63 protein-coding genes, 2 tRNA genes, 1 pseudogene and 1 riboswitch (2 of these 67 cut by a window edge) are annotated in these 53,609 nt (G+C 71.5%); of the genes and pseudogenes, 31 read left to right on the top strand and 35 right to left on the bottom strand.

Annotation, left to right across the window (positions count from 1 at the left end):
- The 7 genes and pseudogenes from J5X75_RS12485 to J5X75_RS44190 all read left to right on the top strand — a co-directional run.
- On the top strand, positions 1-75 hold the end of the coding sequence (locus J5X75_RS12485) for a hypothetical protein (RefSeq protein WP_208467512.1). It extends 402 nt beyond the left edge of the window; 75 of the gene's 477 nt are visible here — the last part of the coding sequence; its start codon lies beyond the left edge, outside the window; the stop codon is at positions 73-75.
- Between the two features lie 106 nt (positions 76-181).
- Entirely contained in the window at positions 182-679 is a 498-nt protein-coding gene (locus J5X75_RS12480; RefSeq protein ID WP_208467511.1) for a hypothetical protein, read from the top strand.
- A gap of 38 nt (positions 680-717) precedes the next feature.
- The gene (locus J5X75_RS12475) at positions 718-1,245 is read left to right on the top strand and encodes a hypothetical protein (protein WP_238487803.1); all 528 of its coding nucleotides are present in this window, start codon (positions 718-720) and stop codon (positions 1,243-1,245) included.
- Positions 1,242-3,008: a replication initiator gene (locus tag J5X75_RS12470; RefSeq protein WP_372450868.1), complete on the top strand. Its 1,767-nt coding sequence runs from the start codon at positions 1,242-1,244 to the stop codon at positions 3,006-3,008. The genes J5X75_RS12475 and J5X75_RS12470 overlap by 4 nt, the downstream gene beginning before the upstream one ends.
- On the top strand, positions 3,005-3,205 hold the full coding sequence (locus J5X75_RS12465; protein ID WP_372450867.1) for a helix-turn-helix transcriptional regulator: 201 nt from the start codon (positions 3,005-3,007) through the stop codon (positions 3,203-3,205). Before J5X75_RS12470 ends, J5X75_RS12465 begins: the two co-directional genes overlap by 4 nt.
- A gap of 108 nt (positions 3,206-3,313) precedes the next feature.
- A pseudogene (locus J5X75_RS44195) lies at positions 3,314-3,532 on the top strand (tyrosine-type recombinase/integrase); the annotation flags it as partial.
- Positions 3,529-4,383 (top strand): tyrosine-type recombinase/integrase, encoded by an 855-nt coding sequence (locus J5X75_RS44190; protein ID WP_307798059.1) that lies wholly within the window; start codon positions 3,529-3,531, stop codon positions 4,381-4,383. The pseudogene J5X75_RS44195 and the gene J5X75_RS44190, both read left to right, overlap by 4 nt.
- Here J5X75_RS44190 and J5X75_RS12455 read toward each other — a convergent pair.
- The 3 genes from J5X75_RS12455 to J5X75_RS12445 form a co-directional block, all read right to left on the bottom strand.
- Positions 4,343-4,416, bottom strand: a tRNA-Ile gene (locus J5X75_RS12455). The genes J5X75_RS44190 and J5X75_RS12455 overlap by 41 nt on opposite strands.
- A 243-nt stretch (positions 4,417-4,659) precedes the next feature.
- Positions 4,660-5,925 (bottom strand): NAD(P)/FAD-dependent oxidoreductase, encoded by a 1,266-nt coding sequence (locus tag J5X75_RS12450; RefSeq protein ID WP_208467510.1) that lies wholly within the window; start codon positions 5,923-5,925, stop codon positions 4,660-4,662.
- A 373-nt stretch (positions 5,926-6,298) separates the two neighbouring features.
- Positions 6,299-6,371: transfer RNA gene (locus tag J5X75_RS12445), tRNA-Asn, on the bottom strand.
- Positions 6,372-6,607: 236 nt separating this feature from the next.
- On the opposite strand from J5X75_RS12445, the gene J5X75_RS12440 reads away from it, so the two are divergent.
- A complete protein-coding gene (locus tag J5X75_RS12440; protein WP_208467509.1) occupies positions 6,608-6,922 on the top strand; it encodes a hypothetical protein in 315 nt (104 codons plus the stop codon).
- A gap of 49 nt (positions 6,923-6,971) precedes the next feature.
- Here J5X75_RS12440 and J5X75_RS12435 read toward each other — a convergent pair whose 3' ends face one another.
- The 9 genes from J5X75_RS12435 to J5X75_RS12395 form a co-directional block, all read right to left on the bottom strand.
- A complete protein-coding gene (locus tag J5X75_RS12435) occupies positions 6,972-7,964 on the bottom strand; it encodes an IolE/MocC family protein (protein ID WP_208467508.1) in 993 nt (330 codons plus the stop codon).
- 457 nt (positions 7,965-8,421) lie between these two features.
- Complete coding sequence (locus tag J5X75_RS12430; RefSeq protein WP_208467507.1) at positions 8,422-9,540, bottom strand: YihY/virulence factor BrkB family protein; 1,119 nt, start codon at positions 9,538-9,540, stop codon at positions 8,422-8,424.
- Positions 9,541-9,697: 157 nt separating this feature from the next.
- Positions 9,698-10,510 carry an ABC transporter permease gene (locus tag J5X75_RS12425; RefSeq protein ID WP_208467506.1) on the bottom strand — a complete coding sequence of 271 codons (813 nt, stop codon included), beginning with the start codon at positions 10,508-10,510 and terminating at the stop codon, positions 9,698-9,700.
- 27 nt (positions 10,511-10,537) lie between these two features.
- Entirely contained in the window at positions 10,538-11,296 is a 759-nt protein-coding gene (locus tag J5X75_RS12420; RefSeq protein WP_208467505.1) for an ABC transporter permease, read from the bottom strand.
- Position 11,297: 1 nt separating this feature from the next.
- Positions 11,298-12,221 (bottom strand): ABC transporter ATP-binding protein, encoded by a 924-nt coding sequence (locus J5X75_RS12415; RefSeq protein WP_208467504.1) that lies wholly within the window; start codon positions 12,219-12,221, stop codon positions 11,298-11,300.
- A 32-nt stretch (positions 12,222-12,253) separates the two neighbouring features.
- A complete protein-coding gene (locus J5X75_RS12410) occupies positions 12,254-12,790 on the bottom strand; it encodes a hypothetical protein (RefSeq protein WP_208467503.1) in 537 nt (178 codons plus the stop codon).
- A complete protein-coding gene (gene dnaG, locus J5X75_RS12405) occupies positions 12,787-14,652 on the bottom strand; it encodes a DNA primase (RefSeq protein ID WP_208467502.1) in 1,866 nt (621 codons plus the stop codon). Before dnaG ends, J5X75_RS12410 begins: the two co-directional genes overlap by 4 nt.
- Positions 14,653-14,663: 11 nt before the next feature.
- The gene (locus tag J5X75_RS12400; RefSeq protein ID WP_208467501.1) at positions 14,664-15,875 is read right to left on the bottom strand and encodes a deoxyguanosinetriphosphate triphosphohydrolase; all 1,212 of its coding nucleotides are present in this window, start codon (positions 15,873-15,875) and stop codon (positions 14,664-14,666) included.
- A gap of 31 nt (positions 15,876-15,906) precedes the next feature.
- Positions 15,907-16,251 carry a VOC family protein gene (locus J5X75_RS12395; protein WP_208467500.1) on the bottom strand — a complete coding sequence of 115 codons (345 nt, stop codon included), beginning with the start codon at positions 16,249-16,251 and terminating at the stop codon, positions 15,907-15,909.
- A gap of 121 nt (positions 16,252-16,372) precedes the next feature.
- Here J5X75_RS12395 and J5X75_RS12390 point away from each other — a divergent pair, with 121 nt between their 5' ends.
- The 7 genes from J5X75_RS12390 to J5X75_RS12360 all read left to right on the top strand — a co-directional run bounded on the left by J5X75_RS12390 (position 16,373) and on the right by J5X75_RS12360 (position 22,287).
- Positions 16,373-16,879, top strand: a complete 507-nt coding sequence (locus tag J5X75_RS12390; RefSeq protein ID WP_208467499.1) for a DUF4388 domain-containing protein — start codon at positions 16,373-16,375, stop codon at positions 16,877-16,879.
- 132 nt (positions 16,880-17,011) lie between these two features.
- Positions 17,012-17,362 (top strand): roadblock/LC7 domain-containing protein, encoded by a 351-nt coding sequence (locus tag J5X75_RS12385; protein ID WP_238487759.1) that lies wholly within the window; start codon positions 17,012-17,014, stop codon positions 17,360-17,362.
- Between the two features lie 30 nt (positions 17,363-17,392).
- Positions 17,393-18,394 (top strand): DUF4388 domain-containing protein, encoded by a 1,002-nt coding sequence (locus tag J5X75_RS12380; protein ID WP_208467497.1) that lies wholly within the window; start codon positions 17,393-17,395, stop codon positions 18,392-18,394.
- Between the two features lie 38 nt (positions 18,395-18,432).
- Positions 18,433-18,921 carry a roadblock/LC7 domain-containing protein gene (locus J5X75_RS12375; RefSeq protein WP_183226239.1) on the top strand — a complete coding sequence of 163 codons (489 nt, stop codon included), beginning with the start codon at positions 18,433-18,435 and terminating at the stop codon, positions 18,919-18,921.
- Positions 18,922-18,963: 42 nt separating this feature from the next.
- Entirely contained in the window at positions 18,964-19,335 is a 372-nt protein-coding gene (locus tag J5X75_RS12370) for a hypothetical protein (protein WP_043526192.1), read from the top strand.
- 184 nt (positions 19,336-19,519) lie between these two features.
- Positions 19,520-21,133 (top strand): family 43 glycosylhydrolase, encoded by a 1,614-nt coding sequence (locus tag J5X75_RS12365; RefSeq protein WP_208467496.1) that lies wholly within the window; start codon positions 19,520-19,522, stop codon positions 21,131-21,133.
- Between the two features lie 77 nt (positions 21,134-21,210).
- Positions 21,211-22,287 carry a DUF2786 domain-containing protein gene (locus J5X75_RS12360; RefSeq protein WP_208467495.1) on the top strand — a complete coding sequence of 359 codons (1,077 nt, stop codon included), beginning with the start codon at positions 21,211-21,213 and terminating at the stop codon, positions 22,285-22,287.
- 3 nt (positions 22,288-22,290) lie between these two features.
- Here J5X75_RS12360 and dusB read toward each other — a convergent pair whose 3' ends face one another.
- Together dusB and J5X75_RS12350 are read right to left on the bottom strand one after the other, a co-directional pair.
- On the bottom strand, positions 22,291-23,409 hold the full coding sequence (dusB, locus tag J5X75_RS12355) for a tRNA dihydrouridine synthase DusB (protein WP_208467688.1): 1,119 nt from the start codon (positions 23,407-23,409) through the stop codon (positions 22,291-22,293).
- A gap of 65 nt (positions 23,410-23,474) precedes the next feature.
- Positions 23,475-23,783, bottom strand: coding sequence for a hypothetical protein (locus J5X75_RS12350; protein ID WP_208467494.1), 309 nt, complete (start codon positions 23,781-23,783; stop codon positions 23,475-23,477).
- Positions 23,784-23,965: 182 nt separating this feature from the next.
- Here J5X75_RS12350 and J5X75_RS12345 point away from each other — a divergent pair, with 182 nt between their 5' ends.
- Entirely contained in the window at positions 23,966-24,451 is a 486-nt protein-coding gene (locus J5X75_RS12345; protein ID WP_208467493.1) for an XdhC family protein, read from the top strand.
- 10 nt (positions 24,452-24,461) lie between these two features.
- Here J5X75_RS12345 and J5X75_RS12340 read toward each other — a convergent pair whose 3' ends face one another.
- The 3 genes from J5X75_RS12340 to J5X75_RS12330 all read right to left on the bottom strand — a co-directional run bounded on the left by J5X75_RS12340 (position 24,462) and on the right by J5X75_RS12330 (position 26,757).
- Entirely contained in the window at positions 24,462-25,841 is a 1,380-nt protein-coding gene (locus tag J5X75_RS12340) for a glycine--tRNA ligase (RefSeq protein ID WP_208467492.1), read from the bottom strand.
- 69 nt (positions 25,842-25,910) lie between these two features.
- A complete protein-coding gene (locus J5X75_RS12335) occupies positions 25,911-26,399 on the bottom strand; it encodes a hypothetical protein (protein ID WP_208467491.1) in 489 nt (162 codons plus the stop codon).
- 16 nt (positions 26,400-26,415) lie between these two features.
- Positions 26,416-26,757 carry an antibiotic biosynthesis monooxygenase family protein gene (locus tag J5X75_RS12330; RefSeq protein WP_208467490.1) on the bottom strand — a complete coding sequence of 114 codons (342 nt, stop codon included), beginning with the start codon at positions 26,755-26,757 and terminating at the stop codon, positions 26,416-26,418.
- Positions 26,758-26,791: 34 nt separating this feature from the next.
- Between J5X75_RS12330 and J5X75_RS12325 the strand changes: the two genes are divergently transcribed.
- From J5X75_RS12325 to J5X75_RS12295, 7 genes are read left to right on the top strand one after another with little or no spacing between them, the layout of a single operon-like run.
- Positions 26,792-27,040 carry a DUF6703 family protein gene (locus tag J5X75_RS12325; protein ID WP_208467489.1) on the top strand — a complete coding sequence of 83 codons (249 nt, stop codon included), beginning with the start codon at positions 26,792-26,794 and terminating at the stop codon, positions 27,038-27,040.
- A gap of 49 nt (positions 27,041-27,089) precedes the next feature.
- Entirely contained in the window at positions 27,090-27,998 is a 909-nt protein-coding gene (locus tag J5X75_RS12320) for a metal ABC transporter substrate-binding protein (protein ID WP_208467488.1), read from the top strand.
- The gene (locus J5X75_RS12315; RefSeq protein WP_208467487.1) at positions 27,995-28,804 is read left to right on the top strand and encodes a metal ABC transporter ATP-binding protein; all 810 of its coding nucleotides are present in this window, start codon (positions 27,995-27,997) and stop codon (positions 28,802-28,804) included. The genes J5X75_RS12320 and J5X75_RS12315 overlap by 4 nt, the downstream gene beginning before the upstream one ends.
- On the top strand, positions 28,804-29,673 hold the full coding sequence (locus J5X75_RS12310) for a metal ABC transporter permease (RefSeq protein ID WP_208467486.1): 870 nt from the start codon (positions 28,804-28,806) through the stop codon (positions 29,671-29,673). The genes J5X75_RS12315 and J5X75_RS12310 overlap by 1 nt, the downstream gene beginning before the upstream one ends.
- A 30-nt stretch (positions 29,674-29,703) precedes the next feature.
- The gene (locus J5X75_RS12305) at positions 29,704-30,003 is read left to right on the top strand and encodes an ArsR/SmtB family transcription factor (protein WP_208467485.1); all 300 of its coding nucleotides are present in this window, start codon (positions 29,704-29,706) and stop codon (positions 30,001-30,003) included.
- Positions 30,000-30,401: a Fur family transcriptional regulator gene (locus J5X75_RS12300; protein ID WP_183226226.1), complete on the top strand. Its 402-nt coding sequence runs from the start codon at positions 30,000-30,002 to the stop codon at positions 30,399-30,401. The genes J5X75_RS12305 and J5X75_RS12300 overlap by 4 nt, the downstream gene beginning before the upstream one ends.
- A 16-nt stretch (positions 30,402-30,417) precedes the next feature.
- Positions 30,418-31,026 (top strand): hypothetical protein, encoded by a 609-nt coding sequence (locus tag J5X75_RS12295; RefSeq protein ID WP_208467484.1) that lies wholly within the window; start codon positions 30,418-30,420, stop codon positions 31,024-31,026.
- Here the strand turns inward: J5X75_RS12295 and J5X75_RS12290 are convergent.
- Both J5X75_RS12290 and J5X75_RS12285 read right to left on the bottom strand, forming a co-directional pair.
- Positions 31,006-31,512: a DUF6328 family protein gene (locus tag J5X75_RS12290; protein WP_208467483.1), complete on the bottom strand. Its 507-nt coding sequence runs from the start codon at positions 31,510-31,512 to the stop codon at positions 31,006-31,008. The genes J5X75_RS12295 and J5X75_RS12290 overlap by 21 nt on opposite strands.
- A gap of 31 nt (positions 31,513-31,543) precedes the next feature.
- Entirely contained in the window at positions 31,544-32,359 is an 816-nt protein-coding gene (locus J5X75_RS12285) for an alpha/beta fold hydrolase (RefSeq protein WP_208467687.1), read from the bottom strand.
- A gap of 94 nt (positions 32,360-32,453) precedes the next feature.
- A riboswitch (TPP riboswitch) is annotated at positions 32,454-32,556 on the top strand.
- A 70-nt stretch (positions 32,557-32,626) separates the two neighbouring features.
- Between J5X75_RS12285 and J5X75_RS12280 the strand changes: the two genes are divergently transcribed.
- Genes J5X75_RS12280 through J5X75_RS12260 form a run of 4 tightly spaced genes read left to right on the top strand, consistent with a single transcriptional unit; the run spans position 32,627 to position 36,638 of the window.
- Entirely contained in the window at positions 32,627-33,217 is a 591-nt protein-coding gene (locus J5X75_RS12280; protein ID WP_208467482.1) for an ECF transporter S component, read from the top strand.
- A gap of 3 nt (positions 33,218-33,220) precedes the next feature.
- A complete protein-coding gene (locus J5X75_RS12275; RefSeq protein ID WP_208467481.1) occupies positions 33,221-34,651 on the top strand; it encodes an ABC transporter ATP-binding protein in 1,431 nt (476 codons plus the stop codon).
- Positions 34,648-35,451, top strand: coding sequence for an energy-coupling factor transporter transmembrane component T family protein (locus J5X75_RS12270; protein ID WP_208467480.1), 804 nt, complete (start codon positions 34,648-34,650; stop codon positions 35,449-35,451). The genes J5X75_RS12275 and J5X75_RS12270 overlap by 4 nt, the downstream gene beginning before the upstream one ends.
- Positions 35,448-36,638, top strand: a complete 1,191-nt coding sequence (locus J5X75_RS12260) for a methylenetetrahydrofolate reductase (protein WP_238487758.1) — start codon at positions 35,448-35,450, stop codon at positions 36,636-36,638. The genes J5X75_RS12270 and J5X75_RS12260 overlap by 4 nt, the downstream gene beginning before the upstream one ends.
- On the opposite strand, the gene J5X75_RS12255 is transcribed toward J5X75_RS12260, so the two are convergent.
- From J5X75_RS12255 to J5X75_RS12245, 4 genes are all read right to left on the bottom strand, one after another.
- Entirely contained in the window at positions 36,629-37,540 is a 912-nt protein-coding gene (locus tag J5X75_RS12255; RefSeq protein ID WP_307798045.1) for an aldo/keto reductase, read from the bottom strand. The two genes, J5X75_RS12260 and J5X75_RS12255, sit on opposite strands and share 10 nt — an antisense overlap.
- Positions 37,541-37,639: 99 nt before the next feature.
- A complete protein-coding gene (locus J5X75_RS12250; protein ID WP_208467479.1) occupies positions 37,640-37,855 on the bottom strand; it encodes a PIN domain-containing protein in 216 nt (71 codons plus the stop codon).
- Positions 37,848-38,066, bottom strand: a complete 219-nt coding sequence (locus J5X75_RS46375; RefSeq protein WP_372450865.1) for a PIN domain-containing protein — start codon at positions 38,064-38,066, stop codon at positions 37,848-37,850. The genes J5X75_RS12250 and J5X75_RS46375 overlap by 8 nt, the downstream gene beginning before the upstream one ends.
- A complete protein-coding gene (locus J5X75_RS12245) occupies positions 38,063-38,284 on the bottom strand; it encodes a DUF2191 domain-containing protein (protein ID WP_307798044.1) in 222 nt (73 codons plus the stop codon). The genes J5X75_RS46375 and J5X75_RS12245 overlap by 4 nt, the downstream gene beginning before the upstream one ends.
- 112 nt (positions 38,285-38,396) lie before the next feature.
- Here J5X75_RS12245 and J5X75_RS12240 point away from each other — a divergent pair, with 112 nt between their 5' ends.
- A complete protein-coding gene (locus J5X75_RS12240; protein ID WP_208467478.1) occupies positions 38,397-38,690 on the top strand; it encodes an MTH1187 family thiamine-binding protein in 294 nt (97 codons plus the stop codon).
- Positions 38,687-39,367, top strand: a complete 681-nt coding sequence (locus tag J5X75_RS12235; protein ID WP_238487757.1) for an HAD family hydrolase — start codon at positions 38,687-38,689, stop codon at positions 39,365-39,367. The genes J5X75_RS12240 and J5X75_RS12235 overlap by 4 nt, the downstream gene beginning before the upstream one ends.
- Here J5X75_RS12235 and J5X75_RS12230 read toward each other — a convergent pair.
- Positions 39,354-40,136 carry an isoprenyl transferase gene (locus J5X75_RS12230; RefSeq protein ID WP_208467477.1) on the bottom strand — a complete coding sequence of 261 codons (783 nt, stop codon included), beginning with the start codon at positions 40,134-40,136 and terminating at the stop codon, positions 39,354-39,356. The genes J5X75_RS12235 and J5X75_RS12230 overlap by 14 nt on opposite strands.
- Positions 40,133-40,909, bottom strand: a complete 777-nt coding sequence (gene recO, locus J5X75_RS12225; RefSeq protein WP_208467476.1) for a DNA repair protein RecO — start codon at positions 40,907-40,909, stop codon at positions 40,133-40,135. The genes J5X75_RS12230 and recO overlap by 4 nt, the downstream gene beginning before the upstream one ends.
- A 106-nt stretch (positions 40,910-41,015) precedes the next feature.
- On the opposite strand from recO, the gene J5X75_RS12220 reads away from it, so the two are divergent.
- A complete protein-coding gene (locus tag J5X75_RS12220) occupies positions 41,016-41,786 on the top strand; it encodes a DUF4097 family beta strand repeat-containing protein (protein WP_208467475.1) in 771 nt (256 codons plus the stop codon).
- Here J5X75_RS12220 and J5X75_RS12215 read toward each other — a convergent pair.
- The 8 genes from J5X75_RS12215 to J5X75_RS12180 all read right to left on the bottom strand — a co-directional run bounded on the left by J5X75_RS12215 (position 41,773) and on the right by J5X75_RS12180 (position 49,414).
- A complete protein-coding gene (locus J5X75_RS12215; RefSeq protein ID WP_208467474.1) occupies positions 41,773-42,816 on the bottom strand; it encodes an acyltransferase family protein in 1,044 nt (347 codons plus the stop codon). The two genes, J5X75_RS12220 and J5X75_RS12215, sit on opposite strands and share 14 nt — an antisense overlap.
- Before the next feature lie 82 nt (positions 42,817-42,898).
- Positions 42,899-43,774, bottom strand: coding sequence for a GTPase Era (era, locus tag J5X75_RS12210; protein ID WP_208467682.1), 876 nt, complete (start codon positions 43,772-43,774; stop codon positions 42,899-42,901).
- Positions 43,775-44,256: 482 nt separating this feature from the next.
- On the bottom strand, positions 44,257-44,637 hold the full coding sequence (locus tag J5X75_RS12205; protein WP_208467473.1) for a cytidine deaminase-like protein: 381 nt from the start codon (positions 44,635-44,637) through the stop codon (positions 44,257-44,259).
- The gene (locus tag J5X75_RS12200) at positions 44,630-45,979 is read right to left on the bottom strand and encodes a hemolysin family protein (protein WP_208467472.1); all 1,350 of its coding nucleotides are present in this window, start codon (positions 45,977-45,979) and stop codon (positions 44,630-44,632) included. Before J5X75_RS12200 ends, J5X75_RS12205 begins: the two co-directional genes overlap by 8 nt.
- Before the next feature lie 2 nt (positions 45,980-45,981).
- Positions 45,982-46,452: an rRNA maturation RNase YbeY gene (gene ybeY, locus J5X75_RS12195; protein WP_208467471.1), complete on the bottom strand. Its 471-nt coding sequence runs from the start codon at positions 46,450-46,452 to the stop codon at positions 45,982-45,984.
- A 24-nt stretch (positions 46,453-46,476) separates the two neighbouring features.
- A complete protein-coding gene (locus J5X75_RS12190; RefSeq protein ID WP_208467470.1) occupies positions 46,477-47,556 on the bottom strand; it encodes a PhoH family protein in 1,080 nt (359 codons plus the stop codon).
- A 116-nt stretch (positions 47,557-47,672) separates the two neighbouring features.
- Positions 47,673-49,070, bottom strand: a complete 1,398-nt coding sequence (locus tag J5X75_RS12185; RefSeq protein ID WP_208467469.1) for a serine hydrolase domain-containing protein — start codon at positions 49,068-49,070, stop codon at positions 47,673-47,675.
- Positions 49,067-49,414, bottom strand: coding sequence for an HIT domain-containing protein (locus J5X75_RS12180; protein WP_307798043.1), 348 nt, complete (start codon positions 49,412-49,414; stop codon positions 49,067-49,069). The genes J5X75_RS12185 and J5X75_RS12180 overlap by 4 nt, the downstream gene beginning before the upstream one ends.
- A 73-nt stretch (positions 49,415-49,487) precedes the next feature.
- On the opposite strand from J5X75_RS12180, the gene J5X75_RS12175 reads away from it, so the two are divergent.
- Positions 49,488-51,854, top strand: coding sequence for a beta-glucosidase family protein (locus J5X75_RS12175; RefSeq protein ID WP_208467467.1), 2,367 nt, complete (start codon positions 49,488-49,490; stop codon positions 51,852-51,854).
- 40 nt (positions 51,855-51,894) lie between these two features.
- Here the strand turns inward: J5X75_RS12175 and J5X75_RS12170 are convergent, their stop codons facing one another.
- Together J5X75_RS12170 and dnaJ are read right to left on the bottom strand one after the other, a co-directional pair.
- Complete coding sequence (locus J5X75_RS12170; RefSeq protein WP_208467466.1) at positions 51,895-52,629, bottom strand: 16S rRNA (uracil(1498)-N(3))-methyltransferase; 735 nt, start codon at positions 52,627-52,629, stop codon at positions 51,895-51,897.
- A 199-nt stretch (positions 52,630-52,828) separates the two neighbouring features.
- A protein-coding gene (gene dnaJ / locus J5X75_RS12165; protein ID WP_208467465.1) for a molecular chaperone DnaJ crosses the window boundary here: on the bottom strand, positions 52,829-53,609 show its 3' portion. It continues 356 nt past the right edge of the window; the window shows 781 of its 1,137 coding nt (coding positions 357-1,137); its start codon lies off the right edge, out of view — the gene reads right to left on this strand; its stop codon occupies positions 52,829-52,831.

Genomic DNA, 53,609 nt, shown 5'->3' with positions numbered 1-53,609 from the left:
ATCGGAACCTCATTCAAGGTCGTGGCCCAGCTATACCCCGCGGCAACGCCCGACGAGCACATCCCCGAACCCTGACGCAACTGGTCCCTGATCGAACCCCCAGCCGGCGCGCCGGCCGATGCCGGCGCTTGCGCCGCCAGCAGGCCGAGCGCGTCCGGCCGCGCCGCGCTTGCGCGGCGCCTTGATCGAGCGGGCGGCCCAGGTCGCTCAGGAACGCGCCGCCCGGCTGGCGGGTCACACTCGGCAGCATCTGCCGACCCCGGGTGAGCCGTTGATTGTCCTGGTCGTCGACGAGTTGGCGAATCTAACCGCCTACCTGGCCGAGCGGCAGCTCAAGGACCGGATCAAGGCCGCGCTCGGCATCGTGCTCACCCAGGGCCGCGCCGTCGGGGTGCACGTGGTGGCGGCGATCCAGGACCCGCGTAAGGAGGTGCTGCCCGCCCGTGGCCTGTTCCCGACCCGGATCGGGCTGCGCCTGTCCGAACCGGCAGAGGTCGACATGGTCCTCGGCGACGGCATGCGCGACCGCGGGGCGCTGTGCGACCGGATCCCGCAGACCCAACCCGGCATCGGCTACGTCGTGCTGGAAGGTGATCCGACCCCGATGCGGGTCCGGCTCTCCTACTGCGACGACGACACCGTGCGCGACATGGCCGAGGCCTACGGGGGTGTGGTGTGAAGCTGACCAGCGAGCGCATCGAGGGCCTGACCCTGACCATGATCCTCACCACCGCGGCGCTGGCGGCCGGGTGGGCGTCGTTCTCCCACGTCCACGACTGGACCATGCGCCATGTCCCGTCCGGCACCCCAGACGCGTTCGGCTGGGTCAACGCCGTGATCTCCGAACTCGTCCCCGTCGCTGCCCTCCTCACCATCAAGCGACGGCGTCGGGCGGGTGCGCCGATCGGCTACCCGCTCTGTCTGCTCATCGCGGCCGGCACCCTGTCACTTGGCGCTCAGCTCGCCGTCGCTCAGCCCAGCGCTTCGGGGTGGCTGCTGTCGGCGGTACCCGCGCTGGCGTTCATGGCCTTGGTCAAGCTCGTCTTCACCGGCACACCGACCACCGCACCCGCAGAGACGCCCGCCACTGCAGCCCCGGCACCGGTGATGGCTCCGGCTCCGGCTCCGGCTCCGGCTCCGGCTCCGGCTCCGGCTCCGGCTCCGGCTCCGGCAGTGAACGCGGTACCGGTTCGGCCGGTCGCCCGGCCCAACGGGGTGCCGGTCATCGGGCAGGTGACCCGGTGACTGCACCTACTCTGATGCCCGCTCCGGTAGAGACGGTCACGCCTCGGCCGGGCTCCCGGGCCGCTCGTCTGGCCCAGCCCCGCGCCGTCGACGCGCTCAAGGATCTGGCCATCGATCACGGCGTCTGCATCCGCCCGATCGCGCTGCGGCGGACCGACCTGGCCACCGGGAAGACCGAACTCGTCGACCTACCCTGCGGCGCCACCCTCGAAGCCAAGTGCCCGCCGTGCGCGAAGCGGGCACGGCGCCTGCGGCAGGTCCAGATCCGGGAAGGCTGGCACCGGGCCGACGAACCGCTCCCCGGCCCGGCGCCGGCCACACCCCGGCAACGCGACCTCATCACCGCACGGGCACACCTAGAGTTCGAACGCGCCGCCCTCCAACTCACCGCCATGGACCCCGACCAGCGCGCGACGGAACTCGACCGCATCGACACGGCCATCGGCGCGGTCGAGCAGGAGATCGCCGCCGAAGGACTGCGGGGCAGCATCGCGCCCGGTCACGGTCGGAACGATGCCGACGACGAGGGCGGCCCGCAGCGGGTGCGGTCGACGAAACGGCGCCAGGACGTGCCCGACCTGCCCCGGCAGAAGGTGGAGGCGCGCACGGTCGGCCGCACTTACGTCGGGCCGGACGGCAAGGAGCATCGGCCGTCGATGTGGCTCACCCTCACCCTGGACAGCTACGGCCCGGTCCACTCCATCCACGCCGGGCGGCCATGCTCGTGCCGACGCTGGCACACCGAAGGTGACCCGCTGCTCGGCACCCCGGTCGACCCGGCCCGATACGACTACCGGCGGGCCGCCTGGGATGCGGTGCACTTCCCCCGGCTGCTCGACCGGTACTGGCAGAACCTGCGCCGCGCGGTCGGCTGGAACGTCCAGTACGCCGGATGCGTCGAGCCGCAACGACGCCTCGCACCGCACGCCCACTTCGCCATCCGGGGCACCATTCCCCGGACGATGCTGGAACTGGTCGCCACCGCCACCTACCACCAGGTCTGGTGGCCGCCGGCCGACCGGCTCCGCTACCCGATCGACCGACCACCGACCTGGGACACCAAAGCCGAGTGCTGGGCGGACCCGGACACCGGCCGTCCGCTCGCGACGTGGGCGGAGGCCCTGGACGCCATCGATGAGGACCCGGACGCCGAACCCGCGCACCTGGTCCGGTTCGGCGCCCAGGTCAAGGCCAAAGGCGTCGACCCGGGCACGCGGGATGCCGAGCGGACGATCGGCTACATCACCAAGTACGTGACCAAGTCCGCCGCCGACTGCCACACCACCACCAGTGACCCGCAACGCCAGCACCTCGACCGGCTCTGGCACGAACTGCGGGTCACCCCCTGCTCCGAACGCTGCTCGAACTGGCTGCTCTACGGCGTCCAGCCCAAGAAGGCGCACGGCAGGCTCCGGCCCGGCCACTGCAAGGGACGCGTGCACCAGAAGACCACCCTCGGCATCGGCGGACGGCGCGTGCTGGTCTCTCGGGACTGGTCCGGCAAGACCCTCGCCGACCACCGGGCGGACGCTCACGCCTGGGTCAAGGCGCTGCTCGGCATCACCACCGAGGAACCCGAAGCCAAGGAAAAGCCGGCCGTCGCCTGGGAGATTGCCCGACCCGACGATCCCGACTTACCCGCGCTGGAACACCGGCTTCTGCGGGCGATCTCCCAACGCATCCACCGACGAACACAGCTCAATGCCGCGAGACGCGCGGCCGACGACCACGCCCCGAACGCCCGGAAGGAGATTCATCAGTGAGGCGCGGAACTGTTCGGCAACTGCCCATCGCACCTCGACTGTGGTCGGTCGGCGACGTCTCCGACTTCCTCGGCATCCCGGTCGGCACCCTCTATCAGTGGCGCCACCGCAGCCAGGGTCCGCGCGCCCGCAAGGTCGGCCGGCACCTCCGCTATGACCCCGCCGACGTGCAGTCCTGGCTGGAAGAGGCGGCCTGATCATGAGCATCGCGAAGCGCCCCAACGGCAAGTACCGCGCCCGCTATCGAGACACCAGCGGCCGGGAACACCCGCCACTTCGACCGCAAGGCCGAGGCCGAGCGCTGGTTGAATTCGGTCAAGAACAGCATCGCCCGCGGCGAGTGGATCGATCCCGCTCTGGCCAAGGTTACGGTCGGCGACTGGACGGCCCGCTGGCTCGGCAACCAGGTGCGGCTCAAGCCCTCGACCCGGTTCCGCTACGAGGCGCTGCTGCGGAACCAGATCCTGCCGGTCTGGGAGCGCGTCCCCCTCTCGGCAGTAACCCACACCGACGTGGGCGAGTGGATCCGCCGCCTGTCCGACGCCGGTCTCGGCACCTCAACCGTTCGGCAAGCCCACCGCGTCTTCTCACTGCTGCTGGCGGAGGCGCTCCGCGACGGCCGTCTCCCCCGCAACGTGGCCACCGGCGTACGGCTCCCCCGGGTCGGCAAGGCCGAGAAGGTGTTCCTGACGCACGACCAGGTCGCCGACCTCGCCGACGCCGCCGAGCCGCACGGCCTGATCGCGCGAGTCCTCGCCTACACCGGCCTCCGCTGGGGCGAACTCGCCGCCCTCAAGGTGAAGCGGGTCGACCTGACACGGCGCCGCCTGCTGGTCGCCGAATCGATGACCGAGGTCAACGGCAAGGCCGTCTTCGGCACCCCGAAACTCACCAGCGTCGTTCGGTGCCGGTCCCCCGCTTCCTGGTCGACCCGCTCAAGGGCCAGATCACCGGCCGCGACCGTGACGAGCTGGTGTTCACGTCACCGGAGGGCGGGGTGCTGCGCAACAACAACTTCCGCCGGCGCGCCTTCGACCGCGCCGCGGAGAGCGTCGGCCTCAAGGGCCTCACCCCGCATGAACTGCGCCACACCGCCGCCAGCCTGGCCGTGGCGGAGGGCGCGAACGTCAAGGCGGTCCAGCGAATGCTGGGCCACGCCTCAGCAGCGATAACCCTGGACGTCTATGCGGACCTCTTCGAAGACGACCTCGACCAGGTCGCGGACCGCCTTGACCAGGCGGTTACCGGCCGTAGTGCGGACTATTTGCGGACCGACCACGCCGGACCGGCCTTCGACGCGGTCCGGCCGCCTGCAAAACGCCAGGCAGGGAGAGTGGGGCGGGCGGGACTCGAACCCGCGACCGAGGGATTATGAGTCCCCTGCTCTAACCCACTGAGCTACCGCCCCGTACCGGCGGCGATCCTATCCCGTGCCCCGCTCCCAAGCCTAGCGATCTATCACCGCACCAGGGATTTTCGGCAGGAGGACGGTCCGCGGCCCAGGATCGGGCCTCATGATCGGGGGCTGGAGATCCTCGATTCTCGGCACCTCCTCCTCACAGCAGCTGGGGCTTTCGGGTCCGTCCTGGGTGATGAACTCAGCGTAGTTCTCTGGACTGATGTCGCTCATTGAAACCCCCTTTATCGGGCATTACACCCCAACCCGAGCGCCGAATGACGCCAGGACTGCTCCGGCGGCGCGCCAGCCTCCGGCCATCGCGCCCTGGATGGAGGGGCTGTCGCGGTGGTCGCCGGCCACGAAGAGGCCGTCGCCGAGGTTGACCGGCTTGCGCAGCCGGGCCTGGGGCGGGTGGGCCGCGGGCAGTGCCTGCGGCACGGTGACCACGTTGAGCAGGTCCCAGTCGTCGGTCGGCGTTCCGTACATCCGGGACAGTTCGACCCGGATCACGGCCTCGGACGCACTGGAGGGCGCCGAGACGCCGACGACGGTGGCCGCGATGAGACTCTTTCCACCGGGGGCGTATTCGGGTGCGGCGTTGCTCATCACGACGGTGTTGGCGACGATCTCGCGCCGGTCGCCGTCGAGCAGGAGGATGGGCTCGTCGATGGGTGCGCGGCCGGCCCCGAAGTAGAACGTGGTGAGGCTGTGCACGTCCGGCACGGGCAGCCGGGTGGGCAGCAGGGCGGCGGCGCTGAGCGGGTCGGTGGCGACGATCACGGCCCGGCAGCGGATCTCGCCGCCCTCGGTGACGACCATGCCGGGGCCGATGGAGAGGGTCCGCGCGCCGACGAGCAGTTGCGGGAAGGGCAGCGGTCCGGCGATCGCGGCGGGCAGCGCGGCCATCCCGGCGGCCGGGACGCCGATCCGGCCGCGGGCGAAGGATCGCAGCACCATGGCGGTCACGTGGCTGGACGTCTCGAGGGAGCGGTCGGCGAACACCCCGGAGAGGAACGGCCGCAGCACCTCCTCGATCATCCGGTGGGAGAGGCCGGCGCCGCGCAGCATCGCCTGCGTGGTGGTCTCCGGCATCTCGAGCAGCCGGTCCGCCGGCAGGGTGGCGCAGCGGGTGACGAGCGCCGCGAACTTGAGCCGGTCGGCAAGGGTGCCGATTCCGGAGAGCAGGGTCTGCGGGGTGGCGAGCGGTTCGCGCAGCGGGTTCTCCAGCCGGTGCAGGCCGTGCCCGCGGCGCACCAGCACGCCGGAGGTGAACCAGCGCATGTCCAGGGCGTCCACGTCGACGAGCGCGGGCAGCCGCGGATAGGCGGTGTTGAGCACCTGGAATCCGCGGTCCATCCGCCAGCCGTCGACGACGTCGGTGGCGACCCGGCCGCCCAGCCGGTCGGAGGCCTCCATCAGGAGCCATTCGACGCCGGCCCGATCGAGCCGGCGAGCAGCGGACAGCCCGGCGAGCCCGCCGCCGACGATGACGACGTCCACCTCTACCGGCCGCGACATGTCCACCTCACAGGCTGCAATCAATGCGGAACCCAGCGTAACCGCGCATGCTGGCCCGAGCAGGGGAAAGCCCTTCAACCCCAAAACCACGCAGAGGTACGGGCATCGCGCGGCCCAACACAGAAGGATCGCCACCACGCGCTCGGTGACCTCGGTCGGGCCGCGCGAAGGAGGGGCCACGCGAAGGACGGGCCACGCGAAGGACCGGCCACACGAGGACCGACCACACGAGGGGCGGGCCACACGAACGGCGGGCCACACGAACGGCGGGCCACACGAAGGGCGTGGGCTGATCAGAGGCGGACGTCGCCGCGGCAGGGCCGGTAAACACTGATGCTCCGGACCACTGTGGTCCGGAGCATCGTCGTTACTGCTCCCCGAATAGGACTCGAACCTATAACCTGCCGGTTAACAGCCGGCTGCTCTGCCAATTGAGCTATCGGGGATTGCTCTGTCCTGCCTGCCGCCCGGTCTCCCTGGCGACGGTGAACAGACTACATGACCACCGCGGCGCCCCACCAACGGGATACCCCGTGGGCGTGGCGCCCCTCGGGCATGCCGAAACGGCGCCGCTGCGAAGTATCGCCCGGGCAGGATGAGGACGGGGGGAGTATCACCGCGCCAGGATGGGTATGCACCCCCGCAGACGCATGCGCGTCGAACAACGGAAGGAGCCGCCACCATGCGCGGAAAGCTGATGTTCCTCACCGGTCTCGCGGCGGGCTTCGTCCTGGGCAGCCGTGCCGGCCGGGAGAAGTACGAAGAGATCCGGGCCAGTGCTCAGAAGGTCTGGCAGCACCCGACGGTTCAGGAGGCCGCGGGCGTCGCCCAGGCGCAGGCCAACAAGCTCTACACGGAGGGCAAGGAGAAGCTCCAGTCCTCCAAGCTCGGCGAGAAGCTGAACACCGGCACCACCAGCTCGGACACCACGGATGAGCTGCTCGCGCCCAGTGACAGCGTCTCCGCCTCCTCGAAGGGCACCGGCACCACGTACTGACCGCCGGATAGTCGATGGGCCGCCTCGTCCGGGGCGGCCCATCGGCTGTTCAGGGGGCGGTGCAGGGCTGCTGCTCGGGCACCAGGCCGAGGGCGGTGAGTTCGGTCAGCACGTGGGCCAGGTCGGCGGCGCGCTGCTCGTCCCCGCCGGGGGTGTCGACCACGACGTACTCGGTGCGGGCGGTGTCGGCGGCGAGCAGGTGGCGCAGCACCGGTTGCCAGGCGGCGCCCGGCTCGGTGATGAGGGCGGTGATGACGGAGAGGCCGGCGTCGGTCATCCGGTCGATGCCGCTCTCCGGGGCGCGCCAGTCGCGCAGCACGGTGCTCAGGTCGAGGCAGACGCCGAGCCGGTCCTTGTCGACCCGGGTGAGTGCCGTGACGATCTGGTCCGGGCTGTCCAGCACCAGGCCGGGGCCGGGCTGGAAGCCGGAGCGGACGGCGCGGCCGACCCGCCAGGCCAGGTCGGCCAGCCCGCCGGAGAGGCGCGACAGGTGCCGCGCGCCGGCCCGCTGCCGGGTCTCGTCCCACTCGTCGGCACGGCCGAGCCCGTACGTGCAGACGGCGCCGCGGACCTCCTCGGCCGGGAGCAGGTCGACCAGGATCCGGGCCAGGTCGAGGGTGTGCCGGAGGCGGGCCGGCTCGCTCCAGTCGGCCTCGGGCCCGTCCTCGCCGGCCTCCGCGCCGACGCCGCCGGGCCCGGAAACGCCGGGCCCGGAGACACCAGGTCCGGAGACACCGGGCCCGGAGGCACCAGGTCCGGAAACGCCGGGTCCGGAGGCACCGCTCAGCGTTACGACTTCGAGCCCGCGGGCGTCGAGGTCGGTACGCAGCCGGGTCCGGGCGCGCCCGTCCTCGGCGAGGGCGGCGGCGAGACGGTACGACAGCCGGAGCGCGACGGTGAGCGCCCCGGTGCCGAAGTGTCCGCGGAGTGCGGTGTTGGCCGCCTCGAGCCGCCCGACGACGGACGCCGGATCCTGCACGTGGTCTAGGCTGATGCCGCAGCTGAGATGCACGATCCGGCCGGAGGGATGTCGCAGCCGCATCAATTTCCTCCCCGGACGAGGTCACCCGTGCAGGTGCACGTGCATTCGCACGCGCCGACCGTTCCAGTATGGACCATGTCCGTGCCTGGACCCGATCGCCCGATCTGACGGTGCCGGGGTCTCATGCCGCCTCCATCCGTGGAACACCTGCCCTCGGATACGAGCCTGCGCCGTGAGACGGATCACCGGCGCACCCGCCGTGCGACGCGGCCACCAGCCACAACATGATCGAAAGCGGCCGCACCCATCGATTGATGCAGATCTTTAAGACTGGGGTGACCAGCGAGTAGCCGCTCGCGGACCGTCACGGAGAGGCATTGTCGGTCAGCCGGCTTGTTCAGATTATGATCAAACGGACATGCAATAGTCGGCTGCCCGTGCGTCCGCCGCGTGCCGAGGCACGACGGTGCGGATGCACGAGGCGACTGCTCGCGCATCCGCACCGCGGACGGGTGATTCAGCGCTGACTCAGGCCGTGCTCGCTGCCCTTCTTGAGCTTGCGGGTGTCCCGCAGTTCCAGGAACGGCTCCTCGTCGGCCGGGTGCCCGGCCGCGATGGCCCGGCCCCGCTCCAGCTCCGCGTCGAGTTCGGCGCCGAGCAGGATCGCCATGTTCGAGATCCACAGCCAGACCAGGAAGGCGATGACACCGCCGAGCGTGCCGTACGTCGCGTTGTAGTTGGCGAAGTTGGCCAGGTAGATCGCGAACGCGGCGGAGGCGGCCACCCACAGCACCACGGCGAAGATGCCGCCCGGGCTGACCCAGCGGAAGCCGCCGGTCCGGGCGTTCGGCGAGGCCCAGTAGAGGACCGCGAACATCAGGCTGACCAGCATCACGAGGACCGGCCACTTGACGACGTTCCAGGTGGTGACGGCCACCCCGCCCATCCCGAGCATCTCGCCGACCACGCGGGACAGCTCACCCGTAAAGATCACGATGGCGGCCGAGGCGATCAGCATGACGCCGACGACCGCGGTGACGCCGACCCGGATCGGCAGCGTCTTCCAGATCGGCCGGCCCTCCGGCACGTCGTAGATCGAGTTCGACGCGCGCATGAACGCGGCGATGTATCCCGACGCCGACCAGAACGCCACCACGACACCGATGAGCGCGGCCAGCCCGGCCTTGCCGGTGCCCTGCACCTGGTTGAGCACCAGGTCGACGAACTCCTGCGCCTGCTGGCTGGGGGCGAGATCGCTGACCGCGTCCCGGACCGTCTGCTGGCCGTCGTTGCCGAGCATGCCGAGCAGCGACACGATCACCAGCAGGCCCGGGAAGATCGACAGGACGCCGTAGTAGGTCAGCGCGGCCGCCCAGTCCGAGATGTTGTCCTCGGAGAACTGCTTGAAGGTGCGTTTGAGGGCGGCGACGATGCCCTTGCCCCGCAACTCGAGCGGGCTGTCCGGGCCGGCGTCCGGCCCGGGGGCGGACAGATCCCGGTCGCGGTCCTCAGCTGTCCGGGCGGTCGTCGCGGCGGCCACGTCGTAATCGGCGGTGCCCTGCCGGCGCGCCTCGGACGCCGCACGGTCCTCGGTGGGGGAAGCGGCCTGCTCGTCGGCCTTGTGGAACAGTTTCATGGCGGGGTCCCTCCGGGCATCAGCGATGGCTCCCGGCCGGTCCACCCACCGTGTCCCCGTCATGGTGAGCACGGACGGCCTGTGCATCTGTTGCCCGCCGGAGGGTCGCGTTAACCGTCCGTGGCGGGGCGCGACCCGAAGGGGACGCGCCCCACGGTCAGCGGCAGAGCAGCCGCTCCATCCGGCGGCCCGCGATGAGCAGGCCGGCGCCCGTCATCGCCAGCAGGTAGAGCACGTCCACCACCTGGACCGGGCCCAGCGTGCCGATGCTGATGCCACGGATCAGGTCGACCGCGCGGTACAGCGGGGTGACCTCCACCAGCCACCGCAGCACCGGAGGGTAGGTGGTGGCGGGGACGAACGTGCCGGAGAACAGGAACAGGGCGAACTGCCCGGCGCCGATCATGTCGAAGTCCTGCCAGCCGCGGATCAGCGTGGAGATGGTCATGCCAAGCGCCCCGAAGGCGAAACCGACCAGGACCGCGGCCGGGAAGGCCAGCAGCGCCCGGGCCGGGGTGGTCAGGTCCAGCAGCACCATGATCACCAGGAAGGCGGCCGAATACACACTGCCGCGCAGCATGGCCCAGGACAGCTCGCCGAGCGCGATCTCGATGGGCCGCACGGGCGTGGCGAGCATGCCCTCGTACAGCCGCATGAACTTCATCTTCCCGAAGAAGTTGAAGGTCGTCTCGGACAGCGCCCCGCTCATCGCCGACGACGCCAGCATGGCCGGGGCCACGAACTCCGCATAACCGATCGTGCGGCCGCCGGGCAGGGCGATCTCCCCGACCAGCCCGCCCACCCCGACCCCGATGGAGAACAGGTAGAGCACCGGCTCCAGCAGCCCGCCGAGCATGACCAGCCAGTACGCCGTCTTCAGCGCGTCGACGTTGCGCTGGGCGACCGAGGCCGACCGGCGCGCGGCGCCCTCGAGGCCCACCAGCCGGCGGGGCAGCACCAACGTCAGCACGATCGCACGCACCTCTCGGACGTCATCTCAGATCACCAACCGGCCGCGGTAGCGCCAGTGCGCCAGGAACCACCCGGCCACACCCCACGCCACCAGGTAGAGCGCCTGCCACACGGCCCCGGGCCCGGGGTCGATCCCGAGGGTGGCGGCGCGGCACAGGTCGACGCCGTGCCAGAGGGGCAACACGAACGCCACCCAGCGCAGCACCTCGGGCAGCGACTCGATCGGGAAGAACACCCCGGAGAACAGCGACATCGGCAGCACCGCGAAGCGGATGAGGATCGCCAGGTACATATCGGTGGACACCGACGCCGTGTACGCGGCCACCGGGGCGGCCACGGCCAGCGCGAGCAGCAGCGCGATCGGCAGGACGGCCAGCGCCCACGGCGACCGCAGTGCCCCGAAGAGGGCCGCGACCAGCAGGAACGCCATCACGCTGGTGAGCACCCGGAACAGCATGAAGGCGAGGTGCCCGCCGAGGATGTCGGCGACCCGCAGCGGCGCGGCGGACTGCGCGAAGTAGGTCTTCACCCACTCGAAGGAACTCAGCACCGGCCAGGTGGACTCGCCGATCGCGCCCTGCACGGCGGTCGAGGCGATCAGGCCCGGCACCATCCACGGGAGATAGTCGACGCCCTCGACGCCGCCGGTCACGTAGGCGCCGACGCCGACCCCGAACCCGAGCATGGTCAGCAGCGGCAGCACCAGGGAGGAGAGCACACTGGCCCGCCACGTGCGCCGGTAGTTGACCAGGTGGTACTCCATCACCTGCAGCGAAGGGGTCATCTCAGTCCACCAGGGTCCGGCCGGTGAGGTGCAGGAACACGTCCTCCAGGCTGCTGCGCCGGACCAGGGCGCTGGCCGGGCTCAGCGAGCGCCGGTGCACCTCGGCCAGGGCGTCGTCGCCGTCACCGACATAGAGCAGGATCCGGTCGGGCAGGACCTCGGCGCGGTCGCCGATGCCGGCGAGCTTGTCCGCATACCCGCTCTGGTCGTCGGTGGGGAAGCGCAGCTCGACCACCTCGCGGGTGGAGTGGGTCTCGATGAGCGCCCGGGGCGAGCCCTCGGCCACGATCCGGCCGCCGTCCATCACCACGAGCCGGTCGCAGAGCTGCTCCGCCTCGTCCATGTAGTGGGTGGTCAGCACCAGGGTGACGCCCTGCTGCTTGAGCCGGAACAGCCGCTCCCACACCAGGTGGCGGGCCTGCGGGTCGAGGCCGGTGGTGGGCTCGTCGAGCAGCACCAGATCGGGCTCGTTGACCAGCGCGCGGGCGATGGTGAGCCGCCGTTTCATCCCGCCGGAGAGCGGCTCGACCCGGCTGTCGGCGCGCTCGCTGAGCTGGACGAAGTCGAGCAGCTCGTCGGCCCGGGCGCGGGCCACCCGGCGCGGGATGCCGAAGAACCGGGCGTACGTCGTCAGGTTCTCCCGGACGGTCAGCTCGGGGTCGAGGTTGTCCAGCTGGGGGCAGACGCCCAGCCGGGCCCGGATCCGTGGCCCGTCCCGGCGCGGATCCATCCCGAGGATCCGGAGCACGCCGTCGGTGGGTGGGGAGACACAGCCGATCATGCGCATGGTGGAGCTCTTGCCCGCGCCGTTGGGCCCGAGGAAGCCGAACGCCTCACCGGCCCGCACGTCGACGTCGATGCCGTCGACCGCGGTGAAGCCCTCGAACCGTTTGATCAAGCCACGCGCGTGGATGAGCGAGTTCACGCCCCGACCCTACGGGTGGGGTACGACAGATTTCAGTCCCTGGGATCGGTCGCCGAGCGGGCCGCCCCGACCAGGTCGCCGGTGGCCTCGACGGTCTCCGGGGAGTCCGCGGGCGTACCCGAGTCGTAGCGGACCGCCCAGCTCAGCCCGTCGCGCCCGGCGACCCGGCGGCCGACCACCCGGACCGCGCCCCCGGGCAGCGGGTGATAGGTCGTGTACGCCACCGAGCGGGTCACCCTGGTCCGCACCTGGTCCGGCAGCTCGCCCGGCTCGAGCAGCAGGAACGACACCTCGGGGCCGTCCACCAGCACGGTGTAGCCGTCGCGTTCGGCCAGCACCTCGGCCGGGGTGATCCGCAGCTCCCGCCCGGACCAGACGGCCTTGTGGATCTCGTGCCAGCCGAGCCGCTCGACCGCCGACGGCAGCCAGAGCCCGTGGTTCGTGGCGACCACCACGTCCTCCGTCCCGGCCACGTCGCCGGCCGCGGACCAGGCCAGGATCCGCTCCTCGGCGGCCAGCGGGGGCCGCAGGCGGGCCGGGAGCACGGGTCGCCGTCGGAAGAGCTTCACAGTCCACCTGCCGCCTGGTCACGCAGGGCCCGTGCCTGCTGTTCGAGCGAGAAGAGCTCCCCGGCCAGAGCCAGGTACTGGTCCTTGTTGGCGACCGGGTTCAGTCGCTGCACCTTCGACTTGAGGTCGCGGATGCGGGTGGCGAGCGCCCCGCCCTGGAGCCGGGCCAGGGTGACCTGGACGTAGTACGGGTCGGCCTGGCCGTCCACGTACAGCGGCTCCACGGCCAGCTCGCTGACCAGCATCTGGCCGCCCATGTCGGGGCAGGCGTCGCGGACCTTCTCGATCCAGACGACGCCGCCGGTGGACGAGGCGGCGCCACCGGCCTGGGTGATCGCCTCCCGGACGGTCTGCAACACCTGGTCGCCGTAGTTCTCCGGGCCGACCGCGTCGAACATCGGCCCGGCCAGCACCGGCTCCTGGAGGGCCAGTTTCAGCGCCTCCCGCTCGACCAGGCGCTGCGGCGAGTCGGCCGCCGCCTGCTGCCGGGTGGTGGCCCGTGGTTCGGCCTGCTCACCGCGCAGCGCGTTGTTCACCGCCCGCTGCACCGGGTCCAGGTCCATGCCGAGGTCGCCGGCGAGCTTGCGCGCGTACTCCGGGCGTTTCTCCCGGTCTTTGATCTTGGCGACCAACGGCGCCGCGCGGCGCATCGCCTCGACGCGGCCCTCGACGGTGTCCAGATCGTAGCGGGAGATGGTCTGCCGCAGCGCGAAGTCGACCAGCGGCTCCCGGCCCGCGATCATGTCGCGGACCGCCAGGTCACCGCGGGCCAGGCGCAGCTCGCAGGGGTCCATGTTGTCCGGCGAGACGGCGATGAACGTCCGCCCGACGAAACGCTGGTCCTCCTCGAAGGCGCGCAGCGCCGCCTTCTGCCCGGCCGCGTCGCCGTCGAAGGTGTAGATGATCTCGCCGGTGAAGCTGTCGCTGTCCATCAGCAGGCGCCGCAGCACCTGGATGTGATCCACGCCGAAGGCGGTGCCGCAGGTCGCCACGGCGGTCGGCTCACCGGCCTCGTGGCAGGCCATCACGTCGGTGTAGCCCTCGACGATCACCGCCCGGCCCCGCTTGGCGATCTCCCGTTTCGCGTGGTCGATGCCGTAGAGGACGTGCGACTTCTTGTAGATCGGCGTCTCCGGGGTGTTCAGGTACTTCGGGCCGTCGTCGTCGTCGAACAGCTTGCGGGCGCCGAACCCGATCACGTCGCCGCCGAGATCCCGGATCGGCCAGAGCAGCCGGCGCCGGAACCGGTCGATCAGCGAGCCGGAGCGGGCCGGTTTGGCCAGCCCGGCGGTGGTCAGCTCCTCCGCGGTGAAGCCCTTGAGACGCAGGTGCTTGCTGAGCGCGTCCCAGCTGTCGGGGGCGAAGCCGCACCCGTACCGTTCCGCGGTGTCCCGGCCGAAACCCCGCTCGGCCAGGAACTCGCGCGCCTTGCGCGCCCCCGGCGAACCGAGCTGGTCGCGGTAGAACTCGACGGCGGCGGCGTGCGCGGCGATGAGCCGCTGCCGCTGGCCGGTCTGCGGGCGCGGGCCGGCCGGAGCACCCGGTTCGGTGTCGTAGCGCAGCTGGATGCCGGCCTTGCCGGCCAGGCGCTCCACCGACTCGATGAACGACAGGTGCTCGGCGTCCATCAGGAACTTGATCGCGTCGCCGCCCTGCCCGCAACCGTGGCAGAAGTAGACGTTACGGGCCGGTGAGACGTTGAACGACGGCGTCTTCTCGTCGTGGAAGGGGCACAGCCCCTTGAGATTGCCGCCGCCCGCCGACCGTAGGGTGACCGTATCGCTGATCACCTCGACGATCGAGGTCCGGTCCCGGACCAGTGCGATGTCCTCGTCCTTGACCCTGCCCGCCACGGCATACATCCTGCCTCGCGCTACCGGCGGCCCGCCAGCAGGGTCCGGTGCCACGCCACCGCGGCGTGGTCGGTGAGCGACGCGACCTGGTCGATCACCACGCGCAGTGCCGCGGCGTCGTCCGCGGCGGCCGCGAAAAGCGGCCGGAAGAGCGGATCCAACCTCTCCGGGGTACGGGTGAGCGCCTCCACCAGCTCGATGAGGATGGTCCGCTGCTGCTCGTACCAGTCCTCGGCGGCCCGGGTACGCATCACGTAGCGCAGCGCCATGCCCTTGAGCAGCGCGCACTGGTCCCGGACGGTACGCGGGACGATCAGGTCGGCGTCGTACCGGCGCAGCGGCCCGGCGCCGTGCCGGCTCTGGGTGGCGCCCACCGCCGAGGCGACGAACCGGCCGGTCAGCACGCTGGTCATGCGCTTGAGGGCGACCAGGGACCGGTACGAGCCGTCGTAGCCGCGGACGCCCGCCACGGCCGGGTCGGCGAGCAGCCGGTCGAGAGCGGCGGCCAGCTCGCCGGGCGTCTCGGTGGAGTAGGTGGCGGCCACGTCGGCGCAGAGCTCGGCCCGCTCCCCCGCGTCGCGCAGCGTGTCCAGGTCGATGTAGCCGCCGTGCACCCCGTCCTCGACGTCGTGCACCGAGTAGGCGACGTCGTCGGCCCAGTCCATGACCTGGGCCTCCAGGCAGCGGCGCTCGTCGGTGCGCCCGTCGCGCAGCCAATCGAAGACCGGGCGGTCGTCGGCGTACACCCCGAACTTGCGGTAGCCGGGTTTGCGGAACCACGGGTACTTGGAGCAGGCGTCCAGGGTGGCCCGGGTCAGGTTGAGGCCGGCGCCGGGCTCCTTCGCCTCCAGGCGGGTGATCACCCGAAGGGTCTGCGCGTTGCCCTCGAAGCCGCCGCACGGCCCGGCGACCGCGTCCAGGGCCGCCTCGCCGTTGTGCCCGAAGGGTGGGTGCCCCAGGTCGTGGGCCAGGCCGGCGACGTCCACCACGTCCGGGTCGCAGCCCAGCCGGGCGCCCATCTCCCGGGAGATCTGCGCGACCTCCAGCGAGTGGGTGAGCCGGGTACGCAGGAAGTCGTCCGACCCGGCGGTGTGCACCTGGGTCTTCGCGGCGAGCCGGCGGAACGCGGCCGAGTGCAGCACCCGGGCGCGGTCGCGCTGGTACGGCGTGCGACCGTACCCGCTGTCCTTGGCGGGCTCGGCTGCCCACCGCTGAGCGTCGGCGGCCGTCATGATCCCCACCCTAAGCCGGATGACCGCCGGGTCAGGCGCTCAGCACGCAGAACTCGTTGCCCTCCGGGTCGGCCAGCACCACCCAGGGCACCTCCACCTGACCGACGTCGACCGGGCGGGCGCCCATCCCGACGAGCCGTTCCACCTCGGCCGCCTGATCGTCCGGGCGCAGGTCGAGGTGCAGCCGGTTCTTGTGCCGCTTGACGTCGGGGCTCACACCGAACAGCAGTCCTGGCAGCTCATCGGGGGTGCGACGGATCTCCACCTCGTCCGGGGTCTCGTGCACGATCACGTAATCGAGCGCCTCGGCCCACCATCGGGCCAGCCGCGCCGGGTCCGCGCAGTCCACCACGACCTGCTCCCACCGACTGGGCATCCTGCCTCCCGGGATCGACAGATGGCGATCATGTTACGCGACCCGGGCGGGTGAACCGGGACGAAACAGCGCACCGTGCGTGCGACGACGTCACTCGATGATTGCCTCAGGATGACAATCCGTGATTCCTGGTTCACCGGCGACCGCATCGATGCGGCGCCTGCTCACCGAACTGGGCGAGTCCGGCCGGACCGGCGCGCTGCACATCGGCGGCGTGCCGGGTGGGGTGCTCTACCTGATCACCGGCCGCATCTCGTACGCCGAGTCGCCCGCCTGCCCGGGTCTCGGCGAACGGCTGGTGTCGTCCGGCCGGCTCGCCCGACAGACCTGGCGGGCCGTGTACGCGGAGGGCCGCGGCGGCCACCGGGTCGGCCGGGTGCTGCTGCGTGACGGCTGGCTCGGCCGCAACGAACTGTCCCTGCGGGTGGCGACGGTCATCGCCGACGCCGCCCACGTGCTGTTGCAGCAGGCCGACGCGCCGGCCCACTTCGTACCCGGCGAGCGGCACTGGCTGGGCGAGGTGCCCGGCGTGGAACTCGGCTCGCCGGGCCATCTCACCGCGGCCCGGCTGCGTGCCGTGCCCGGTCCACGGCGGCCCCGGAAACGGGTCACCGCCACCGGACCATGACGCACAGAACGTGCGACTTGTACTCGCACGGTCACCGGAGGATGGCCCACGGTGGCGGACGGGAAGGTCTGACCGCCGACCGCAACGCTGAGGAGTGAAGTGCCCGGCGTCGACCACTGTCTACAGGAAGCCATGACGATTCCCGGCGCCGTCGGCGCCAGCATCGTCGACTACACCACGGGTTTCCCGGTCGCCACGACCGGAGCCGCGCCGAACGAGGACCACGAGGCCGCCGCCGCCGGAACGGCAGAGGTGGTCCAGGCCGCGAACAGCCGATCGCTGTTCGTCTCGGCCGTACCGCACGACCTGCTGGAAGACCTGATCATCACCACGGCCGGGGGCTATCACCTCCTGCGAGTGGTCCAGACCGAATTCGACAGCCGCCTGGTGCTCTACGTGTGGCTGGACCGGATCCGCGGCAACCTCGCCGTGGCCCGCCGAATGATGCAACGCCTGGCCGACGAACTGGTGGCGGCCCGATGACCCGATCCACTGACCACGAAGGAGCGATCGGTGGCCCCGACGAAGACCGCCGCGCCCGGCGACCTGCTCACGCGGGTCGCCGAAGCACGGCAGACCGGCGCGCTGATGGTGGGTGGCCACCCCGGCGGCGCGGTCTACGTCTTCGAGGGCCGCGTCATCTACGCCGAGTCGCCGGCCGCACCCGGGGTGGGCGAGCTGCTCACCTCGTCCGGGCGGCTCGCCGGGCGCACCTGGCAGAACGCGCTCGACCTGGGCACCTCGACCGCCCGGGTGGGCCGGCTGCTGGTCGAGCAGGGCCACCTCACCCAGGGCGAGCTGGAGTTGTGTGTGCTCGGCGCGACGTACGACGCGGCGTACTTCGCACTCTCCGCGGAGTCGGCGCCGGTCGAGTTCCTGCCCGGCGCCACCCACTGGCTGGGCGCGGTCGTGCACATCGACGCGGCCGCGGTCGGCCGGGAGGTGCGCCGCCGGATCCGCCTTCTCGACGAGATCTTCCCGAACCGGCGGATCGACGTGGCACCGGTCAGCCCGGTCACCCGGCCGCCCCGGGAACGGGTGACGGTCACCGCCGCGCAGTGGGAGCTCCTGGTCCACGCCGACGGTCAGCGGACCCCGGCCGACCTGGCCCAGCTGCTCGGCCGGGCCGGATACGCGACCATCCAGGAACTGCGCCGGATGGCCGCGGCCGGACTGATCGAACTGCCCGAGACACGGGCGGGCGACAGTCCCGAGTTCGTCCGGCTGCCGCACCCCCGGGGCGCCTCGGCGCCGGTGGAGCGGACCGCTCCGTCCGTACCGGTGATCTCGGGGGTCACCAGCCCGGAACCCACGGCCCGGCACCCGCCCCCGAACAGCGACCCCGCCGCGGCCGTGGAAAGCCCCACCGCGGCGAACCGGCCACCTCGCCTGGCCCGCCGGAAACCCGGCGCGAAGCTGCCGAAGGAACTGGCCACCGATAGCCCGCCGGTGCACCAGGGCACCGACGAGGTCCTGCTCAAGCGCATACGCACCGCACTGAGGGCACTGCGGTGACCCGCGCACCCCCGACCAGCCGAAGGAGCGAGGAGAGGATGACGGTGGATCCGGCGGTACTCGAGGAACTCGGCCGCCTGCGCACCAGGGTGCCGGAGTTGTCCGGCAGCGTGCTCGCCACCGCGGACGGGCTGGTCGTCGCGCACGACTCGCACGGCATCGAACCGGACACCCTCGCGGCCCTGGCCGCGGCCCACCTCGCTCTGGCCCGGCGCTTCGCGCACGCGGTCAATCACGGTGAGCTGCGGGAATCCGTGGTGGAGTGCGACGGCGGTTACATCACCTCGTACACCGCGGGGCCCAACGCCCTGCTCACCGTGGTCACCTCGGGTGACGCGAACCTCGCCATGGTCCATCTCGAGGCGCGGCGGTGCGTACGCCGGCTGATCCGCATCCTCGCCCTGGACACCGCGCCGCAGCTGCGGCCGGAGATCCCCACGCAGGCCGGTCCATCCACCCCGCTGGCCCGGCGGACCCCGATGGCCACCCTGCCGAACGTCGCCCGGCGCCGCCAGGCGACCGGCTGACCGTCACACAACCCATCCCACCGCAACGGAGGAACGAATCCCATGCCCGACATGGACACCGCACTCAAGGAAATCATGGAGATCGACGGCTGCATCGGCGTCGCGCTCGTGGACCACACCAGCGGCATGGCCCTGGGCACTCTGGGCGGCGGGAAGGACCTCGACCTGACGGTCGCCGCCGCGGGCAACACCGACGTGGTACGCGCGAAGCTGCGCGCCATGGAGATGCTGAACCTCTCCGAGAAGATCGAGGACATCCTGATCACGCTGGACACCCAGTACCACATGATCCGGCCGCTGACGAGCCGGTCCGGGAAGGGCCTCTTCCTCTACGTGGCGCTGCGGCGCGACCGGGCGAACCTCGCGATGTCCCGGCATCAGCTGCGCCGCATCGAGAACGACCTCGACGTCTGAGGCACGAGGCGTGATCGCCACCCCTGGCGGGGAGGGCCGGCACCGCCCTCCCCGCCCTCCCCGGCGCACCGTGGACAAGGTTTCCGGGACGTAACCCCTTGCCGTCGGATCGACGCGCGTGCATCCTGTTTTGCAGCGCTGCAAAGGATGTGCCAGCATCCTGCGCCTCCGTCTGTGAGGACCCGTGAAAATACTCGGTGCTCTGCTCGCCGCCACACTTCTGATCACGTCACCGGTGGTGCCCGCCCAGGCCGCGGCACGGACGAACCCCGACCCTGTCGCCCACGACCCCACCCTGATCAAACAGGGCCGCTACTACTACGAGATCATCACCGGGGACAGCGGAACCCGGACCTACCTGCCGATCCGCCGCTCCACCGACCTGATCAACTGGACCTATACCGGCACCGTGTTCGACACCCCGCCGGCCTGGGTGGTCGAGGAGCTCGGGGTCACCCCGACCGACTTCTGGGCGCCGGACATCACCTACTTCGACGGCGAGTACCACCTGTACTACGCGGCCTCGTCGTTCGGCACCAACAACTCGGTGATCGGCCTGGCCACCACGAAGTCCCTGGCCGACCCGCGGTGGGTGGACCGGGGCATGGTCATGCGCACGACCAGCGGGGTGGACGACGTCAACGCCATCGACCCGGACGTCAGCTTCGACCGGGCCGGCGACGCCTACCTGTCGTACGGCTCGTTCTGGGACGGGCTGCGGATGCGGCGCCTGGACGTCCGGACCGGCCTGCCGTCCACCACGGACACCACCGAGTACCGGATCGCCTCCCGCAACGGCATGGCGATCGAGGGCCCGTCGGTGACCTACCACGGCGGCTGGTACTACCTGTTCGTCAGCTTCGACTTCTGCTGCCGGGGCGTGAACAGCGACTACCGGGTGATGGTCGGCCGGTCCCGGGCGATCACCGGCCCGTACCTCGACCACGACGGCGTGCCCCTCACCGAGGGCGGCGGCTCGCAGATCCTGGCCGGCTACAACGACTTCATCGGCCCGGGCCACGGCGACGTCTACGGCGACCTGTTCGCCCACCACTACTACGACGGCGCGGACGGCGGCGACCCGAAGGGCTCGATCCGCCGGATCGACTGGGTGAACGGCTGGCCCCGGCTGTCCGACCCGCTCAGCGGCAACCGCGGCCACGGTCACGGCCCGGCGTACGTGCAGCTGATCCACGCCGGCAGCGGCGCCGCCCTGGCAAACGCGACCTGCGGCTACGAGGGCGCCGACATCACCCTGGCCACCGCCGACGGCACCGACGCCTGCCAGCAGTGGCAGCTCGCCGACCGCGGCGACGGCTTCGTGAGCCTGACCAACCGCAGGAGCAACAAGGTGGCCGAGGTGGCCGCCTGCGTCGACGCCGACGGCGCCCGGGTGGCCCAGTGGGGCTGGCTGGCCAACGACTGCCAGCGATTCCGGCTGGAGCCCACCACCGGGGGCTGGTCCCGGATCGTCAACCCGCTGGCCGGCCGGGCCCTGCAACCCGCCGGATGCGGCGGGGCGGGATCCGCGGTACAGACCTTCGCGAACGGAACCTGCCCGGACTTCCGGGTCCAGCCGGTCGGCGACGTGCTGCTCACCGACCTGGACGACACCCGGCTGATCGGGACGAGCTGGCGGTTCACCCACACCGCCGACGGCTGGTACCGGGTCACCGACCCGATCACCCGAAAAGCGCTCGGCGGCACGCGGTGGCGCATCGAGGCATTGGTCACAGGCGGTTATCGTCTGGCCGGACAGAACGGGCGAATCCGGGATGTTCTACTGCTGACTCCGTGACTGTCCGGCCGCTCGGCGGTCACGGCGCCCGGGGTCCTGGCCGGGAACCAGGACCCCGGCAACTACCATTCCCTCCCATGGCGGCCCGGGACATCATCGAGGCGGTACGGTCCGGGGCACTCGATCACGAGGACGCGCTGGACGTACTGACCGGCGCCCCGTCCATCGAGGTGGACGCGGCATTGGCAGCGGCACTGAGCGGCGAGTTCGGCCGCCTCCTCGGCAACGGCTGGCAGCCGGCCGAACTGCACCGCGCGGTCGCCCGCCGCGGCAACCCGATCCAGGCCCGGCTGGTCGCCGACGCCGCCCGCGACTACGCCCGCGGAAAGAGCCCGGTCGACGAGCGCTGGCAGGCCCAGGCCGACGCGCTGCGCACCCCCGAAGGCCGCCGGCCGGACCGGATCGCGGTCCTCGACGCCTCGCTCGCCCTGCTCGCCGAACTGCGGCGGATGCCCCGCATCGACATCCTGATCCCGCCGCCCGGCACCCCCCTGACGACCGTGCCACACCACGGTGACCAGCGCATCCTCGACCGGGTCCGGGCGCTGCTGGCCAAGGCCGAGGCCACCGACTTCCCGGCCGAGGCGGAGTCGTACAGCGCCAAGGCACAGGAGCTGATCACCCGCTACCGGATCGAGGAGGTCACCGCGCCGGCGGTCGCGATGACCCCGTTCGCGCGGCGGATCGGGGTGGACCATCCGTACGAGAGTGAGAAGGCCGGTCTGCTGGACGCCGTGGCGCGGGCCAACACCTGCCGTACGGTCTGGTCGCCGGAGCTGGGGTTCAGCACGATCTTCGGGTTCGACGCCGACATCGACGCGGTCGAGCTGCTCTACACGTCACTGCTGGTCCAGGCGAACCGGGCGATGGTGCGGGACGAGAAGAACGTCCGCAAAGCCCGGCTGAAGGCGTTCAAACGGTCGTTCCTGGTCGCGTACGGCGTACGCATCGGAGAACGGCTGCGGCAGGTCACCGAGCGTGAGATGACCGGTCACGGTGATCTGCTGCCGGTCCTGCGCCGCCGCGAGGTGCAGGTGCACGAGGCGATGGACCGGGCGTTCCCGCGCACCGTCCGGGCCCGCGGCAGCCGGGTGGAGAGCCTGGAGGGCTGGGAGTCCGGCCGAGCCGCCGCCGACGAGGCCGAACTGCGCTGACGGTCAGCCGCCGGACTCGTCGGTCTCGGCGCCCTCGGGGACGCTCTCGTCGTCGCGGCTGTCCAGCCAGCCGTGCGGCAGGGAGACCTTGCCGGGCGCGTTGACCCGGCCACGCGGCTGGCCCAGCGCCTCGGCCGGGAACGGCACCGACGGGTCCAGCTTGGCGAGCAGGTCGTCCAGCTCGGCCAACGACGAGATCATCGCCAGGCCGCGGCGCAGCTCGCCGCCGACCGGGAAACCCTTGAGATACCACGCCACGTGCTTGCGGAAGTCGGCGCAGCCGTGCCGCTCGTCCTCCAGCGCCTCGACCAGCAGCTGCGCGTGCCGGGCAACGATCTTCGCGACCTCGCCGAGGGTGGGCAGCACCGGCTGGTAGTTCGCGCCCTGGGTGAAGGCGGCCTCCAAATCGGCGAACAGCCACGGACGGCCCAGGCAGCCCCGGCCCACCACCACGCCGTCGCAGCCGGTGTGCTCGACCATGCGCAGCGCGTCCGAGCCCTCCCAGATGTCGCCGTTGCCCAGCACCGGCACGTCCAGCGCCTGCTTCAGGGTGGCGATGGCGTCCCAGTCGGCCTGGCCCGAGTAGCGCTGCTCGGCGGTGCGGGCGTGCAGGGCCACCGCCGCCACGCCGGCCTCCTGCGCGGCGAGACCGGCTTCGACGTACGTCAGATGGTCGTCGTCGATGCCCTTGCGCATCTTGATGGTGACCGGGATGCCGAAGGGCTTCGCCGCCGCGACCGCCTGGCTGACGATCCGCCCGAAGAGCCGCCGCCGCCAGGGCAGGGCCGAGCCGCCGCCGCGCCGGGTGACCTTGGGCACCGGGCAGCCGAAGTTGAGGTCGATGTGGTCGGCGAGGCCGTCCTCGCCGACCATCCGCACGGCGGCCGCCGTCACGTCCGGGTCCACGCCGTAGAGCTGGAGGCTGCGGAAACCCTCGTCCTCGGCGAACGTGATCATCTTGAGCGTCTTGGGGATCCGCTCCACCAGGGCCCGGGTGGTGATCATCTCGCAGACGTAGACACCGCCACCCTGCTCGCGGCAGAGCCGCCGGAACGCCACGTTGGTGATGCCCGCCATCGGCGCGAGCACGACGGGCGGGTTGACGGCATGGTCGCCGAGCATGAGCGGTGCAATCACGGGTCCTAGGGTGACACGCCCAGCCCGGCGACCTCGAATCGGCCGCTCGCCTACTCCCGAGGGCCCTGCTCGGTCAACCTGTCCAGCATCCCGACGATCTGCTGGATCCCGTCTTTGACGCTATGCATGTCGAGCGTGAGCCTGGCAAGCGCTGTGGAATGCGCGTTGTGCATCGCGGTGTGCCTGTCGAGGATCGCGGTGTGCTTGTCGAGGATCGCGGTGTGCTTTGCCAGCGTCGCGGTGTGCTCGGACTGAGTAGTCGCGAGGGCCTGCATGAGATCGCCCTGCACACGCAACTTCTCGCCGACGTCACTCAGGTCTTGGTCTTGGCCGGCACGGAGTCGCTCCTGCTCGTCCATACGCTCCTCCAAGTCGGTCAAACGCTCTCGCACGGTAGACAACACAGTCTCCAGGGGTGAAGGGTAGGCCGGTGAACGGACCGGCGCCGTGCTTTCATCCTTCACGCTATTGTCACTGAGCAACCTGTCGCAAGTCACCTGGATGGGTGACAACGGGCGGGGCCTCTGGCAGAGTCGGGGGCATGGAGAACGGTGCACAGAGCCCGCGGCGGCTGATCGCCGTGTTCGAGTCCCCGGTGTCGGAGATGCTGTTCCGCTTCGGGGTGGAGCTGGGCTTCCAGACCGTGCTGGTGGAGCCGGACCCGACCCGGCTGGGCGGCACGCCCCGGCCGCACGGTGACGCCCTCGTGAGCGACCTGTCGGCGGCGGCGCCGGACGAGCACACCGACATCCTGCTGACCGACCATCACCGGCCGGAGATCGGCGCCCTGCTCCGGGAGGCGCTGGACGGGAAGGCGCGCTGGATCGGCATTCTGGGCAACCCGCGGCACGAGGGCCCGCATGTGGCGGCGCTGCGCGAGCTGGGCGTGCCGGAGGAGGAGATCGGGCGGGTGCACCGCCCGGTCGGGCTGAACATCGGTTCGCGGACCCCGGCCGAGATCGCCGTGGCGACCCTGGCCGGGTTGATCGCGGACCGCAACAGCCGACCGGGCGGCTTCACGTTCTAGATCCGGTGGATCAACAACCCGGCAGGCGCTTGATCAGGTAGTCCTCGATGTGGTCGAGGGAGACCCGCTCCTGCTTCATGGTGTCGCGGTCGCGGACCGTCACCGCGTTGTCGGTGAGGGTGTCGAAGTCGACCGTGACACAGAACGGGGTGCCGATCTCGTCCTGGCGACGGTAGCGGCGGCCGATCGCCTGCGAGTCGTCGAACTCGACGATCCAGCGCTTGCGCAGGTCCGCGGCGAGTCCCTTGGCCTTCGGCGAGAGCTCCGGGTTGCGCGACAGCGGCAGGACGGCGACCTTGACCGGCGCGAGCCGCGGGTCGAACCGCATGACCGTGCGCTTGTCGACGCCGCCCTTGGTGTTCGGGGCCTCGTCCTCGTCGTACGCCTCGAGCAGGAACGCCAGCACCGCGCGGGTCAGGCCGGCCGCCGGCTCGATGACGTAGGGCACCCAGCGCTCGCCCTTCTCCTGGTCGAAGAAGGACAGGTCGACACCGGAGTGCTTGGAGTGCGTCGACAGGTCGAAGTCGGTGCGGTTGGCGATGCCCTCGAGCTCGGCGAACTCGGTGCCGCCGAACTGGAAGCGGTACTCGATGTCGACGGTCCGCTTCGAGTAGTGCGAGAGCTTCTCCTTGGGGTGCTCGTAGAAGCGCAGGTTGCTCTCGGACAGGCCCAGGTCGCGGTACCAGTTCCAGCGCTGCTGGAGCCAGTACTCGTGCCACTCCTCGTCGCTTCCGGGCGCGACGAAGAACTCCATCTCCATCTGCTCGAACTCACGCGTACGGAAGATGAAGTTGCCCGGGGTGATCTCGTTGCGGAAGCTCTTGCCGATCTGCGCGATGCCGAACGGCGGCTTCTTGCGGGCGGCCGTGGCCACGTTGTTGTAGTTGACGAAGATGCCCTGGGCGGTCTCCGGGCGCAGGTAGTGCAGGCCCTCGGTGCTCTCGGTGGGGCCGAGGTAGGTCTTCATCAGGCCGTTGAACATCTTCGGCTCGGTGAAGGTGCCCTTGTTGCCGCAGTTCGGGCAGTTCAGCTCCTGCAGGGAGGCCGGCAGCTTGCCGTTCTTGGCCTCGAACGCCTCTTCCAGGTGGTCGGCCCGGAAGCGCTTGTGGCAGGACTGGCACTCGGTCAGCGGGTCGACGAACGCGTCGAGGTGGCCGGAGGCCGCCCACACGTCGCGGGCGAGGATGACCGCGGAGTCCAGGCCGACGATGTCGTCGCGCTGCTGGACCATGGTCCGCCACCACTGCCGGCGGACGTTCTCCTTCAGTTCCACGCCGAGCGGACCGTAGTCCCAGGCCGAGCGGGTTCCTCCGTAGATCTCACTGGAGGGGAAGACGAAGCCCCGGCGCTTGGCCAGGCTGACGACGCTGTCGATACGGTCGGCAGGCATGTGCGGTTTCCTCCTACGCCGGCTGGGTGTCGGCGGGGAAATTCGTAAAGGACTGGACGAAAAGCGAGGTTACTCCCCGAGGTCGCACACCTCGAACTTGCCCGTCTTCGTGTTCTGCCCGAGCACGGCCTCCTGCCGCTCCGAGTCGCCGTCGGGGTAGACCAGGTCGACCGGCACGACGATGCGCACGCCGAGGGCCAGCTCACCCAGCCGGTACGACGAGAACGGCTCGCTGGCCGACATCCGGGCGACGTAGTCGGTCTGGCTCTCGCTGTCCTTCGCCTGCTGGCAGAGCTGTTGGTACGCCCCGTCGAAGTCGCGGTCCTGGAGATCGTCGAGGTACCGGCTGACGACCACCTCGGCCTGCTCGTCGAGCGCGTTGCCGAACGCGGTCAGGAACCCGCCGGCGGCCACCGCTCCCGCGCCGCAGATCAGCACCACGACGCCCGCGGTGATCCCCAGGCTCGTCCCGATCCGCTTGCCCCGGCCCTCGACCGGAGGGGCCGGGAACGGCGGGTGCACGCCCGGCCCCGGCGGTGGAGGTGGAACGAGACTCATGTCCACAGCCTAGTGTTCAGCGCCAGGGTTCGGCCGCCCGGTCGCTCGCCGTGATCACCACGTCCTCGCCGGGGGCGGCCTCGGCCAGGGTCTCGAAGGCGGACGGCTCGTCGAGGGAGAGCGCGAGCAGCGGGGTGGCGGACACCTTCACGTCGAACGCGCCGAGCGCCCGCCGGTAGGCTCCGACCGATTCCCATTCGGTGACCAGGATCCATTCGGCCGGGTCCTCCAGGGCCCGGGTGAGGCGGCCGGAACGGTAACCGGGCGTGCGTGCGAGGGCGGCGAGCGCGGCGTGCGCCTGTTCCCGGAAGCCGTCCTGCGTTTCCGGAGGGACCGAGAAGCGGTTGAGCACCAGCATGTGACGAGGGTACGCACGCGCGACAGGAGCCACTGTGACACCGTCCTTCCTTCACCGGCTGGCCCGGGTGAACCCGACCTCGGCCTTCATCGGCGCTCTCGTCCTGCTGCTGGCCGGCCTCTTCCTGCCGGGGGTGGTGGGCGCCCTGCTGCTGGCCGTGCTGGCGGCCGGCCTGGCCGCGCTGACGTTCACCACCTGGCCGGTGCAGTCGGGGATCACCAGGGCGGTACGGCTCGTCCTGCTGAGCGTTCTGGTGGCCGCCGTGGTGGCGAAAGCCCTGTGAATCCATGCGGCTTTGACAATCATTGTCATTATCGACCACAGTTGCCGTCATGATGCGCCGCCTGATCCCCGCCGTGACCCTGCTGACCGCGCTGACCGCGCTGACCGGGTGCGGAGGAGGGTCGGCCAACGGTGACGACGGCAAGCTCTCCGTGGTGACCGCCTTCTACCCGCTCCAGTTCGTCAGCGAGCGGGTCGGCGGCGACGCGGTCAGCGTGTCCACCCTCACCAAGCCGGGCGCCGAGCCGCACGACGTCGAGCTCACCGCCGGCCAGGTCGGCCAGGTCGCCGACGCCGGGCTGATCGTCTACCTGAGCGGCTTCCAGCCCGCCGTGGACGACGCGGTGAAGCAGAACGGCGGGGACCGCGGGTTCGACGCGGCGAGCACGGTGCAGCCGCTCACCGCCGAGGAGGCGGACGTCCACGCCGAGGAGGAGCACGGCGGCAACGACCCGCACGTCTGGCTGGACCCGGAGCGGCTCGCCACCATCGCCGACAAGCTGGCCGAGCGGCTCGGCAAGGCGGACCCGGCGCACGCCGCCGACTTCACCGCCCGGGCCGCCGCGCTGCGTACCGAGCTGACCGCCCTGGACGGCGAGTTCCAGACCGGCCTGGCCAACTGCGCCCGGCGTGAACTGGTGACCAGCCACACCGCCTTCGCGTACCTGGCCGACCGTTACGATCTGACCCAGATCGGCATCACCGGCATAGACCCGGAGACCGAGCCGTCCCCGCAGCGGCTGGCCGAGGTGGTCGCCGCGGCCAAGGAGCACGGCACCACCACGATCTTCTTCGAGACGCTGGTCAGCCCCAAGGTCGCCGAGACGATCGCCCGTGAGGCCGGCGCGCAGACCGCCGTCCTCGACCCGATCGAGGGCCTGACCGACGCCAGCGCGGACTACTTCTCGGCGATGCGTGCCAACCTGACCGCATTGAAACTCGGCCTGGAGTGTTCATGAGCGAGCCTGCGAGCGAATCATCGAACTCGGTTGTCGAGGTACGGAATCTCGCGGTCGGCTACGACGGCCGCGAGGTGCTGCGGGACGTCTCGCTGAGCGTGGCGGCCGGCGATGTCGTCGCGGTCCTCGGCGCCAACGGGTCCGGCAAGTCCACGCTGATCCGGACGATCCTCGGCCTGGTCCCGCTGGGCCGCGGCGAGATCGACCTGTTCGGGGTCGCCCAGCGCCGGTTCCGGCACTGGGAGCGGATCGGCTACGTGCCGCAGCGGCTCGGCGCCGGCAGCGGCGTCCCGGCCACCGTCGGCGAGGTGGTCGCCTCGGGCCGCCTGGCCCGGCGCGGCGTCTTCCGCTTCCCCGGGCCGAAAGACAAAGCGGCGGTACGGGAGGCGCTGACCGCCGTCGGCCTCCTGGACCGGATCGGTGACCCGGTGACGACCCTGTCCGGCGGTCAACAGCAGCGGACGCTGATCGCCCGGGCGCTGGCCGGTCAACCGGACCTGCTGGTGCTGGACGAGCCGAACGCCGGCGTGGACGCGGCCAGCCAGGAGGCGTTCGCCGCCGCGCTGACCCGGTTCGCCGGCGCCGGCGGCACGATCCTGCTGGTCCTGCACGAGCTGGGCCCGCTGCGGCCGCTGATCGGTCGGACCGTGGTGGTGCACGACGGCCGGATCGCGTACGAGGGCGCGCCCCCCGAACCGGCCGGGCATCACGCCGAGCCCGGTCACGAACACGTGCACCCGCACGCCGACGAGGCCAAGCCGGCCATCTGCGAGTGGGCGCCCACCGAGGGGACGAAGGCGTACTGATGGACCTGCTCACCCTCCCCTTCATGCAGCGTGCCCTGGTGGCCGCCCTGATCATCGGGCTGGCCGCCCCGGCACTCGGCATCTACCTGGTGCAGCGCCGCCTGTCGCTGATCGGTGACGGCATCGGCCACGTGGCGCTCACCGGTGTCGGTCTCGGGCTGCTCACCGGCAACGACCCGGTGTACTCCGCGGTGCTCGTGGCCGCCGTCGGCGCGGTCGGCGTGGAGCTGATCCGCGAGCGCGGCCGCACCTCCGGCGACCTGGCGCTGGCCATGCTGTTCTACGGCGGCATCGCGGGCGGGGTGCTGCTGGTCGGCCTCTCCGACAACGCCGGCAGCAACAGCCTCATGCAGTACCTCTTCGGGTCGCTGCTCACCACGTCACCGGGGGATCTGGCGCTGATCGGCGGCCTCGGCGCCGCGGTGCTGGCCGCCATGCTGGTGTTCCGCCCGGCCCTCTTCGCGCTCTGCAACGACGAGGAGTACGCGCGGGTCAGCGGCCTGCCGGTGCGCACCCTCAACCTGCTGCTCGCGGTGACCACCGCGGTGACCGTGACCATCGCCATGCGTACCGTCGGCCTGCTGCTGGTGTCCGCCCTCATGGTGGTCCCGGTGGCCGCCGCCCAGCAGGTCACCCGCGGTTTCCGCAGCACCATGACGCTGGCCATGCTGATCGGCGTGCTGGCGGCCGGCGTGGGCATCCTGCTCTCCGCCGAGGCGAACACCGCGCCCGGCGCGACGATCGTGCTGCTGGCCCTGACCGCGTTCGTGGCCACCGCCGTGGGCGGCGCCCTGGCCCGCCGGTTCCGGCGTGGACGCGAGCGCCCGCCGGCCGCCACGGAGCCACCCGATGTCGTGCTGCATGTCTGACGACACGCCCCCTGTACGGTTGTCGCAACGATGACGACCACCGGTTACGAGGCGTACGAAGCCGCGGGGGCGCTGTTGCGCGCGCTCTCCGCGCCGATCCGTGTCGCCATCGTGGTCGAGCTGGGCGCGGGCGAGCGCTGCGTGCACGATCTGGTGGAGAGGCTCGGGGCGCCGCAGCCGCTGGTCTCCCAACATCTGCGGGTGTTGCGGGGGGCCGGCGTGGTGCGGGGTGTGCGGCGTGGCCGGGAGATCGCATACTCCCTGGTGGACGAACACGTCGCCCATATCGTCACCGACGCCGTGAGCCACGGCAGGGAGAGCCGACAGTGAACGCCGAGAGCACTATCCGCAACACCCGGCAGCGCAGCGCGGTCAGCGCCGTCCTCGCCGAGACCGAGGGCTTCCACAGCGCACAGGACCTGCACGCGATGTTGCGCGAGCGGGGCGAGCGGGTCGGGCTCACCACGGTGTACCGGACGTTGCAGGGCCTGGCCGACGCTGGCGAGATCGACGTCATGCGCCCGCCGGGTGGGGAGCACCTCTACCGGCGGTGCAGCCAGGGGCACCACCACCACCTGGTGTGCCGGTCGTGCGGGCGGACGGTCGAGGTGGCCGGGCCGGCGGTGGAGTCCTGGGCCGACAAGGTGGCCGGCCAGCACGGCTTCGTCGACGTCTCGCACACGATGGAGATCTTCGGGACGTGCCCGGAGTGCGCCGCGAAAAGTTGAGTGCGACGCTTCCGGTGTGAAGCCCTATGCGGACCGGTTCCCCGTCGCCCTTCGCCAACTGATCACCGATGCCCTCGTGGTGCTCTGGGTCTATCTGTGGATCCGGGTGGCACTGTGGATCAACGACGTGGTCGAGAAGCTGGCCGTGCCCGGGCAGAAGCTGGAAAGCGCGGGCAGCGGCATCGCCGACAACCTGGCCGACGCGGGCGGCAAGGTGGGCCGGGTGCCGGTCGTCGGGGACGATCTGACCCGGCCGTTCACCGGCGCCGCGGACGCCGCGCGGGCGATCGCCGACGCCGGGCACGAGCAGCAGGAGATCGTCGGACGGCTGGCGCTGATCCTGCCGCTGGTGGCGGTGGCCGTACCGTTGGCTCTGGTGCTGTTCCTGTGGCTGCCGTTGCGGCTGCGCTGGATGCGCCGGGCCGGGATCGCGGCCGCGGTCCGCGACGACGCGGCCGGCCGTGACCTGCTGGCGCTGCGCGCGCTGGCCGGCCGCCCGCTCAGCGAGCTGACCAGGCTGGGCCCGGACATCGCGCAGAGCTGGCGGGCCGGTGACGCGGCAGCCGTCGAGGCGCTCGCCGAACTGGAGTTGCGGGCGCTGGGCCTACGCGTCCGCCGGCGCTGAGTTGTCCTCGTCATCGCCCCACTCGCGGTGCGCGAACGGCAGGATGGCCCAGAACGTCAGGAACCAGCCACCGGTGGCGACGGTCAGCGGGATCGCCCACACCCAGTCCAGCAGGTAGTCGCTGATCAGCAGGACGCTGCTGACCATCGAGACCAGCATGAACGCCAGGCCGCCGGACGCCATCCGGTGGGCGAAGCGGACCAGCTCCGGCTTGCGGCCCTGCCGGAACAGGGCGCGGTGGAACGCCACCGGCGAGATGATCATCGCGGTGGCGAACGCCGCGCTCATCAGCGCGACGATGTAGGTCTCCTTCTGAAAGTCGGTAGCCTTCGGGAACCCGCTGCTGAACGGCAGGGTCAGCAGGAACGCGAAGAGGATCTGCACTCCGGTCTGCGCGACCCTGAGCTCCTGGAGCAGGTCGCCGAAGTTGCGATCCCAGCGCTGTTTCTCCGTCTCACCGGGGGTGTGGTGTGTATCGACCGCCATGCCGTTGGAGCGTTCCCCGCCGGAGGATCCGTCAAACGCCGATCCGGGCCAGGACGGCGTCGGCGAGCTCACGTGGCGCCTGTTCGGGCACCCAGTGGCTGACCCCGCGCATGGCCACCATCTGGTAGTCGCCCCGCACCCAGTCCCGGGTCCGCAGCGCGGCGGTGAGCCCGACCACCCCGTCCTTGTCGCTCCACACGTACGTGGTGGGCACGGTCACCACCCCCAGCCCGGCGACCTCCTCGCCGGCGAACGCCCGGTACCAGTTGAGCCCGCCGGTCAGCCGGCCCGGCTCGCGCATCGCCGCCACGTACTGTTCGGCGCGCATCCCGATGGGGCGCAGCATGAGCCGCAGGGCGAGCGAGTGCCGGGCGGACAGCGCCTTCTCGGCGATCGCGGAGCGGAACAACCCGAAGTAGGCGAGCCGGGCCCGCTGGGAGGGCCGGACCCGGAGGGCGAGCAGCAACGCCCGCGGGTGTGGCACGGAGATCGCGGTCAGGGTCCGGACGCGGTGCGGGTGACCGGCGGCCAACTGCCAGCCGACCTGGGCGCCCCAGTCGTGGCCGACCACGTGGGCGCTCTCGATGCCGAGGGTGTCGAGCACGGCGATGGCGTCGTCGGTGACCTCCGCCATCCGGTACGCCGAGACCGCCGTGGGCCGCGCGCCGGGCGAATATCCGCGCTGGTCCAGGGCGTACGTCCGCAGCCCGGCCGCGTGCAGCCGGGGCAGGATCAGGTCGAACTCACGGGAGTCCTGCGGGAATCCGTGGAGCAGCAGGACCGGATCGCCGTCCGAAGGTCCCCCCTCGTACACATCGAACGTCATGCCTCTGGCCTTGACCTCGATCACGTGATCACTACCTCCCTGTGCCGCGCTGCTACCAGGTGTTACGGTCATCGAAGCACATCCACCGAGGCTTTGCCGCGACAGCGGACGGGCTTCGATCCGACAGGGGAGCGCACAGCGCTGAGAGTGCGGGCGACCGCAGACCCTCGTACCTGATCTGGGTAATGCCAGCGCAGGAAGTTCGGTCCTCTCCAGCCGCGTCGTGCCCGGGCACCGCAGCCCGGTTCGCGGCGTGCGTCTCCTCCCGGTGTCCGCTGGGAGGCGTACATGAAAGACATCAACCCGAACCGGTGGCGCACGATAGACATCGTGATCGCCTCGGTGATCGCCGTGGCGTTCGGCGTCATCTTCTGGGCGTGGGGCAACCTCTGGGTGATCACCGAGGGCGCCTTCGCCTTCTTCCCCCCGTCGCAGACCGTGCTGTACGGCGTCTGGCTGATCCCGGCCGTGCTGGGCGGCCTGATCATCCGCAAGCCGGGCGCGTCGCTCTACACCGAACTGGTGGCGGCGCTCGTGTCCGGGCTGCTCGGCAGCACCTGGGGCATGACCGTGGTCTGGCAGGGCCTGGCGCAGGGCCTCGGCGCCGAGCTGGCCTTCGCGACGTTCCGCTACCAGTCGTTCCGGATCGGCACCGCGCTGCTGGCCGGCACGCTGACCGGCGTGAGTGCGGCGATCTTCGACTTCTTCGTGTGGAACTCGGAGACCGCCCTCTGGTCGTACCGGATCCCGTACGCGCTGATCACCGTCCTGAGCGGCACCGTGATCGCCGGCCTCGGCTCCTGGGCGCTGGTCCGGGCGCTGGCCCCGACCGGTGTGCTGGACCGGTTCGGAGCCGGCCGCGAGCGGGCAACCATCTGATTCATGAGTGAGGTTCGGCTTCGCGGATTCGGGTGGCGGCACGCCGGTCGCCGCGCCTGGGCGGTCCGCGGCCTGGACCTGGAGATCCGGCACGGCGAGCGGGTGCTGCTGCTCGGTCCCTCGGGGGCCGGCAAGAGCACCCTGCTCGCCGCGCTCGCCGGCCTGCTGCCGGAGGACTCCGGCGAGTCCGAGGGCGCCATCGAGATCGACGGCCTGGACCCGCGCAAGGCCCGCGAGCGGGTCGGCATCGTCTTCCAGGACCCGCAGACCCAGCTCGTGATGGCCCGCAGCGGCGACGACGTGGCGTTCGGGCTGGAGAACCGGGGAGTGCCGGCCGCCGAGATCTGGCCACGGGTGTCCGACGTCCTGGATCGGGTCGGCTTCCCGTACCCGATCAACCGGCCCACCGGCGCGCTCTCCGGCGGCGAGGCGCAACGTCTCGCCCTGGCCGGGGTCCTGGCCCTGCGGCCCGGACTGCTGCTGCTGGACGAGCCGACCGCCAACCTCGACCCGGCGGGCGCCGCCCTGATCCGGGACGCGGTGGCCCGGACCGCCGATCCCTCGACCACGCTGATCATCGTGGAACACCGGGTGGCCGAGGCGCTCGCGCTGGTCGACCGGGTCGTGGTCCTGGAGCCGGGCGGTGGCGTGCGCGCCGACGGCACGCCCGAGCTGATCTTCGCCGCCTACGGCGACAAACTCGCCGGCGAGGGCGTCTGGGTGCCGGGGTTCAGCACGCCGCCGGTCAAGGCCACCACAAAACCGGCAGACGATCTGGTACGCGTGACGCGCGCCGCGGTCACGAAACGCCTCCCACCCGTCTCACTGTCCGCCGGAGCCGGCGAGGTGGTGGCGGTGACCGGGCCCAACGGCGCCGGCAAGTCCACGCTGGCGCTGCTGCTCGGCGGTCTGCTGGCACCGACGTCCGGCCGGGTCGAGGCGTTCGGGGACCGCCGCCCGCCGCACCGCTGGCGGGCCGCCACCCTCACCGGGCGGATCGGGTCGGTCTTCCAGAACCCGGAACACCAGTTCGTCACCGGGCGGGTCGCCGACGAACTGGCGCTCGGGCCGCGCCGGCTGGGCCGCACCCCCGAGCAGATCCGCCGCATCGTCGACGACCTGCTGGACCGCCTGCGGCTGACCCGGCTCGCCGAGGCGAACCCGTACACCCTCTCCGGTGGCGAGGCGCGCCGGCTGAGCGTGGCCACGGCGCTGGCCACCGCGCCCCGGCTGCTGGTGCTCGACGAACCCACCTTCGGCCAGGACCGGCGCACCTGGCGGGAACTGGTCGACCTGCTGGCCGGGCTGCGCGACGACGGTCACGGGGTGGTCGCCGTCACACATGACGACGCTTTCGTCCGTACCCTCGCTGATCGAACCGTGCCGCTCGGAGAGCCGGCGCCGGACCCGCTGCCGCGGAGGTCCCGTCCGTGACCCTGTCCGTGGAGCCGATCGCCGATCCCGGCGCGCCGCTGGCCCGCCGCAACCCGGTCGCCAAGCTGGGCGCCGCGCTGCTGTTCATGCTGCCGCTGATCCTGTCCGTCGACCCGTTCGCCCCGTCCGCGGCCCTGGTCGTGGAGTTGCTCGTGCTGCCGTTCTTCGGCATCCGGATGCGGCTGCTGGCCCGTCGGCTGGCGCCGCTGCTGCTCACCGCGGGCGGCATCCTGGTCACCATGGTCCTGTTCGCCGGGGAGCGGACCGGGGACACCGTGGCGTCGCTCGGCCCGATCGACGTCACCACCGGCGTGCTGGCCACCGCGGGCGCGCTGGTCCTGCGGATCTTCGCGATCGCGCTGCCCGGCATCGTGGTGTTCGCCACCACCGACCCGACCGACCTGGCCGACGCGCTGGTGCAGAACGCGAAGGCCCCGGCCCGGTTCGCGATCGGGGCGCTGGCGGCGTTCCGGCTGGTGCCGCTGCTCGGAAGCGAGTGGCGGGCGCTCACCCTGGCCCGGCGGGCACGCGGGGTGGACGCCGGGCGCAACCCGCTGGCCAAGCTGCGGCTCTTCGCGTCGACGGCGTTCGCGCTGCTGGTCGGGGCGCTGCGGCGCGGGGTGCGGCTGGCGGTGGCGATGGACGCCCGGGGGTTCGACGCCGGCGTCCCGCGGACCCACGCGCGGGTGCAGCACTTCACGGCGCCGGACGCGGTCCTGCTGGCCGCCGCCCTCCTGACCGGTCTCGCGATCCTCACCCTCACGCTGGCACTCGGCCACTTCAACCCGATCATCGGTTGACCGTTCGCCGGGCGGTCGACCCGGACATCGTGAAGACCCGTTCCGAGCTGCCCGGCCTGCTCACCTTCCAGGGCCTGGCGTGGAACATCCCGGCCGCCGAGCACGCCACCGTCTTCGTGCACCCCGGCCGGAACGAGGTCGAGGTCCTCAAGCAGTTCGAGACCCGGTACGACGGCTCGCTGCTGCGCCGGCCACTGATCGCAGAGCGGGACGGGACGTGTGCGATGCCCGGCCGGGCCGGGGCTACCCCTACTGTGGGTCGCATGTCTCGTCCCCCCTTGCGACAGCTCCTGGCCGAGGCCCGCAGTGGTGTGCTGCTGTTCAGCATCACCCCGCCGCGGAGCCACGCCACCGAGGACCGGATCAGCGAGATCGCCGAGGTCACCCTGAAGCGGCTCGGCACTCTCGATGTCGACGGCCTGATCCTGTACGACATCGACGACGAGTCCGACCGGAACCCGGACGAGCGGCCGTTCCCGTACCTGCCGACCCTCGATCCGGCGCGCTACTACAGCCGGCATCTGGCGGCCGGCTGGCGGGAGCCGGTGATCATCTACCGCTGTGTCGGCAAGTACCCCGAGGACGAGCTGCGGGGCTGGCTGGCCGGCGCCGGCGACCAGGTGCTGACCGTCTTCGTGGGCGCCTCCTCGGGCGGCAAGCCGGTGCACACCGGTCTGCGCCGGGCCCAGGAGCTGCGCAACGAGGTCCGCCCGGATCTGCCGCTCGGCGCCGTCGTGATCGGTGAACGCCGCGACGAGCATCTGCGCATGCTGGCCAAGCAGGAGCGGGGCGCCGGGTTCTTCGTGACCCAGGTGATCTACCACCTGAACGACACGAAGAACCTGCTCAGCGACTACTACCTGGAGTGCCGGGACCGCGGCGTGGACCCCCGGACGGTGATCTTCACGCTGTCGCTGTGCGGCTCGCTGAAGACCCTGGAGTTCGTCCGCTGGCTCGGTGTGGACGTGCCCCGCTGGCTGGAGAACGCGATCCGCCACTCGCCCGACCCGCTCGCCGAGTCCTACCGGCAGTGCATGCTGATCGCCCGGGATCTGATCGACTTCTGCGAGCACCTGGGCATCCCCTACGGCTTCAACATCGAGAGCGTCTCGATCCGCAAGGCCGAGATCGAGGCCACCACCGAGCTGGCCACCGAGATCGCGGCCCTCCTCGGCCGTCAGCGCTGATCGATTTCCGCCAGCTCCTCGGCGGTGAGCCTGATCGCACCGGCGGCGACGTTCTCCTCCAGGTGAGCGACGTCGCCGGTGCCCGGGATCGCCAGCACATGCTCGCCCTGATGCAGCGTCCAGGCGAGCCGCACCTGGTGCCCGGTGACACCCCGCTCCCGCGCGATCCGCCACTCCGGCCCGTCGTCCCCCGCCGTCACGCCGCTCTCCCGCTTCGGCCCGTCCTCACGCTTCGGCCCGGCGATCGCGAAGAACGGGACGAAGGCGATCCCGCGGGCGCCGCACTCACGCAGCAGATCCTCGTGCCGCCGGAGATCCGTGGCGAAGGCGTTCTGCACACACGTCACCGGCGCGATCCGCTGGGCCTCGCCGAGCTGCTCGACGCCGACGTTGGAGATCCCGAGATGGCGGATCAGCCCTTCCGCACGCATCTCGGCCAGCGCCCCGAACCGCTCCGCGAACCTCTCCCGGTCCCGCACGATCCGCAGATTGACCAGGTCGAGGGCTTCCACACCGAGCCGCCGCAGATTCTCCTCCACCTGCCGGCGCAGCTGCTCCGCGGTGATCGCCTCACCCCAGCCGCCCTCCGCCAGCGGATCCGGCCCCACCTTCGTGACGATCATCAAACCTTCGGGGTACGGCGTGAGCGCCTCCCGGATCAACGCGGTCGCATACCGAACCGGGCCCGGCTCACCGTCCAGAATCCCGCCCGGCGAGAAGTAGAAGGCCGCCGTGTCGATGTGATCCACCCCGAGCTCAACGGCCCGGCGCAGCACCCGAACCGCCCGTTCCCGATCGGCCCGCACGGTGAGCCGCATCGACCCGAACCCCATCCGGTTGACGAACGTGTCCCCGAGCTTCCACCGTCCGGCCACTGACGCATCGATTCGCTCCACTGTCACCCGGCGAAGCTACGCCCCGCCCCGGGCCCCTGCACTCGGCCACGCTCCCGATACCGGCGAATCGCCATCCCTGATAGTTTTCAGACAGAGCCACTGCCCTCAGTTGACCGACCCGGGCTCCGCGATCCACCGCACCGGCTGCCCGGTCACCTCAGCAACCTTCACGAAGTCACGGTCGTAGTGCAGGATCGTCATCCCGTGCGCCTCCGCCGTGGCCGCCAGCAACAGATCGACGGGGCCGGCGGACCGTTGAGCGCCGCACCTGGTGAGAAGCTCCTGAACCTCAGCCGCTCGGTCGAAGATCGCATCAGGCATGAACACCCAGTTGTATCGATTTCGAATGGTCGACTCGATCTCCTTCCGATGGTCGACCGACCGACCGGGCGGCGAAAAAGATCTCCAATTCTGTCAGCGGGCACACCGCCAAGGTCCCCGCAGCGAACCAGGGGCGCCACGCGTCCCGCAGGGCGGACTCGCGGGCGAGGCGAACATACGCACTGGTATCCACGAGGTACTTCACTGTCATCGGCGGTAGTTCCGCTTGTCCAGCAGCTCGTCGAAATCGCCGGCCCGCCCCATCCGGCCGAGTTCCTCGAGGGCCTCGACTCTCTGGCGGACGGCGACGATCTCGCGAAGTGCCGCGTTGACCGTGTCACCCGCCGTCGTCGTACCCAGAATCTTCGCGGCCTCCATCAAAGCCCGCGCATCGATGTTCATCGGCTCATCCACCACGGCGACCCCCACGAAACCACTTCCCTCCAGAGTAGTGCTGTTTGCTAGGGACAACGTGCTCAACGCCTAGGGTAGTCGTACGCATTGATCGACTCAAGCGCGAGCCACCTGGAAGGATGAGGGAATGCTGGTTGCCTTCTCCGTCACGCCCATCGGGACCGGGGACTCCGTCGGCGATGCCGTCGCCGAAGCGGTCCGGGTGGTCCGCGCCTCCGGTCTGCCGAACCGGACCGACGCCATGTTCACCACCATCGAGGGCGAGTGGGACGAGGTGATGGCCGTCGTGAAGCAGGCCGTCGACGCCGTCGCGAAGGTGTCGCCCCGGGTCAGCCTGTCGCTGAAGGCGGACGTCCGCCCCGGCGTGACCGGCGCGCTGACCGCCAAGGTGGAGCACATCGAGCGGGTGCTGGCCGAATGAGGCGCCTGGTGATGTGGGACATCGACTACACCCTGCTGCGCGGCGGCGGGGTGACGACGCGGGCCTGGAAGGCGGCGTTCACCGAGGTGACCGGGGTGGAGTGGCGGGACACGCCGGCCTTCGGCGGGCGGACCGACACGGACATCTGCACGGAGGTGTTCGCGTCGCACGGGGTCACCGACTGCACGCCGGAGCGGTTCTTCGCCCGCTACGTCGAGGTGGTCCACGAGATCCGGCACGAGTTCGCCGAGCAGGGCGCGCTGATGCCGGGCGTGCGGGAGGTGCTGGCCCGGCTGGCCGGCGACCCGGCGGTGGTGCAGACCCTGGTGACCGGCAACGTCCCGCAGGTGGCCGCGGTGAAACTGGCCGCCTTCGGGCTGGGCGGCGAGTTCGACGCCGAGGTGGGCGGCTACGGCACCGACCACGCGGTCCGGGCGGTCCTGGTGCGCCGCTGCCTGGAGCGGGCACAGGCGAAGTACGGCGAGGCCTTCCACCCGGTGGTGATCGGCGACACGGTTCACGACGTGACGGCGGCCCTGGCCAACGGGGCGGTCGCGATCGCCGTGGCGACCGGCCGCACCGCCGCGGACGAGCTGGCCGCGGCGGGCGCGCACGTGGTGCTGCCGGATCTGGCGGACACCGACGCCGCCGTGGAGGCGCTGGCTACGTCGGGCTGACCGGGTTGGGCAGGGCCCCGCCGAAGCGGCGGTCGCGCTGGGCGTAGAGCTCGCACGCATACCACAGGTGGCGGCGGTCGAAGTCGGGCCAGAGGGTGTCGAGGTAGACCATCTCCGCGTACGCCGACTGCCAGAGCAGGAAGTTGGACGTGCGCTGCTCCCCGGACGGGCGCAGGAACATGTCCACCTCCGGGATCTCCGGGTGGTAGAGGTAGCGCGCGATGGTCTTCTCGTTGACCTTGTCGGCCTTGAGCTTGCCGGCCGCCACGTCCCGGGCGATGGCGGCCGCGGCGTCCGCGATCTCGGCCTGGCCGCCGTAGTTGACGCAGAACTGGAGGGTGAGCGTGCTGTTGCCGCGGCTCATCTCCTCGGCGGTCTGCAGCTCACTGATGACGCTCTTCCACAGCCGGCCGGCGCGCCCGGACCAGACCACCCGCACGCCCAGGTCGACCAGCTGGTCACGGCGGCGGCGGATGACGTCCCGGTTGAAGCCCATCAGGAAGCGGACCTCCTCGGGCGAGCGCTTCCAGTTCTCGGTGGAGAACGCGTACGCCGAGAGGTAGGGGATGCCGATCTCGATGGCGCCCTCGATGGTGTCGAAGAGCGAGTGCTCGCCCTGCTCGTGGCCCTTGGTCCGGGCGAGCCCGCGATCCTTGGCCCAGCGGCCGTTGCCGTCCATGACGATGGCCACGTGCTTCGGCAGCGCGGCCGACGGCAGCCGGGGTGGCTGGGCTCCGGAGATGTGTGGGGTGGGCGGACGCGGGCTCAAGGGTTCAACTCCCGTCGATCGACAAGCGGGAGCGAGCGCAGCGCCCGCTCCATGTGCCATTGCAGGTGGGCGGCGACCAGACCGCTGCACTCGCGGCGCACCGCGGCCTCGGCGGCGTCCGCGACGGTCCAGTCGCCGGAGGTGAGTGCGGACATCAGGCCGAGGGTGGCCGGGCTGGGGTGGGCGGCGCCGGGTGGGCGGCAGTCGGGGCAGACCGCGCCGCCGGCCGGGACGGCGAAGGCGGCGTGCTGCCCGGGGGTGCCGCAGACCGCGCACTCGGTGAGCGCGGGGGCCCAGCCGGCGAAGGCCATGGCGCGCAGCAGGTAGGCGTCCAGCACCAGGCCGCCCAGGTGCTCGCCGGCCGCCAGGGCCTTCAGCGCGCCCAGGGTGAGCTGGAAGAGCCGGAGCGCGGGCTCCCGCTCGACCGGAGTGAGCCGCTCCGCGGTCTCGCAGATGGCGCTGGCCGCCGTGTAGCGCGGGTAGTCGGTGAGGAAGTTCTTGCCGAACAGGGTGACCGCCTCGACCTGGCTGACCGAGTGCAGCGAGCTGCCCAGCCCCTCGGGGGAGCCGGCGAGCTGCAGGTCGATGTGGCCGAACGGTTCGAGCCGGGCGCCGAACCGGGAGTTGATCCGGCGGACGCCGCGGGCGACGGCGCGCAGCCGGCCGTGGCGCCGGGTCAGCAGGGTGACGATCCGGTCGCTCTCGCCCAGTTTCTGCACACGGAGCACCACCGCGTCGTCGCGGTAGAGCTGGCGGCGGTATCCGGCGGGCACCCCGCCATTCTGCCCGGTACCTACGACAGACCCTGACCCGGATCTCAGGGTTGACTCCGGGACGGAACCCGATGGTTTTCCCGGACGACGGAAATAGGTTCGACCCATGAGCCGAAGAGTTGCCCTGATCCTCGCCGCCGTCACGGTGGGCGGCACCCTGGCCGGCTGCGACGGCGCGGTGGGCGCGCGGCTGACCTTCGAGGACACCGAGACCGTCAAGGTCACCGAGATCGTGCTGTCCGGCCGGCACAGCGACGTCCGGATCACCGGCAGCGAGACCGCGACCGAGACGACGATCCGGCGGATCATCAGCGGCGACAGCGACCCGGGCACCACCTACCAGCGCAAGGACGGGGTGCTGACCCTGACCTCCGACTGCGGGCCGGACTGCTCCGTCGACTACGAGATCACCGCGCCCGCGGCGGTCACCGTGCGGGGCGAGCTGACCTCCGGCGACGTGGGCCTGATCGGGGTGGGCCCGGTCGACATCCGCCTCACCTCGGGCGACGTGATGGTGGACCACGGCACCGGCCCGGTGAAGGTGCGGGCGACCTCGGGCGACCTGAACGTGGTGGGCCGCTCCGAGGTGACCCTGGAGGCCCAGTCCGGCGATCTCAGCGTGCTGAACGCCGCCGGCCCGGTCACGGTCCGCAGCACCTCCGGCGACATCGACGTCCAGTTGTCCGAGGCGTCCTCGGTGACCGCGGCCGCCACCAACGGCGACGTCCAGGTGATGGTGCCGGCCGGCGCCTACCGGATGCGCACCGGATCGAGCTCCGGCGACCAGGAGGTGGCCGGCATCACCAACGACCCGAAGGCCACCGCCGTGCTGGACGTGCACACCCGCAACGGCGACGTGAGCGTCATCGCAGGCTAGAGACCGGGTCGGGCGAGGAGGCGGCCGGCGCCGGCGAGACCGGTACGGGGACCGGCCGCCCGGGCAGCAGGGTGGCCCGGCGCCCGGCGGCCAGGTCCTCCACCCAGCCGACCGCGGCGGTCACCACGCCGAGCAGCAGGAAGACCACGGCCGTACGCCAGCCGATGCCGACCCAGCCCTCGACCGGAAGACCGTGCCGCTCGCCCCACTGGGTCACCGCGACGATCACCGGCACGTGCCAGAGGTAGATCGTCAGCGCCCGTGCGTTCAGCAGGGTCAGCACCCGGTGGCCGCGCACCATCGGCTGGACGCATCCGAGTGCGACCAGGATGAACGCGGCCGACCAGAGCGCGTTGCCGAGCGGGATGTCGTTGAGGTCGTAGCCACGCGGCCCGGGATGGGTCAGCACCCAGACGGCGGCGGGCACGGCGAGCCCGGCGGCGATGGCGAGCAGCCGTTTCCGGCCGAGTCGCGCCAGGTGCCCGTCGTGGTGGGCGAATCCGAGCAGCCAGGCCCCGCCGTACAGGGTCAGGCCGTGCACCACCGGCGGGACGGTCACCTCGGCCAGGGTGATCGCCAGCAGCGCCAGGAACGGTGTCAGCACGGTCGCCACCGGGAATCTGCGGTAGAGCGGCAGCGCGAGCGGCGACAGCAGCACCATCCAGAGGAAGTCCCGCAGATACCAGGTGTGGCTCAGCCCCTGCATCCACCAGCCGGTCGCCTCCGGGGTGTCCAGGGGGAACCCCCAGAGCAGGAGCATCGGGTTCACGCTCGACGTGCCGGTGGCCAGCATGGTCGTGATCGCGATCATGGCGATCACCCACAGCGAGGGCAGCAGCCGGCGGATCCGCCGTTCCACCGCCCACACCCCGAACCGGTCCAGCGAGGCCGCCATCAGCGAGCCGGCCAGGGCGAACATCACCGACATGGCGGGCAGGACCACGGTGAGCGCGGTCCAGCCGGTCAGGTGATAGACGACCACCCGGACGGTCGCCACAGCGCGCAGCAGGTCCAGGTACCGGTTTCGCATGGCCCAAGGTGTTACCCCCGAATGGCCGACCTGTGCAAACTATGGTGAAGTTCACCATAGTTGGCAAATGTCCAAGTTTCGATTAAAAACCGAGCTTACGCAGTTGTTTCGGATCGCGCTGCCATTCCTTGGCGACCCGAACGTGAAGATCCAGGTAGACCCGCCGGCCGATCAGGTTCTCGATCTCGGTACGCGCCCGCGAACCCACCTCCTTGAGCCGCGCGCCCCGGGTCCCGATGACGATCGACTTCTGACTGTCGCGCTCCACGTAGAGATCCGCGTAGATCCGGGTGAGGTTGCCCTCGACCAGCATCTCCTCGACCATGACCGCGATCGAGTGGGGCAGTTCGTCGCGCACGCCCTCGAGCGCCGCCTCCCGGATCAGCTCCGCGATCAGCACCTGCTCCGGCTCGTCGGTCAGCACGTCGTCCGGGTAGAGCTGCGGCGACTCCGGCAGGTGCTTGACCAGCACGTCGGTCAGGGTCTCCACCTGATGGCCGGAGACCGCGCTCACCGGGACGATCTCCGCGAAGTCGTACAGCTCGGAGACCGCGAGCAGGCGCTGCGCCAGGGTGGCCGGGTCGACCAGGTCGACCTTGGTGACCACCGCGATGACCTTGGCCTTCAGCTCGCTGATCTCCGACGAGATGAACCGGTCGCCGCGCCCCACCGGCTCGTCCGCCGGGAAGCACACCCCGATCACGTCGACCTCGCTCCACACCTCGCGGACCAGGTCGTTCAGCCGCTCGCCGAGCAGGGTCCGGGGGCGGTGCAGGCCCGGGGTGTCGACCAGGATGAGCTGGGCGTCCGGCCGGTGCAGGATGCCGCGGATGACGTGCCGGGTGGTCTGCGGCTTGTTCGAGGTGATCGCGATCTTCTGACCCACGATCGCGTTCGTCAGCGTCGACTTCCCGGCGTTCGGCCGTCCGACGAAACAGGCGAAACCGGCACGGTACACCCCATCGTCACGCTTCGCGGCACTCGCGGCCTTGTGCCGGTGTTTCTTCGGCGAAAACCCTTTCCCGGTACGCGGTGAGCCGTCGACAGAAGCCCCACCCCGTCCCCGGGAGCTCGTGGGAAGCCCGGCCTTACCGGCAGGTTTTCCCTCACTCCCGCCACGGCGGGGCGCGGTCGGCGTACCCGGTGCTGCGGAAGCCCGGCCCGCGCCGGAGCCGCCGCGCGACCGCCCGCCCTGCTCCGCGCCCTGATCCGCGGCCCGGCGCGCCGCCCGCCGCTCCTGACGCCGCAGCTCGTTGCGCTCCCCCGCGGTGAGACGGCGCTCGTCCGGCGCCTGCTTCGGAGCCTGACCACGCAGCGAGGCGGGCGCCTGCTTCGGGGCCTGACCACGCAGCGCGGCGGGCGCCTGCTTCGGGGCCTGACCACGCAGCGCGGCGGGCGTCTTCTTCGGAGCCTGACCGCGCTTCTCCGGCTGGTCCGCCATCACTGGACCGTACCGGTGAGCGTGCCGCTCGGGCCCGCCACGTGGATCGGCGCTCCGGCCGCCAGGTCACGCACCGCGGCGTGGCCCGCGCCCTCCAGCTCGGTGGACTCGGTCACCACGGCGGCCGCCTCCAGCCGGGTCGCCCCGGACGCGGCCGCCTGCGCGACCGCCAGCTGCAACGCCGTCACCGACAGGTGGGGCAGCGCGACGGTCGCCGCGGCGTAGGTGCGGCCGTCCTGATCACGCACCGCCGCGCCCTCGGCCGCGCCCACCCGGGCACGGGAGCTGCGCGCGAGGGTCACCAGTTTGGCGTCCTCGGCGCTCAGCGAAGTGTCACCGGCGCCCGGAACGGCGACGGCGGCGAAGGTCTGGTCAGGCATCGGCGGGTTGTCTTTCCTCGTTCTCGGCAACGTTCTCATCGTCCTGCTCGGCGGCGGGCTCCGGTCGCACCCGGCGCACCAGCACCGAGTCGATCCGGTTGCGCCGCCCGGTGGCGCCCTCCGCGGTCAGGTGCAGGCCCCCGACCTCCGCCTCGGCGCCCGGAATGGGCACCCGGCCCAGCGTCTGCCCCAGCAGGCCGCCGACCGTCTCCACCTCGTCGGCGGGCAGCTCCACGCCGTACACCTCGCCCAGGTCCTCGATCGGCAGCCGCGCGGCCACCCGCACCGCCCCGTCCTCCAGGTACTCGATGGGTGGGCGCTCCACGTCGTACTCGTCGGTGATCTCGCCGACGATCTCCTCGAGGATGTCCTCGATCGTCACGAGGCCGGCGGTGCCGCCGTACTCGTCCACCACGATCACCAGGTGGTTGCGGGCCGCCTGCATCTCGGAGAGCAGGTCGTCGACCGGTTTCGACTCGGGCACGAAGTTGGCCGCGCGCATCGCCTCGGCCACCGCCTGGGCGGTCGCGTCGGGATTGCCGTTCTGGGTGAGCCGGATGACGTCCTTGAGGTAGAGCACACCCAGCACGTCGTCGACGCTCTCGCCGATCACCGGGATCCGCGAGAAACCCGACCGCAGAAAGAGGAAGAGCGCCTGCTGCAACGTCTTGGCCGCCTCGATCCACACCATCTCGGTCCGCGGCACCATCACCTCGCGGGCGATCGTGTCACCGAGGGTGAACACCGAGTGGATCATCTCGCGCTCGCCGTGCTCCACCACACCGCGCTGCTCGGCCAGGTCGACCAGCTCCCGCAGCTCCACCTGGCTGCCGAACGGCCCCTCCGGGAACCCCTTGCCGGGCGTCACCGCGTTACCGATCAGGATCAGCAGCTGGGCCAGCGGGTTGAGCACCCGGCCGAGCCAGCGCACCAGCGGGGCGGTCGCCCGGCCCACCGCGTACGCGTGCTGGCGCCCGATGGTGCGCGGGGCCACCCCCACCACCACGAAGCTGACCAGCGTCATGGCGCCCGCCGAGACCAGCGCGGCCCGCCAGCCGACACCCCAGGTGTCCACCGCGACCAGGGCCACCAGCGTGGTGGCGGTCAGTTCGCAGAGCAGCCGCAGCAGGAGCAGCAGGTTGACGTAGCGGACCACGTCGGAGGCCACCGCGGCCAGCGCGCCCGCACCGCGGCGGCCCTCCCGGGCCAGCTCGGTGGCGCGCGCGTGCGAGACGGTGGCCAGCGCGGCGTCGGTCATCGAGGCCAGGCCGGCGAGCAGCACCAGAGCGACCGCGAGGAGGATCAGTTGCAGGTCCGGCAGCCCGGCCGACGCGGGGTCCATGATCAGCCGGCTCTACGCCCGGCGCGCCAGCTCTGCAGCAGCTTGTTCTGCAGGGCGAACATCTCGCGCTCCTCCTCCGGCTCGGCGTGGTCGTAGCCGAGCAGGTGCAGGGCGCCGTGCACGGTGAGCAGGTGCAGCTCGTCGGCGGCGGCGTGCCCGGCCGCGGCGGCCTGCTTGGCGGCCACCTCAGGGGAGAGCACGATGTCGCCGAGCAGGGCCGGCTCACCGGTGCCGGACTCGCCGGGGCCGTGGTCGACGCTGCCCTCGTCCATCGGGAACGCGAGCACGTCGGTCGGTCCGTCGCTGCCCATCCACCGATGGTTCAGCTCGGCCATGTACTCGATGTCGACGAGCAGGATCGACAGCTCGGCGAGCGGGTTGACCCCCATCTCGTCCAGGGCGTGCCGGGCAACCGCGAGGATCGCGTCGGTGTCGACCTCGACTCCCGACTCGTTGGCGATCTCGATGGACATAGTGGTGCGATTACCCCTTGCGAATCAGCGCCGGCGGCCCGGTGCCCGGCCACCGCTGGCGGCCCGGCCCGGCACGGCGTGGACGGATTGTGCCGACTGTTGTTCCTGGACGGCGTCGTAGCGGGCGTACGCGTCGACGATCTCGGCGACCAGCCGGTGCCGCACCACGTCGGAGCTGGACAGCTCCGCGAAGTGCACGTCCTCCACGTCGCGCAGGATCTCCCGCACGATCTTGAGGCCACTGGTGGTCCCGCCGGGCAGGTCGATCTGGGTGACGTCACCGGTCACCACGATCTTCGCCCCGAAGCCGAGCCGGGTCAGGAACATCTTCATCTGCTCGGGCGTGGTGTTCTGCGCCTCGTCCAGGATGATGAACGCGTCGTTGAGCGTGCGGCCACGCATGTACGCCAGCGGCGCGACCTCGATCGTCCCGGCGGCCATGAGGCGCGGGATGGACTCGGGGTCGAGCATGTCGTGCAGCGCGTCGTAGAGCGGCCGCAGGTACGGGTCGATCTTCTCGGTCAGCGTGCCGGGCAGGAAGCCGAGCCGCTCCCCCGCCTCGACCGCCGGCCGGGTCAGGATGATCCGGTTGATCTGCTTGGCCTGAAGTGCCTGGACCGCCTTGGCCATGGCCAGGTACGTCTTACCGGTGCCGGCGGGGCCGATGCCGAAGACGATCGTGTTCTGGTCGATGGCGTCGACATACTTCTTCTGGCCCAGCGTCTTGGGCCGGATGGTGCGCCCACGCCGGGACAGGATGTTGAGGGTGAGCACCTCGGCGGGACGCTCGGAGGTGTTCTCCTCCAGCATCCGCAGGGTGCGGCGGACGGCGTCGACGCTGAGCGTCTCGCCCTTCTCGATCAACTCGATCAGCTCGGAGAAGAGGCGCTCGGCCGTCGCGTTCTCCGCCGGATCGCCGGTGATGGTGATCTCGTTGCCACGGACGTGCACGTCGCTGTCGAGGTTGCGCTCGATGAGCCGGAGGATCTCGTCCTTGGCGCCGAGCAGGTTCACCATGATCTTCGGATCGTCCACCGAGATCTTGGTCTGCGCCCGCACCGGGCTGGTCGAGCCAGTGCTGGATTCGTTCGGCGTACCGGTCATAGGGTGGCCCGAAGGGCCTCCGCCACCTGCTCTCTTCTTCTTAGCCGCCCCGGGTCGGGCGGCTCGCTCAAGGATCGTGCCATCCTATCCGCTCGGCCGCCCGCCCGCCGATGCCATTATCGCCGGTTGGTGGTTTCCGGCCCGTCGCTCGCCGGGCCGCCGTCGAAGCCCTCCTGCAGACGGGTGAACCGGTAGGTCGCCCAGTGCATCCGGACCACCGCCCCGCTGTCGTCCCGGGTGAGCCGCAGCAGCTCGCCGGCCTCCCGCCCGGAGACGGTACGCAGCACGTCGGGCCGGTCCGGCAGCGGCTCGAAGATCGCCGGCGGGCGCCCGGCCGGCGCCTCGGCGGCCCGCGCCTGGAGCCGGCCGTCGTGCCAGGCGAAGACGAACTCCATGCCCTCGCTCCACCAGCGGCCGAGCACCGGCCGGTACGCGGTCGGCGTGGGCGGGCCGGCCCGCCAGGGCCGGATCTCCGCCGGGTCCAGCTCGGCGGCGAGCCGCAGCAGCTCGTGGACCAGCTCGTTGGTCTGCCCGGCGGTGCCGGACGAGCCGAGCACCGCACAGCCGAGCGCGCCCGGGTTGCCGTCGCCGCCCCGCCGGCCGTAGACGCCGGCCAGGAAGCCGGGCATGGCGCCGTCGTGGCCCACGTGCATGACCCGCTTGCCCTCCGGGACCAGGATCAGGCCGAGCCCGAACCCGGCCGCCCAGAGGCTCTCGTCGGTGGTGGTGAGCGGCCAGCGCATCTCGTCGACGGTGTCCGCGGCGAGCACCGCGCCGGCCGGGTCGGTGATCTCCGGGCTGGCCAGGAAGGCGGCCCACTTCGCCATGTCGGCCGCGGTGCTCCACAGCTGGGCGGCCGGGGCGATGCCGCCGACGTCGACCGGCGGCTCCGGGCGGGCCGCGTCGGAGTAGGCGTCGACCAGGTAGCCGACGGCCGCGTCCGCGGGCCGGCCGACCGTGGTGTGTTCCAGGCCGAGCGGGGTGAGGACGCGCTCGGTGAGGATCTCGGCCCAGGTGCCGCCGCGCAGGCCGGCGACCATCTGGCCGAGCACGGCCAGCCCCAGGTTGGAGTAGTGGAACCGCCGGGCGTTGGGCAGGACCCGCTCGGCCCGGTCCAGTTCGGCGAGCATCCGGCCGGCGTCCGGGGCGATCAGGGTGTCCCAGACGTCGCCGTACGGCTCCCGCTGGAACCCGGCCGTGTGCGAGAGCAGCCGGCGGACCGTGGCGTCGCCGTGCGCCGGCACGTCGAGGTACTTGCCGATCGGCGCGTCCAGGTCGACCAGGCCCTCGTCGCGGGCCTGCATGACCAGCACCGCCGTGAAGGTCTTGGTGACCGACCCGATCCGGAACGGGGTGCCCGGCCCGAGGGGGTGGTCCGGGTTGCCGGAGTCGCCGACGGTGAAGACCCACGGCTCCCGGTCGGCGCGGTGCAGCGCCACCGAGAGCGCGGGTATCCGGCCGTCGGCCTGGGCCCGGCGGGCGGCGCGCTCGTAGCGAGGGGTGGGCGCGCTCACGACCGGGCCAGCATCGGTCCGAGCGGGGCGCCGCCGACGACGTGCGCGTGCACGTGGAAGACGTCCTGTCCCCCGTGCTCGCCGGTGTTGAAGATGACCCGGAAGCCGTCGGTCAGGCCCTCCAGCTCGGCGACCTTCGCGGCGGTGGCCAGCACGTCGGCGGCGGCGGCCGGATCGGCGGCCAGCTCGATCACGTTCGCGTGGTGGGCGACCGGGATGACCAGGACGTGGCTGGGCGCCTTCGGGTCGATGTCGCGGAAGGCGAGGGTGGTCTCGGTCCGGTGCACGACGGTCGCGGGGATCTCGCCGCCCAGGATGCGGCAGAACAGGCAGGTGTTTTCCACCTCATGGATCTTATGGCCGGGGGTGTGCTCAGATGGGCGTCGGAACCGCCGACACACTCCTGGGAGCGCTCTCATGACCGATCTCGACGACCTTCTCGGCCGGCTCACGCTGGTGGAGAAGGTGTCCCTCCTGACCGGACAGGATTTCTGGTCGCTACCGGCCGTGCCCCACATCGGGCTGCGGTCGCTGGTCATGTCGGACGGGCCGGTCGGCGTCCGGGGCACCGGCTACACCCCCGAGGACCCGTCCGTGGCCCTGCCCAGCCCCACCGCGCTCGCCGCCACCTGGGACACCGCGGTCGCCGAGCGGGCCGGCCGGCTGCTCGGCCAGGAGGCCCGGCGCAAAGGTGTGCACGTGCTGCTCGGCCCGACCGTCAACATGCACCGCACCCCGCTGAACGGCCGACACTTCGAGTGCTACTCCGAGGACCCGCTGCTGACCGGGGAGATCGCCGCCGGGTTCGTGGCCGGCGTACAGGCGCACTCGGTCGGCACCACGGTCAAGCACCTGGTCGGCAACGACTTCGAGACCGACCGGATGACCGTGGACGTACGCATCCCGGAGCGGGCGTTGCGGGAGATCTACCTGGCCCCGTTCGAGCGGGTCGCGGCGGCCGGCGGGTGGGGCGTGATGAGCGCGTACAACGGGGTCAACGGCACACCGATGGCCGCCAACGGGCGCCTCCAGGACGAGATCCTCAAACGGGAGTGGGGCTTCGACGGGGTGGTCGTCTCGGACTGGCGGGCCGCCCGGGACACCGTGGCGGCCGCGCTCGGCGGGCTCGACATCGCGATGCCGGCCATGGACAACCCGTGGGGCCCGGCCCTGGTCGAGGCGGTCCGCTCCGGAGCCGTGCCGGAGGAGGTCGTCGACGACAAGGTGCGCCGGGTGCTGCGGCTCGCCGCCCGTACCGGGGCCCTGGACGGGCACCGCCTGCCCGAGCCGCCGCCGGCCGAGGACGGCGACGCGGTGGCGCACGAGGTGGCGGTCCGGTCGTTCGTCCTGGCCCGCAACGAGCGCGCCACCCTGCCGCTGCGGGCCGCCGACCTCACCCGGGTCGCGGTGATCGGCGCGCTGGCCACCGACGCGCGGGTGCTCGGCGGCGGCAGCGCGCAGGTCACCCCGCGGCACGTGATCTCCCCGCTGGACGGGTTGCGCGCGGCGCTGCCCGGCGTCGACGTGGCCCACGCGGTCGGCGCCGATCCGCGCCCGTTCCTGCCGCCCGCGCAGGGCCCGGACTGGGCGCCGTTCACCTTCTCCGCCGAGGGGCGGGACTTCGGCGTGGACACGGCCACCATCCGCTGGCTGGGCGACCCGCCCGGTGGGCTGCCGGTGGCCGCGATCAGCACCCTCGAACTGCGTACCGAGATCACCCCGGCGACCGGCGGCGACCACGTGCTGGCGGTCTCCGGGTTCGGCGCGTTCCACCTGGTCGTCGGCGGCGAGACGCTCTACCAGGGCGCGCTGCACCCGCCCGGCACCGGCCGCGCCGACCTGCTGCTGCACCCGCGTGAGCGGCGGTTCACCGTACGGCTGGAGGCCGGCGTGCCGGTGCCGGTGCTGCTGCGGCAGACCTTCGAGCCGGGCATGGCCCACTCGGTCTCCACCACGCTCGGCCACCGGGCGCCCGGTCCGGACGACGACGGCCTGATCGCCGAGGCGGTCGAACTGGCCGCCCGTTCGGACGTGGCGGTCGTCGTGGTCGGCACCACCGAGCAGGTCGAGTCGGAAGGCTTCGACCGGGTCTCGCTGGCCCTGCCCGGCCGCCAGGACGAGCTGGTGTCCCGGGTGGCCGCGGCCAACCCGCGCACGATCGTGGTGGTGAACGCCGGCTCACCGGTGCTGCTGCCCTGGTCCGAGGAGGCCGCCGCGGTGCTGCTCACCTGGTTCCCCGGGCAGGAGGCCGGCGCCGCGCTGGCCGACGTGCTGCTCGGCGTCGCGGAGCCGGGCGGCCGCCTGCCCACCACCTGGCCACGCCGGGAGGAGGACTGCCCGGTCCTCGAGGTGCGCCCCTCGGGCGGCACGCTCGCCTACGGCGAGGACGTCCGCATCGGCTACCGCGGCTGGTCGGCCCGCCCGCTCTTCGCGTTCGGTTCCGGTCAGGGCTACACCACCTGGGCGTACGGGGAGATCGCACTCGACGGCACGACGGCCCGGGTGACGCTCACCAACACCGGCGACCGCCCCGGCCGGGAGGTCGTGCAGGTGTACCTGTCGGCGGACCGGCCCGGCCCGGTGGACCGCCCGGAGCGGTGGCTCGCCGGTTTCGCCACCGCCACGGCCGCACCCGGCGAGACGGTGACCGTGACGGTCCCGCTGCCCGAACGCGCCTTCCAGGTGTGGGACGACGGCTGGCGCACGGTTCCGGGCGACTACACGGTGACCGCCGCGCACGCCCTCGACGCCCCCCGGCTGACCACCACCCTGACCCTTCCCTGACCTCACCCCTCCAGCCGGCCGTCAGAGCCGGCTGGAGGGGTCACCAGCGGGTCAGGCGGCTGTTCAGGACGGCCAGGGCGGCCACTCCGGCGGTGGAGGTGCGCAGCACCGCGGTGCCCAGGCGGACCGGGGTCGCGCCCGCCTCGCGGAAGGCCTCCAGCTCGGCGTCGCTGATGCCACCCTCGGGGCCGACCACCAGGACGATGTCGCCCTGCTCCGGCAGAGCGGCGGTGGTGAGGCGCCCGGTTGCCTCCTCGTGCAGCACGAAGGCGGCCGCCGCGCCGGCTATCCGGGCCGCCACCACCTTGGTCGAGCAGTCGGGGTCGCCCGTCACCACCGGCAGCCAGGAGCGGCGGGCCTGCTTGGCGGCCTCACGGGTGGTGGCCGCCCACTTGTCGCGAGCCTTGACACCACGGTCGCCGCGCCACTGGGCCACCGACCGGGACGCCGCCCAGGGCAGGATCTCGTCCACCCCGACCTCGGTCATCGCCTGCACGGCCAGCTCGCCCCGGTCACCCTTGGCGATGCCCTGGACGACGACCAGCCTCGGGTCGGCGGCCGGCTCCTGGCCGACCGCGCTGACCATCACCTCGACGCTGCCCCGCCCGACCGCGGTGACCTCGGCCCGGGCGGTGCCGCCGCGGCCGTCGGCGAGGATCAGCGCCTCACCGACCCGAAGTCGCTGCACGGTGGCGGCGTGATGCCCCTCCGGGCCGTCCAGCGTGTACGACGATCCAGCGGGCAGGCTCTCGACCAGGAACAGTGGCGCGGACATCCCTGAGACGCTACCCCTCCCGGCGCGGGGAGGGGTGAGCGCGACCACTCACGCACGCCGCCGGGTGGGGGTGGCCGTTCAGGAGCCGCCAGGCGACTGGCCGCCCCCGCCCGGCCCTCGGCGGGAGCGACGGTCCGGACCCACCACCCGGCCACGACATCAAGATCTTGACCTTCGGGAGGCCCTCGGCGGATCTGATCTAGTGGCCGTTGAAGGCGTCGCGCATCCGGCTGAAAAAGCCGCCCTGCTTGGAGAGCTCGGCCACGTCCTCGCCGCGGGTCTTGGCGAACTCGCGCAGCATGCGCTCCTGGTCGGCGGTGAGCTTGGTCGGCGTCTTGACGTCGAGGTGCACGAAGAGCTCGCCGCGGCCCTGGCCGCGCAGGTGCGGGACGCCCTTGCCGCGGATGCGCAGCGTGCTGGCCGGTTGGGTGCCCGGTTTGACCTCGATGTTCTCTTCGCCGTCGAGGGTCTTGATGGTCATCCGGGTGCCGAGCGCGGCCGCGGTCATCGGCAGGGTGACCCGGCAGTGCAGGTCGTCGCCCTTGCGCGAGTAGACGTCGTGCGGTCGCTCGTGGATCTCCACGTAGAGATCGCCGGCGGTGCCGCCGCCGGGACCGACCTCGCCCTGCTGGGCCAGGCGGATCCGCATGCCGTCCTCGACGCCCGCCGGGATCTTGACGGTGAGCGAGCGGCGTGTCCTTATCCGGCCGTCGCCGGCGCAGGTGGGGCAGGGGGTCGGGATGACCGTGCCGTGGCCCTGGCAGTTCTGGCAGGGGCGCGACGAGACGACCTGGCCGAGGAAGGTGCGCTGCACCGACTGGACCTCGCCGCGGCCCGCGCAGACCTCGCAGGTGGCCAGGTGGGTGCCGGGCGCGGTGCCGGCGCCGGAGCACTGGGTGCAGAGCACCGCGGTGTCGACGGTGATCGGCGCCTCCACCCCGAAGGCGGTCTCCACCAGGTCCAGTTCGAGACGCAGGATG

This window comes from Actinoplanes flavus (assembly GCF_017592555.1).
GTDB lineage: Bacteria > Actinomycetota > Actinomycetes > Mycobacteriales > Micromonosporaceae > Actinoplanes > Actinoplanes flavus.
The sequence above is the reverse complement of the archived record's forward strand: the minus strand, read 5'-3'. Positions and strand labels throughout refer to the sequence as shown.

What these genes read in the sequence shown, in the direction of transcription:
- J5X75_RS12360 (WP_208467495.1), top strand. Translation starts at nt 21,211, where the DNA reads ATGGCGGCCCGGGACATCATCGAGGCGGTACGGTCCGGGGCACTCGAT.
- J5X75_RS12290 (WP_208467483.1), bottom strand. Translation starts at nt 31,512, where the DNA reads ATGGCGGTCGATACACACCACACCCCCGGTGAGACGGAGAAACAGCGC.
- ybeY (WP_208467471.1), bottom strand. Translation starts at nt 46,452, where the DNA reads ATGTCCATCGAGATCGCCAACGAGTCGGGAGTCGAGGTCGACACCGAC.
- J5X75_RS12335 (WP_208467491.1), bottom strand. Translation starts at nt 26,399, where the DNA reads ATGAGTCTCGTTCCACCTCCACCGCCGGGGCCGGGCGTGCACCCGCCG.
- J5X75_RS12475 (WP_238487803.1), top strand. Translation starts at nt 718, where the DNA reads ATGATCCTCACCACCGCGGCGCTGGCGGCCGGGTGGGCGTCGTTCTCC.
- J5X75_RS12220 (WP_208467475.1), top strand. Translation starts at nt 41,016, where the DNA reads ATGAGCCGAAGAGTTGCCCTGATCCTCGCCGCCGTCACGGTGGGCGGC.
- J5X75_RS12240 (WP_208467478.1), top strand. Translation starts at nt 38,397, where the DNA reads ATGCTGGTTGCCTTCTCCGTCACGCCCATCGGGACCGGGGACTCCGTC.
- J5X75_RS12350 (WP_208467494.1), bottom strand. Translation starts at nt 23,783, where the DNA reads ATGGACGAGCAGGAGCGACTCCGTGCCGGCCAAGACCAAGACCTGAGT.
- J5X75_RS12310 (WP_208467486.1), top strand. Translation starts at nt 28,804, where the DNA reads ATGGACCTGCTCACCCTCCCCTTCATGCAGCGTGCCCTGGTGGCCGCC.
- dnaG (WP_208467502.1), bottom strand. Translation starts at nt 14,652, where the DNA reads ATGTATGCCGTGGCGGGCAGGGTCAAGGACGAGGACATCGCACTGGTC.
- J5X75_RS12275 (WP_208467481.1), top strand. Translation starts at nt 33,221, where the DNA reads ATGAGTGAGGTTCGGCTTCGCGGATTCGGGTGGCGGCACGCCGGTCGC.
- J5X75_RS12375 (WP_183226239.1), top strand. Translation starts at nt 18,433, where the DNA reads ATGACGGTGGATCCGGCGGTACTCGAGGAACTCGGCCGCCTGCGCACC.
- J5X75_RS12340 (WP_208467492.1), bottom strand. Translation starts at nt 25,841, where the DNA reads ATGCCTGCCGACCGTATCGACAGCGTCGTCAGCCTGGCCAAGCGCCGG.
- J5X75_RS12400 (WP_208467501.1), bottom strand. Translation starts at nt 15,875, where the DNA reads ATGACGGCCGCCGACGCTCAGCGGTGGGCAGCCGAGCCCGCCAAGGAC.
- J5X75_RS12330 (WP_208467490.1), bottom strand. Translation starts at nt 26,757, where the DNA reads ATGCTGGTGCTCAACCGCTTCTCGGTCCCTCCGGAAACGCAGGACGGC.
- J5X75_RS12235 (WP_238487757.1), top strand. Translation starts at nt 38,687, where the DNA reads ATGAGGCGCCTGGTGATGTGGGACATCGACTACACCCTGCTGCGCGGC.
- J5X75_RS12315 (WP_208467487.1), top strand. Translation starts at nt 27,995, where the DNA reads ATGAGCGAGCCTGCGAGCGAATCATCGAACTCGGTTGTCGAGGTACGG.
- J5X75_RS12430 (WP_208467507.1), bottom strand. Translation starts at nt 9,540, where the DNA reads ATGAAACTGTTCCACAAGGCCGACGAGCAGGCCGCTTCCCCCACCGAG.
- J5X75_RS12170 (WP_208467466.1), bottom strand. Translation starts at nt 52,629, where the DNA reads ATGTCCGCGCCACTGTTCCTGGTCGAGAGCCTGCCCGCTGGATCGTCG.
- J5X75_RS12440 (WP_208467509.1), top strand. Translation starts at nt 6,608, where the DNA reads ATGCGCGGAAAGCTGATGTTCCTCACCGGTCTCGCGGCGGGCTTCGTC.
- J5X75_RS12250 (WP_208467479.1), bottom strand. Translation starts at nt 37,855, where the DNA reads ATGCCTGATGCGATCTTCGACCGAGCGGCTGAGGTTCAGGAGCTTCTC.
- J5X75_RS12420 (WP_208467505.1), bottom strand. Translation starts at nt 11,296, where the DNA reads ATGACCCCTTCGCTGCAGGTGATGGAGTACCACCTGGTCAACTACCGG.
- J5X75_RS12370 (WP_043526192.1), top strand. Translation starts at nt 18,964, where the DNA reads ATGCCCGACATGGACACCGCACTCAAGGAAATCATGGAGATCGACGGC.
- J5X75_RS46375 (WP_372450865.1), bottom strand. Translation starts at nt 38,066, where the DNA reads ATGACAGTGAAGTACCTCGTGGATACCAGTGCGTATGTTCGCCTCGCC.
- J5X75_RS12450 (WP_208467510.1), bottom strand. Translation starts at nt 5,925, where the DNA reads ATGTCGCGGCCGGTAGAGGTGGACGTCGTCATCGTCGGCGGCGGGCTC.
- J5X75_RS12305 (WP_208467485.1), top strand. Translation starts at nt 29,704, where the DNA reads ATGACGACCACCGGTTACGAGGCGTACGAAGCCGCGGGGGCGCTGTTG.
- J5X75_RS12280 (WP_208467482.1), top strand. Translation starts at nt 32,627, where the DNA reads ATGAAAGACATCAACCCGAACCGGTGGCGCACGATAGACATCGTGATC.
- J5X75_RS12215 (WP_208467474.1), bottom strand. Translation starts at nt 42,816, where the DNA reads ATGCGAAACCGGTACCTGGACCTGCTGCGCGCTGTGGCGACCGTCCGG.
- J5X75_RS12320 (WP_208467488.1), top strand. Translation starts at nt 27,090, where the DNA reads ATGATGCGCCGCCTGATCCCCGCCGTGACCCTGCTGACCGCGCTGACC.
- dusB (WP_208467688.1), bottom strand. Translation starts at nt 23,409, where the DNA reads ATGCTCGGCGACCATGCCGTCAACCCGCCCGTCGTGCTCGCGCCGATG.
- J5X75_RS12435 (WP_208467508.1), bottom strand. Translation starts at nt 7,964, where the DNA reads ATGCGGCTGCGACATCCCTCCGGCCGGATCGTGCATCTCAGCTGCGGC.
- J5X75_RS12175 (WP_208467467.1), top strand. Translation starts at nt 49,488, where the DNA reads ATGACCGATCTCGACGACCTTCTCGGCCGGCTCACGCTGGTGGAGAAG.
- J5X75_RS12345 (WP_208467493.1), top strand. Translation starts at nt 23,966, where the DNA reads ATGGAGAACGGTGCACAGAGCCCGCGGCGGCTGATCGCCGTGTTCGAG.
- J5X75_RS12200 (WP_208467472.1), bottom strand. Translation starts at nt 45,979, where the DNA reads ATGGACCCCGCGTCGGCCGGGCTGCCGGACCTGCAACTGATCCTCCTC.
- J5X75_RS12385 (WP_238487759.1), top strand. Translation starts at nt 17,012, where the DNA reads ATGACGATTCCCGGCGCCGTCGGCGCCAGCATCGTCGACTACACCACG.
- J5X75_RS12395 (WP_208467500.1), bottom strand. Translation starts at nt 16,251, where the DNA reads ATGCCCAGTCGGTGGGAGCAGGTCGTGGTGGACTGCGCGGACCCGGCG.
- J5X75_RS12205 (WP_208467473.1), bottom strand. Translation starts at nt 44,637, where the DNA reads ATGCCTGACCAGACCTTCGCCGCCGTCGCCGTTCCGGGCGCCGGTGAC.
- J5X75_RS12190 (WP_208467470.1), bottom strand. Translation starts at nt 47,556, where the DNA reads ATGACCGGTACGCCGAACGAATCCAGCACTGGCTCGACCAGCCCGGTG.